This window comes from Streptomyces sp. B15, assembly GCF_018070605.1.
Taxonomy (GTDB): Bacteria; Actinomycetota; Actinomycetes; order Streptomycetales; family Streptomycetaceae; genus Streptomyces; species Streptomyces smyrnaeus.
In genome coordinates this window covers 55,832-113,502 of record NZ_JAGPXJ010000006.1, presented here as the reverse complement: position 1 = coordinate 113,502, position 57,671 = coordinate 55,832, and the positions used below count along the sequence as shown (strand labels likewise).

The following is a 57,671-nucleotide window of genomic DNA, read 5'->3' as shown; positions in this document are numbered from 1 at the left end:
CTTCGCCGCGGTGTGGACGGGCCGGGCGGAGAACGACGGGCTGAACGCGCTGGTGCTCTCCGCGGGGCTGACCTGGCGGCAGGCGGTGGTGCTGCGTGCGTACGCGAAGTACCTGCGGCAGGCGGGCGCGACCTTCAGCCAGTCCTACATCGAGGACACGCTGCGCGGGAACGTGCACACCACCCGGCTGCTGGTCAACCTGTTCGAGGCCCGGCTGGACCCGGCACGCAGGTGGGCGGGGCACGAGCTGACGGACGGCATCCTGGAGGAGCTGAACGGCGCGCTGGACCAGGTGGCGAGCCTGGACGAGGACCGCATCCTGCGCTCCTTCCTCACCGTCATCAACGCCACCTTGCGCACCAACTACTTCCAGCGGGGCAGCGACGGCGAGCCGCACACCTATGTGTCGATGAAGCTGGACCCGCAGGCGATCCCGGACCTGCCCGCGCCGCGCCCCAAGTACGAGATCTGGGTGTACTCGCCGCGCGTGGAGGGCGTCCACCTGCGGTTCGGCAAGGTGGCGCGCGGTGGTCTGCGCTGGTCCGACCGGCGCGAGGACTTCCGTACGGAGATCCTGGGCCTGGTCAAGGCGCAGGAGGTCAAGAACACCGTCATCGTGCCGGTGGGCGCCAAGGGCGGCTTCGTCGGCAAGCAGCTGCCGGACCCGGCCGCCGACCGCGACGCCTGGCAGGCCGAGGGCATCGCCTGCTACAAGACGTTCATCTCCGGGCTGCTGGATGTCACCGACAACCTGGTCGCCGGTGAGGTCGAGCACCCCAAGGACGTGGTGCGGCACGACGAGGACGACACCTACCTCGTCGTCGCGGCCGACAAGGGCACCGCCACCTTCTCCGACATCGCCAACGAGGTCGCCGTCTCCTACGGCTACTGGCTGGGCGACGCCTTCGCCTCCGGCGGCTCGGCCGGCTACGACCACAAGGGCATGGGCATCACCGCCCGGGGCGCCTGGGAGTCGGTCAAGCGGCACTTCCGCGAGCTGGGCCACGACACCCAGACGCAGGAATTCACCGTCGTCGGTGTCGGTGACATGTCGGGCGACGTGTTCGGCAACGGCATGCTGCTCTCCGAGCACATCCGGCTGGTGGCCGCCTTCGACCACCGGCACATCTTCCTCGACCCCGACCCGGACGCGGCCACCTCCTACGCCGAGCGCCGCCGGCTGTTCGAGATGCCCCGCTCCTCGTGGGCGGAGTACGACACCAAGCTGATCTCGGCGGGCGGCGGCATCCACCCGCGCAGCGCCAAGTCGGTGCCGATCACCCCGCAGGTGCGCGAGGCGCTGGGCATCGAGGCGGGCGTCACCAAGATGACCCCCGCCGAGCTGATGCGCGCCATCCTGAGCGCCCCCGTCGATCTGCTGTGGAACGGCGGCATCGGTACCTACGTCAAGGCGTCGACGGAGAGCAACGCGGACGTCGGTGACAAGGGCAACGACGCGATCCGGGTGGACGGCCAGGACCTGCGGGTCAAGGTCGTCGGTGAGGGCGGCAACCTCGGCTGCACCCAGCTCGGCCGTATCGAGTTCGCCCTCAACGGCGGCCGGATCAACACCGACGCGATCGACAACAGCGCCGGTGTGGACACCTCCGACCACGAGGTGAACATCAAGATCCTGCTGAACTCGGTGGTGTCGGACGGCGACATGACCGTCAAGCAGCGCAACGCCCTGCTGGCCGAGATGACCGACGAGGTCGGCGAGCTGGTGCTGCGCAACAACTACGCGCAGAACGCGGCGCTGGCCAACTCGCTCGCCCAGGCCCCCAGTCTGCTGCTGGCCAGCCAGCGGCAGATGCGCCGACTGGCCAAGGAGGGCAAGCTGGACCGGGCGCTGGAGTTCCTGCCCTCGGACCGGCAGATCCGGGAGCGGCGCGGCAACGGCCAGGGGCTGACCCAGCCGGAGATCGCCGTGATGCTCGCCTACACCAAGATCAATATCACCGGCGAGCTGATCAGCACCTCGCTGCCGGACGACCCCTACCTCGAACGGCTGCTCTACGCCTACTTCCCCGAGGCGCTGCGCGAGCGGTTCGGCCAGCAGATCGCCAACCACGCGCTGCGCCGCGAGATCATCACCACGCTGCTGGTCAACGACACGGTCAATGTCTCCGGCTCGACCTTCGTGCACCGCATGATGGAGGAGTCCGGCGCCTCCACGGAGGAGATCGTGCGCGCCCACACCGCCGCGCGGGCCATCTTCCGGCTCGGTGACATCTGGGACGAGGTCGAGTCGCTGGACAACAAGGTGGCGGCCGGAGTGCTGACCGACATCCGGCTGCGCTCCCGGCAGCTCGTCGAGCGCGGCACCCGCTGGCTGCTCAACAACCGTCCGCAGCCGCTGGCGCTGGCGGAGACCATCGAGCTGTTCGCCGACCGGGTCGAGACGGTCTGGGCCGAGCTGCCCAAGCTGCTCAAGGGCGACGACCTCAAGTGGCACCAGCGGGTCTACGACAAGCTGTCGGGCGCCGGTGTCCCCGCGGACCTGGCGCTGCGGATCGCCGGCTCGGCGGCGGCGTTCTCCGCGCTCGACGTGGTGGCCGTCGAAGGCCGTACCGACACGGACCTGATGGACGTCGCCGAGGTCTACTTCGACCTGGCCGACCGGCTGGGCATCACCCAGCTGCAGGGGCGCGTCAGCGAGCTGCCGCGTGCCGACCGCTGGCAGTCGATGGCCCGCTCCTCCATCCGTGAGGATCTCTACGCGGCGCACCAGCTGCTGACGGCCGATGTGCTGGCGGCCGGCGACGGTGCCGCGACGGCGGAGCAGCGGTACGAGGCGTGGGAGGAGAAGAACCACGCGATCCTCGTCCGTGCCCGGGCCACGCTGGACGAGATCCAGGCCTCGGAGACGTTCGACCTGGCGAACCTGTCGGTGGCGATGCGGACCATGCGTACGCTGCTGCGCAGCAACCGCTGAGCCGCACCCGCTCGCACAGCGCTGCCGTGACCGCCGCGCCGTAGGGACCGCCCTGCGGCGCGGCGGTCACGCGTTCGGCCGTCCACGGCGTGACGGCCCGCTCCCGCGCTGCCTACCGTGAGGCGATGGGTGCGCTGGTGAACGGAGTGGACGGCGCGAACGACGACGGCGGCGCGAACGACGACGACGCGGTCGGGGGCGGCGCGGTCAAGGACGGCGGTGCGGTCGGTGACCGTGCTGCCGTCCGGAACGGCGGTGGCGCCGCCGGGACCGGTGGCACCGGGGACGGCGGGGACCGCGGTTCCGGGGACGGCGGCGGTGACCGCTCCGGCGGGGGCGGGCACCGCGCCGGGCACCGGGAAGGTGTGGGCGAGGACGAGGGCGGCGAGGTGAGCGCGGCAGCCGCGCTCCAGCGGCAGCGGCGCACCGCACTGCTGCTGCGCCGGGCGAGGTCCGGCTGCGCGCTCGGACTGCTGGCCGTCGGCTACCTGCTGCAGGTGCTGGGCATCGTGGGCTCGTACACCCTGTTCGTCGTCTCCGGCGCCGTGCTCGGTCTGCTGACCGAGGTCCTGCTGCCCTCGCGCGCGCGACAGGTGACACGTGAGCTGCGCCGGGCACAGCTCACCCCGCCCGCACGGCAGCTGGTGCGGGACGCCCTGCTGCTCGGCGGTCTGGGCAGGCTGGATGTGCTGCGGCCCGGCGGTGCCGGCGCGCTGCTGCTGGGTGCTCTGCTGCTGTGCTGGACGGTGCACTTCGGCTGCCAGTCGGTCGCGGAGGCGGTGCGCAGCGGGCGCAGGCTGCCGGTGGTCACTCGGAACATCGACGCCTCGGCGCTGCGGCTGACCCCCTCACCGCCCGCGCTGCTCGCCGAACGGGAGACGCTGCGGCTGACGGGCGTCTCCGCGCTGACGACCGGTGCGATGTGCGCCGCTGCCGTGACGGGCGATCTGGTGTGGGCGCTGGTCGTCGCCTGGTGCTGCTGGGCCGGGGTGCTGGCCGGGACCGGGTGGCTGGCCACCTGGCTGCTGCCGGGCAAGCGGGTGGTCGGCGAGGAGGAGGCGGTGGCGTGGCTGGACAACTGGCTCGCGGAGTACAGGCCGACCGTCGGCATGTACTTCTCGGGCGGCGCCACCTCCGCGTACCAGGCGAACATGTGGCTGAGCACCCTGGCCCAGCTGGACGGCAGGCCGCTGATCGTGCTGCGGGAGCGGTTCATGGTGCAGAAGATCGAGACCACCGACATCCCGATCGTCTGCATTCCCAAGGTGTCGCATCTGATGCGGCTGGAGCACTCCACGCTCAAGGTGCTGCTGCACCCGGCCAACTCCGGCAGGACGGCACAGGTGCTGCGCATCCCCACCCTCAAGCACGCCTTCATCAACCACGGCGAGTCCGACAAGCTCGCCTCCTGCAACCCCTACGCCAAGGCGTACGACCAGGTGTGGGTCGCCGGCGAGGCGGCGCGTGAGCGGTACGCGCGGGCGTGCATCGGCGTGGAGGACAAGGATGTGGTGGAGGTCGGCCGCCCGCAGCTCGCCCCCATCCAGCCCGCCGGTGCCCGCCCGGTGGGCAACGGCACCGGATATCTGACCGTGCTCTACGCCCCCACCTGGGAGGGTTTCACCGACGACCCGGGCAACACCTCCGTGCTCATGGCGGGCGAGAACATCGTCAGGGCGCTGCTGGCGGACCCGCAGGTACGGCTGCTCTACAAACCGCACCCGATGACCGGCACCGTCGACCCGCGGGCCGGCGCGGCCGATCTGCGCATCCGCGCACTGCTCCAGGAGGCCAACGCCGAGCGGGACGGCGAGGAGCCGGACCGGGAGGCGGTGGCCGCGCTGGCGCAGGCGGACCGCGAACTGGCGGCGCTGACCCGGGTGGACTTCGGCCGGCACACCGACGAGGTGGAGCGGATGCTGCGCCAGTCGGCGCCTGAGCCGGGCCGCGCCCAGGCGGCGGCCGAGGCCCTCCGGGCATGGGAGGAGGCGTACTGGGCGGCACAGCCCGCCTGGCAGCACCGCGTCATCACCGGTACGCGGCCCGGACTGTTCAGCTGCTTCAACGAGGCCGACGTGCTGGTCTCGGACGTCTCGTCCGTCGTCTCCGACCACCTCACCAGCGAGAAGCCGTACGCGGTGGCGAACACCAGCGGCATGGACGACGCGGGCTTCCGCTCCGCCTGCCCCACCGTCCGCGCGGCGACCATTCTCGGCCCGGACGGCTCGGGCATCCCTCAGCTGCTGCGCTCCGTACGCCATCCGGAAGAGGACACGCTGGCCCCGGCGCGCGCCGCGCTGAAGGTGCGGCTGCTCGGTCCGGCCGAGCCGCCCTCGCTCGTCCGCTTCAACCGCGCGGTGCGGGACCTGGAGCGGGAGGCCGAGGCCCGCGAACGCCGTATGCGCACCGCCCGCGCGCAGCAGGAGGGCGAGTGCGCGGGCCCCGCCCCCGCGGAGCACGGGCAGGGCCCGGGGGCGGAGCCCGGACGGGATCAGGCGTCGGCGGAGGCGCTGGGTGAGGACGACGGGCGGTTCTGACGGCTCCGCGCCTCGGCGGCAGCGGCGCTGTCCGGCGCGGCGGCACTGTCGGGTGTGGCGGCGCTGTCCGGCGTGGCCGCCTGCACCGGCTGTGCGGCGGGTTCCGTCGGGCGTGCGGCGAGCGTCCGCAGGCTGAGGACGAGGTTGTTGTTGAGGGAGAAGTACAGCTGGACGGCCCGGTCGGTGCCGCCCAGCCGCATCTGCGGGGTGACATCCGTCTTCTTGCGGTCGGCCAGATCCCCCAGCAGCCGTCCCAGCCGCACCCGCTCGGGACCCGGGCCGGGGCGCAGCCACAGATCCCACACCCCCTCCGGGGAACCGTCGGCGAACGCGGCGGGCAGCTCGAAGGGCAACTCCAGGTGGACGGTGGGGCTCTCCCCCTCGGCACCCCGGCGGCCGGGGAACTCGAAGGCCTGGCGCGGGTTGTCGCGCGGCACCGCCATCAGCACAGGCCCGCCGGACAGCTCCATGGTGCGCCGCGACAGGGCGAGGTCAGGTCCCTTCCCGTACAGCCTCGCCGTGAGTGCGTAGCCGTGCTCGCCCAGTTCGATCGAGGTGACCTCCGCATGCCGGGCACGGGACCAGGTGCGAAGGGCGAGGAAGCCGTCGCTGGTGGCGTACGGGATCCACGGCTGGAGCGGGCCGTTCGAGGTGAGCGGCGCGGGCATGGACAGCAACCGTGCCGTTTCCACCATGAGGGCCTTTACCCGCTTGCTCCCGCCGTTCGAGGGGCGCTCCACGTAGGCGTCCCACCGCGCCTCGAACAGTTCCACCTCGGTGCGGGCCAGTCGGAGTTCGACCCAGCCGTCCGCGTCCGCCTGGTCGCGGGAGGGCAGCGGGACGCGGACCGGTTCCGCACCGTCCCGGTGCCGGGGGCGCAGCGACAGCACCGCGGCGCCCCTGGGGAGGGAGTCGGCGCGCAGTCGCACCAGCACCGTGCCGTCCTGCTCGACCCGGACGTGGGCGACCGGGCGCGGCATCCCGGCCGCGGCACCCGGCCGCCGCCCGGACCGGTTCCCCCGCAGGACGCGTACGAGGGGGCGCAGGACGGGTAGGAGCGCGCGCGGCACGAGGCGGCGCGCCGTCCGTACGAGGCGCGCGCGCCGGCCACGGCGCGCGACGGGAGCGCCGCCGACCCGCGACAGCGGCCGAGACTGCGGCTGCGTCCTCGTGCCCGTCTTCGTCTGTGTCTGTGTCTGCGTCTTCGTCTTCGTCGGCTTTTTCGGCTTCGCCTTACTCCGCGACTGCGTACTCGGCGTACTCGGCGTACTCGGCCCGCGCTGCCGAGCGGGCTCACGGTCCGGAGTGCCGGTCCGTCCGGACCCGGGCAGGGCGGCGGCTGCGGTGGCTCCCGTACCCGGTCGGCCCGCCAGCAGGCGGGAGATCAGGTCCTCGTACTCACCCGCGATGCGAGTGGGGCTGTAGCGGGCCGCCTTCCGCAGGGCTGCCGCGCCCATGTCGGCGCGGAGGGCCGGGTCCTCGATGAGGTGCAGAAGGGCGTCGGCGTAGCCGCGTACGGTCGTCTCCTCGCGCTCGCCGAGCGGGGCGAGCAGCCCGTCCTTGCCGTTGGAGATGATCTCGCCCGGTCCGTAGGGGCAGTCGGTGCTGACGACCGGGACGCCGCAGTGCATCGCCTCCACCAGCGTCATACCGAAGGACTCCGCGTCGGAGGAGACGGCCGCGATGGAGCCCTTCGCCCACTCCGTCTCGATGGGGGAGTGGGCGCCCATCAGGAACGCGCGGTCGTAGAGGCCGAGTCCGTCCAGGGTGGCCCGCAGCGCGTCCTGCTGCGGGCCCCGCCCGTACAGCCGCAGGGACCAGTCCGGGTGTTTGTCCGCGACGAGTGCGAACGCGCGCAGCAGCCGGTCGTACCGCTTGACCTTGATGAGCCGGCCCGCGGCCACGATGAGCTTCGTCCGTCCGTCGGAGGGCTCGACCTGCGGCTCGGGTACCGCGTTGGGTACGCAGACGATCTCGGTCCGCACGTCGGGGAGTGCGGCGCGGTAGTCGACGGCGTCCGCGTAGGAGACGGTGACGAACGCGTCCAGGTGTGCGAGGGCGGCGTCCTGGTGGCTGCGGATGTGGTCGCTGTGCATCGTGTGGGTGAGGTGTTCCTGCCCGATGCGCACATAGCGGTCGGTGCCGTACGCGGCGAGATAGTCGTTGATCTTCGGCCGGGTGCCGATGACGACGTCCGCTTCCAGAGTCTCCAGCAACTCTTTCATCCGCAGGTCGCCCAGCCGGGTGGAGATCCCGCGTTCGAAGTGGTCGCGGCCCTCGGTGAAGCGTTCGCTGCGTCGGTGGTGGTCGGGGTGGTCCCCGTCGTGGTGGGGGGAGGAGCGGCGCAGGTCGATGAGGGAGGTCAGGGTGACGCGCGGATCGAAAGCGAGTGCGGGCTCCTGGCGTGACCGGCGGAGGCTGACCACTTCCACCTGGTGCCGTTCGGCAAGCGCTCCGGAGAGGTTCACCGTCGACCTGATCGTCCCGCCGATCCCATAGGCATTGTCCAGCAGGAATACGATCTTCATCTGCGGCCTCCCCTTCTCTCTGATGCTCGCTTCTGCACTGTGCTGCCCGAAATAAGCCGTTTTCCACCGACTATTTGAGGTGTGAAAGGGGAGAGGATGCGTTCTTAACACTCGTATGTCCCTCATTCGGCCCCCGCAGCGGCATGCCGCGAACAGATGGGGACAAACCGCGCTTACTGTCCGATCAATGGCCTCGAAGATCATCGACCCAGCTGGACCGGGCGGCACCGGCAGCAGCCGACCCGCGGGCACGGGCGTGCCCGCGGAGGGGTCCGACCTGCCGCCGGGCAGCCCCGACGCGCCCACGGACGGCACGGCCGCGCCCCCCGCCGCCGGGCACCCCGCGGAGGCCGAACAGCACACCGACCGCGATCTGCCTGCGGATGCCGCCGGCCCCCGCGCCGACGGCGGATCGGGGACCGGGACCCGGGCCGGGGCCGGCACCTTGACGGAGGCCGGGACCTGGGCCGGGACCGAGGGCGACGTCGAGACGGCCGTGGCGGCGCCCGGTGTGCCGGGCGCCGTGGGCTCCGACGTGGCCGGGCGGGAGGCCGAAGGAGCCGACCGCACGGCGCGGGACCCGTTTCTCGACAACGCGAAGTTCCTGCTGATCGTGCTGGTGGTCGTCGGCCACACCTGGCCGATGGGGCTCGTCGAGGGGTCCCGGACCGTCAAGGCCGCCTACCTGTGGATCTCCTCCTTCCATATGCCCGCCTTCATCCTGCTGAGCGGCTACTTCTCGCGCGGATTCACCGGGCGTCCCGCGCAGCTGCGCAAGCTGCTGGCCGGGGTGCTGGCGCCCTACCTCGTCTTCGAGCTCCTCTACACGGCGGTGGAGGCCGCCGCCTGGGGGAAGCCGTTCCGGCTCACCCTGACCGAACCCACGTTCGTGTGCTGGTTCCTGGCCGCGCTCTTCGTCTGGCGGCTGACCGTGCCGCTCTGGCGGGTGATCCCCTGGCCGCTGCCGGTGGCCGCACTCGTCTCGCTCGCGGCGGGCACCTCCACCGTGGGACACGACCTGGCCCTGCCCCGCGTACTGATGTTCCTGCCGTGGTTCGTGCTCGGACTGGCCCTGCGGCCGGCCCACTTCGCGCGGCTGCGCACGAGCGGGCTGCTGCGGTGGTGCGCGCCGCCGGTGCTCGTCGCGGGCGGCGTCGCGGCGTACGCGCTGGCGCCGGGCACCGACGTGCACTGGCTGTGGATGAGCCACGGGCAGGCCGAGCTGGGCGTGGGGACCTCGACCTATCTACTGGTACGGATCGGCCTGTTCGCGGTGACGGCGCTGATGACCGGCGCCTTCCTCGCCCTGGTGCCCCGGCGCGCCCGGTGGCTGACGGCGCTCGGGGCCGTGACGCTCTACCCGTATCTGCTGCACGGACTGCTGACCACTGCCGCACACGCCTACGGCTGGGATGCGCCGCTGCGCCCGCTGGGCCCGCTCGGCGCCGCCTTGCTGACGGCCTGTGGAGCCGCCGTCGCGGTACTGCTGTCGACCGCGCCCGTACGGCGGCTCGCGCGGCCCCTCATCGAGCCACCGGTGCCGGGCCTCACCTGGTCGCGGCGCCGGCGGGGCTCGCCCGGAACGAGTGAGCCAAGGACGGCGTGATGGCCTGGGACCCTTTCACCGACCCTTTCGCGACGCCCGGTCGCGCGGCGCACGCCGCCGCGACCTGGCCCTCCTCGCCCACCGCGGCGGCGCCGCGCGGGGCGCCGCCGGAGCACTTCGCCGCGGCCCGGTCAGCCCCGACGGTGTCGACCGTGGGGCCCTTCGCGCAGCCTGCGCCCTGCTTCACCGAAGCGGGGTCCAAAGCCGGGGCGGGCACGGCGGACGACGCCCCCGGCGCGGCACCCGCGGGAACGCCCCCGCCCGGCTCCGAGCTCCCCGCACCCGCGTCCGCGCCGCCCTCCTCGGGCACCCGGCGCCGCCCGCGGGCCCGCCGGGGCGCGGCGGGGGACGCGCGGGCCGCGGAAGGCTCGCGTGACACGCGCGGGGACGCCCGTACCGGTGCGCAGCTCCCGGCGGGGGCGCTCCCGGGCGGGCGGACGCGGTTGCGCCGACCGCACGGGGCCTCGGCGGTGGGCCGGGCGGGCATGCGCGACCCGTTCCTGGACAACGCGCGGTTCCTGCTCGTCGTGCTCGTCGTCCTCGGGCACAACTGGGCCCCCGTCGCCGACGCGATGCGCGGTGTCAAGGCCGCCTCCCTGCTGCTGTACTCCTTCCACCTGCCGGCGCTCGTCCTGCTGTGCGGCCACCTGTCGCGGAGCTTCACCGGACGGCCCGACCAGGTCCGCAGACTGCTGACCCACGTACTGGTGCCCTATCTCGTCTTCGAGGCGGCCTACGCGGGGATGCACACCCTCTTCTGGGACCGGCCCTTCACCGTCTCCCCCACCCGGCCCGCCTTCGTGTGCTGGTTCCTGGCGGCACTGTTCGTCTGGCGGCTGACCGCACCCCTGTGGCGTGCCGTCCGCTGGCCGGTGGCCTTCGCCGCGGCGCTGTCCGTCGCGGCCGGCTTCACCGACCTGGGGGAGGAGCTCGCGCTGCCCCAGCTGCTGATGTACTGGCCGTGGTTCGTCCTGGGGCTGCGGCTGCGCGCCGACCGACTGCGCCCGCTGCGGCACCGCGCCGCGCGCAGATGGGCGCTGCCCGTGATGGCCGCCGCCGCGGCCGGCGCCTGGTGGGCGGCGCCCCGGGTGGACCGCGAGTGGCTGCTGATGGAGGCGGGCGCCCACGAGCTGGGCCTGCGGCCGCTGCTGTACGTGGGCGTACGGCTCGCGCTGTTCGCCGTCGGGGCGGTGCTCGTCGCCGCCTTCCTCGCGCTCGTCCCCGCCCATCGCACCGGATACACCGTGCTGGGCGCCTGTGCGCTGTACCCGTTCCTGCTGCACGGGCTCGTCGTCCAGGCCGTCGAGAAGGCCGGCGGGTACGAGGCGGTGCTCACCGGGGGCCTGCTGGCCGTGGTGGGCACGACGGTGCTGGCGGGCGGGCTCGCCGTGCTGCTCGGGCTGCCGCAGGTGCGCAAGGTGCTGTGGCCGCTGGTCGAACCGCCCTTCCCCGGCTGGCTGCGCGGACGCACGGGCCGGGCGGACGAGGAAGCACCGGACGACACGGTGGCAGCGGGGGAGCGGGTGCCCAGGGCGGCGGCACCGCACGGGACGGGCGGACGGCCCGCGTCCGGTGGCCGGCCTCCGGCGGTCGGCCGGCCCGCGGCCGGCGGCTGGTCGGCGGCGGCCCGGACGGCTGGGGCCGGCGGGCCGGGTGGGGCCCGGAACGGCGGCTGAACTCCGTATGGCTGCCGGACGGCGGTGCGCCGAAGCTCTGCCGATCGGGGGCGCCGGGGCGTGCGCCGGATCGTCCCGGCGCCCTATACAGGGCCCTGGACCCCACGCACGCACCCGTCCCAAGGAGACCCCCTCCCCATGACGACCACAGCCACGTCCGGTCAGGCTTCCCCGGCCGAGACCCAGGGTCTGCCCCAGCCCCGGACCTTCGACGAGGTACCCGGCTGGTTCTACCGGACGGACCTCGTCCTCTTCGACTGGTTCCTGACCCGGCAGCGGGACCTCCGGCACCGCGGCGACCTGCTGGAGATGGGCGCCTACCTGGGCAAGAGCGCCGTGCTCATGGGCGCCTACCTGGACGCTCCGGAAGAACGGTTCACCGTCTGCGACCTGTTCGACTCCGACGCCGCACCCGACGAGGCCAACGGCCGCGAGATGCGGCACTCCTACTCGACACTCACCCGGCGCGCCTTCGAGGCCAACTATCTGTCGTTCCACGACGAACTGCCGCGGATCCTGCAGGCGCCGACCACAGTGGTGCCCGGCGAGGTGGCGGACGGCAGCTGCCGCTTCGTCCACGTCGACGCCTCACATCTGTACGAACATGTGCACGGGGACATCGCCGCAGCGCGGGACACCCTCGGCCCCGAGGGGATCGTCGTCCTCGACGACTACCGCTCCGACCACACACCAGGTGTCGCCTGCGCCACCTGGCAGGCCGTACTGGAGAGCGGACTGCGGCCGGTGTGCGTCTCCAGCCACAAGTTCTACGGCACCTGGGGCGACCCGCGCCCCTGGCAGGACGCGCTCCACACGGAGCTGCGGGCACGTGGCAAATGCTGGTTGCAGTGGCAGCAGGTCGCCGGGCAACGGCTGCTGCTGGTGGGGGCCCGCAAGGCCGACCCGCCCACCCTGCCCGTCTCACGCCACGCCTCTCCCGCGAGTGCCGCCGGCCGGAAGCCCCCGCCCCGCGCGGCTGCCGCCCGCCGCCTCGCGGTCGACCTGCTGCCCCCCGTGATGACCCGCGCGCTCCGCCGCGCCCGCCGCTGACCGTTTCCCTCCGCCGTCACCGCCCGCCCTTCGCACCGACGGTCGGCGCGGGCGGGCGCGGGCCGCGGTCGCGGCGGGAAGGAGGCCGTTGGCGGTTGAAGGACGCAGTGCCGGGCAGGTCGGCTGGTCAGCGCAGAGCCTGCCTGACCCGGGTACGCAGCGTCTCGTCCGCAATGGTCTCGGCGTCGCGCCACGCTGCTGCGGTGACCTCCTCGGTCTGGAGCTCGCCGACACCGGCCGAGGTGCGACCGCCGACATCGAACAGCACGACGGGGCGGCCTGCGGCGCGCGTCTCGATATACCGCACGGCGCGGTCGGTGTCCGAGAACAGCTCACGCGAGAGCGTGTCGCATGCGTGCCCCTCCGCCTCGACCTCGTGCCGCGCCTCGGCCCGTACGGACTTCGGCTTGGGCAACACAGCCCGCAGATCCGTCACGCTCGCCACGCTGCGTACGAACGCAGGGCGCTCCGGGAGCAGTCCCCACGCAGGAGCAGTACCGGGCCCTCGAGCTTCCCAGCAGTCTGCCGGTGTTGCGCACCCTGCGCGTCGTGTACAGCGATCATGAGCGTGCCATCGAGGCGACCGTCATGGCCAAAGCCGGCCATCTCTACGAACTGCAGTACGAGTTCACACCGGAGTGACAGGCCGCCGGGGGGCGGAGTCGGGTTTCAGCACAGGTGGCGTTCGGCGGCCAGGGGGTCGGCGGGGATGCGCAGGTGGGTGCGGGACCAGGAGCCGGTGAGGTTGGACCAGAAGCGGTCGGCGGTCAGCGGGGCGCGGGTGGAGGCGAGGAGGTCGGGGAGGGGGCCGCAGGTGAGGGCGTGGCGGGCGGCCGCCACCCGGCGCGGGTCGACGCCTGATGGAACCGGTGTGCCCGGTGCCGTCAGATCGGCGACGACCCACGCGCGGTCGAGCGGCTTCTCGTGTCCGGCCTTGGCGTGGGCGGTCGGTTCGGTGTGGGCGCCGAGCGGGTTGCCGAGGCCGAGCAGGTCGACGACGATCCCGTCCAGCGGGAGGACGGCCCCGGCCAGGCCCAGCCGTGCCTCCGCGCCGCCCACCGGTGCCCGTACGTGCGGCGCCATCCGCACCAGGGGGTATCCGGCGTCGTGGGGCAGCCGCAGCACCAAGGTGTGCTCGCCCTCGCGGACGGCGCGCTGGGCCACCTGCGTGAAGGCGCGGGGCGCCGCGACGTGGTCGTGCTGGCTGACGGGGTGCCGCGCGCCGAGGGCCTGCTGGTAGATGCTGTGCGAGTCGAAGATGATCCGACCGTCGTCGGGGCTCTCCAGCGGTGGGCGGAACGCGAGGAGGCAGGCGAGGCCCCAGACGCCCACTGCTGAGGCCAGCGCCGCCGCCGCGCGTCCGTACGGCAGCAGAAAGGCCGGCAGCAGCATCAGGAAGAGTCCGGGCAGGATCATCCGGCCGTGCATGAAGTCACCGCCGACCTTCACGACGAAGAGCACCGACAGCGCTCCGGTCACCACGGGGGCCGCGACCAGGGCGGCGTCCGCGGTGCGTACCGGTTGCGTCGACCATCCGCGGGCGCGGCGGGCCAGCTCCCGCAGGCCGAAGGCGGCGAGGAGGCCGAGCGGTACCCACAGGGCGTACGGGTGGAGGGTGTTGACCAGATAACCCCAGCCGTACTCCCACTGGGTGCCGGAGGCCTCCTTGGCGATGGCCGGGAGCGGGACGAGTACGCCGTAGTAACCGGCGCGGAAGAGCTCGTACGCGAGGGGCAGCGCCATGGCCGCGCCGGCCCAGCCGAGGGTGATGCGCGGCGTGGGGCGCCACATCAGCCACAGCGCGGCCAGGAAGACCGCGCTGACCAGGGTGAGGTCCGGCCGCACGAGCGGGCCCAGGCCGAGTGCGAACGCGATGGCGGGCAGCGCCCGGCCACCGGGTGCGGCTCGGTGGGGTGCGGCCTGGTCGGTTGCGGTTCGGTCGGGTGTGGTCCGGTCGAGTCCGGCCCGCGCCCGGACCAGCAGCCACCAGCAGCCGCCGAGATAGGTGAAGGTGAGCCCGGTCTCCAGTCCGGAGGTCGCGTAGTCCCAGGTCGCGCACAGCGGAAGCAGTACCAGCACGCCCGCGGGCAGCAGGGCGCCGGCGGGGTGGCGGAGGCGGATCATACGGCGGGTGCCGTCCAGGGCGAGCAGGAATCCCGCCACGGTGAGCAGCAGTCCGAGGGCCACGGCGAGCCGGAGCGGGTCGTCCACTCCGGGTACGGTGCTGCCGGCCGCGAGCAGCCATTGCCACAGGGTCCCGGTGGAGGTCTCGACCCGCTCGCCGACGTTGTAGACGGGGCCGTTGCCGGCGAGGATCTGGCGCACGGTGCGGGTGTAGATCAGCGCGTCGTCGTTGGTCCAGCGGTGCCGGTACCCCAGAACGAGGACTGCCGCGCCGCACGCGGCGACGGCGAGCGCGTTCCAGCGCTGGACCAGCGTGCCGGGCAGGCCGAATGCCCGCGGCCCCTCGGCCGGTTGGGGGACGGGGATCTCATCGGAGCTGGACATACCGCCACCTTCCCTCCGGCTCCGTCGGGCCCCTCGGGTGCGGCGCGCCGCCCGGGTGCCGCTCACCCGGCTGGCGGACGTGGGCTGCGGGGCAGCGGGCGGAGTCCACGCCGCGCGCGGCGCGCCGGTCGCCTCACACGCCGGGGGCGTCGCCATCCTCGGCCTCGGACCCCGAACGATTCTCCCGTCCAGGACCCGAACGTCCGCTCGCCCCGGGCGCCGAACGATCACCCGGCCCGGATCCCGTACGTCCGCCCGTCCCGGACCCCGCGACCGCCTGCCCGTCCCGCACCGGGACAGAAAGCGAGCCCTCATGTCCACCGCCGACGCGACCCCCACTCCGGCCACTCCGGCCCCGGCTTCCGCCTCTTCCTTCCGTCCCCCGCACCACACCCGCCTCGGCGGGTTTCGGGCCATGCCCGGTGCGCAGGTCTCCGAGCAGGCCGTCGTCGGAGACGGCAGCACCGTGTGGGAGCTCGCACAGGTGCGCGAGAACGCTGAGCTCGGCGCGGAGTGCGTGGTCGGCCGCGGTGCCTACATCGGTGCGGGCGTCCGCATCGGGGCGCGCTGCAAACTGCAGAACCACGCCCTCGTCTACGAGCCCGCCGTGCTGGGGGACGGCGTCTTCGTGGGGCCCGCCGTCGTGCTCACCAACGACCGGGCCCCGCGGGCGGTGGACCCGGACGGTGCGCTCAAGCAGGCGGGCGACTGGGAGGCGGTGGGCGTCACGGTCGCCGAGGGGGCCTCGCTGGGCGCCCGGTCGGTGTGTGTGGCCCCGGTACGGATCGGCCGCTGGGCGATGGTGGCCGCGGGCGCCGTGGTGACGGCCGACGTGCCCGACTTCGCCCTCGTGGTGGGGGTGCCGGCCCGCCGTATCGGCTGGGTGGGCCGGGCGGGGCTGCGGCTGCGTGCGCTGCCGGGGCGGCCCGGGGAGTGGGAGTGCCCGCGGACGGGTGCGCGGTACGCCGAAGAGGGCACGCGGGAGGGCGCGCAGGGGGCCGAGGCGTCCGCGGCCACCGTCACGCTCCGCGAGGAAACGCCCATGAGGTGACGCGGTGTGGAGATCGCAGCCCTCGGCCGGGGCGCTTGCGTAGGCGATTCGGGTGATTCGTACGCAAATCATGCAAGAGAGCGGTCGAATCAGGGTCCACATAGGGATGAATCTGCCGGGGGTACCGGAGGGCACATCCGCCATGCAAGGGCTGCGAAAAGACATCATTCCGGCTGCCGAGCCCACGCTCGCCAGGTCGACCGTACCGGCCGCCAAACCCGTGATCGGGGACGACGAGGTGGCCGCCGCCGTGCGGGTGCTGCGCGACGGCCGCGTGGTGCAGGGCCCAGAAGTGGCGGCGTTCGAGGAGGAGTTCGCGGCGCTGGTCGAGGGCCGCCCGTGCGTCGCCGTGAACTCGGGCACCTCCGCGCTGCACCTGGCGCTGCTCGCGCTCGGCATCGGGCCGGGCGACGAGGTGGTGGTCCCCTCCTTCTCGTTCGCCGCGACGGCCAACGCGGTGCGGCTGGCCGGGGCCGATCCCGTCTTCGCGGAGATCGACCCGGACACCTTCTGCCTCGACCCGGACGCCGCCGCCGAGGCCGTCGGTCCGCGGACGGCCGCGCTGATGCCGGTGCATCTGTACGGCCATCCGGCGCCGATGGGCCGGCTGACCCAGCTCGCGCAGCGGCACGGGCTGGCCGTCGTCGAGGACGCCTGCCAGGCGCACGCGGCCGCGCTGCACGGCCGCCCGGTGGGTGCCTTCGGCGACGCGGCGTGCTTCAGCTTCTACCCCACCAAGAACATGCACACCCTGGAGGGCGGGCTGGTCGTCGTCCCCGACGCGGAGCGGGCCCGCACCCTGCGGCTGCTGCGCAACCAGGGCATGGAGCAGCGGTACGAGAACGAGATCGTCGGCGCCAACATGCGGATGACCGACGTGGCGGCGGCCATCGGCCGGGTGCAGCTGGAGCGGCTGCCGGAGTGGACCGAACAGCGCCGCACCAACGCCAAGGCGCTCGACGCGGGGCTGACCGGGGGACTGGTCACCCCGCTGGTGGCCGACGGCGCCCGGCACGTCTACCACCAGTACACGGTCCGGGTGCCCGGCGGAGCCGCCGTTCGGGACGCGGTGCAGCGCGAGTTGCAGGCCGCCGGTGTGGGGTGCGCCGTCTACTACCCGACACCCATCCACCGGTTGAAACCGTACGCGCACCTGGGCGCCGATCTCCCGGTCACCGACCAGGCCGCCGCCGAGGTGCTCTCCCTTCCCGTACACCCCTCGCTCACCCCGGGCGACCTGGACCAGATCGTTGCGGCCGCCAACAGCGCGGCGAGCACGGCGGGAGTGATCCGATGACGGCGATAAGAGCGACGGCGGCGACGAAGGCCCCCGTGGCGCCCACGGCCAACGCCCCCAAGACCGCCGTGCCCCCGGTGGCGTACGGTCCCGGGACCGGCACCGTGGCGCCCGTACCGGCCGAGCAGTCCGTCGGGCACCGGCCCGAGGGGACGCGGCTGCGTGCCGGGCTGGTCGGGCTGGGCGCGATGGGCCGCAACCACGCGCGGATCCTCTCCTCGTTGGAGGGCGTGGAGTTCGTCGGCGCCGTCGACCCGGCGGGTGATCCGCACGGCAGCGTCCCGGCCGTGTGCGGCGTGCCGGTGCTGTCCGAGGTGGCCGACCTGCTGGCGCTGGGCGTGGACTACGCGGTGGTCGCCTGCCCGACGGCGCTGCACGAGGCGGTCGGTCTCCAGCTCGCCGCGCACGATGTGTGCGCGCTCATCGAGAAGCCGCTGGCGCACACGCCGCAGGCTGCGCGGCGGCTGGTGGACGCCTTCGAGGAGCGCGGGCTGGTGGCGGGGGTCGGTCATGTGGAGCGGTTCAATCCGGCACTCCAGCAGCTGCGGGCGCGGCTGGAGGCCGGGGAGCTGGGGGAGGTCTTCCAGGTCGTCACCCGCCGGCAGGGCCCCTTCCCGCACCGCATCGCCGACGTGGGAGTGGTCAAGGATCTGGCCACCCACGACATCGACCTGACGAGCTGGATCACCGGGCAGGCCTACGCCTCGCTGGCGGCACGTACCGTCTCCAAGAGCGGCCGGGAGCACGAGGACATGGTCGCGGTCGTCGGCTCACTGACCGACGGGACGATGGTCAGCCACCTGGTGAACTGGCTCAGCCCGCTCAAGGAGCGCTTCACCGCCGTCACCGGGGAGCGGGGCTGCTTCGTCGCCGACACCCTCACCGCCGATCTGACCTTCCACGCCAACGGCGCCGTGGCCACCGAGTGGGAGGCGCTGCGGGCCTTCCGCGGTGTGGCCGAGGGGGACACCGTGCGGTACGCCTTCGCCAAGCGCGAGCCGTTGCTCGTCGAGCACGAGCGGTTCCGCGACGCGGTACGCAACGGTACGGGGCAGGGGAGCGGCATCGTCACGGCCCGCGAGGGGCTGCGGACGGTGCAGGTGTCGGCCGCCGTGCTGGAGTCGGCGGACGAGGCGGCCCCGCTGATGGACGGCGCACGGGACGCGGCCCCGCTGGTCGAGCCCCTGGAACCGGTCGAGCGCATGGCGCCCGTCGAGCCACTGGCGCCCGCTGAGCGCATGGAGCCTGTCGACCGTGTGGCAGCCGCCGAGGCCGTCGAGGTCCCCCGCGAGCCCGTCGAGGTGACCCCCACCCGCACCGAGCGCACCGCCCCCACCGCCGCGGAGCACACAGCATGAAGCAGACGCACCGCATCATCCGGCGCCGGACGGCGCGCGGCAGCAAGGCCCCGGAAGCGCCCGACGCGGCCGAGGGGCGGATGGGCGAGAGCGCGGCGCGTACCGGGGACGAGCGCCCCCGGGGGCGGCCGCGGCTGGCGGTCGTCGTCGGCAACACCATCACGGGCGACTCCCGGGTGCAGAAGACCGCGATCGCCGCGGCCAGGGCGGGCTGGGACGTGACGCTGATCGGCCGCAGTCCCTCCAAGCGGCGCGAGGAGTCGGTGCTCGGTCCCGTCCGCGTCATCAAGGTGCCGGTCTCGGCGCACATGCGGGCCGTGGTGGCGGCCGAGTGCCGCCGCCCCCAGCTGCGCAGCCGCCTCACCCAGTTCGGACTGCCCGACGACTCCGCCTGGGTACGGGCGCGCGCCGCGCACGCCGCGTGGGTGCGCGAGCAGACGGCGCGCGTGGGCTGGCTCGGCGCGCCCTCGGGCGGACGGCCCGCGCCGCAGGGACTGCGCACACCGGAGGCGCTGCCGTCCGCGCTCGCCCGGCAACTGGCCCGGGAGGCCCTCAAGGGGTGGGTGCGGGCTCGCCGGTACGCGCACAAGGGCCGCGGGCGCGCCTACCAGTGGGAGCGCCGCCGGGCCGCCGGGCCGCCGAAACCGACCGGTGACTGGCGCGTCGACTGGCCCGAACTCCTCGACATCGACCTGGCGTTCGGCCCGGTCATCGAGGAGATCGAGCCGGACGTCATCCACGCCAACGACCATCTGATGATCGCCGTGGGCGCGCGCAGCGCCGCCCGGCTGCGCGCCCGCGGGGTGCCCACCCGCTGGCTGTACGACGCGCACGAGTACGTCCGCGGTGTGGAGTGGCCGGACGCGGTGCGGGCCGGCGCCTTCCCCGGAGTGGAGGAGGAGTTCATCCGCAGGGCGGACGCCGTGGTCACCGTCTCCGGGGAGCTGGCGGGCATTCTGCGGGAGGCCTACGCGCTGCCCGCCGAGCCGCTGGTCGTCGCCAACGCACCGGTACGCGAGACCGTCAGCGCCTGCGCCGGGGAGCGCGTCTCGGTGCGGGACGCCTGCGGGCTGGGCCCGGATGTGCCGCTGCTCGTCTACGCCGGGTGGATCGGCCCCGAGCGCGGCCTGGACACCGCTGTGGAGGGCCTGGCCCAGCTGCCGCACGCGCATCTGGCGCTGGTCGCGGGCAAACAGAACGCGACCCTCCAGGGGCTGCTGGCTCGCGCCGACGAGCTCGGCGTCCGGCAGCGGGTGCATGTGGTGCCGTATGTGCCGCAGGAGCAGGTGCCCGACTACCTCTCCTCGGCCGACCTCGGTGTGATCTGCTTCCGGCACGTGCCCAACTGCGAGATCTCGCTGCCCACCAAGGCGGCCGAGTATCTGCACGCCGGACTGCCGGTGATCACCAGCGGGGTGCGGACGCTGCGCAGCTTCGTCGAACGCACCGGCGTCGGCGAGGTGTACGTCACCGAGGACGTGCCCTCCTTCGTCGCGGCCGTGCAGCGCGGACTCGCCCAGCGGAGCACCCTGGCCGCGCGGATCACCGAGCCGCTGCTGCGGGAACTGTCCTGGGAGCAGCAGTCCGCCGGGCTGCTGGACCTCTACGAGCGGCTCGCGGGCCAGGCGGCCGCCGCCCGGCTCGCGCCCCGCAGCGTGCCGTGGTCGGCCTCCGAGCAGCCCGGTCTGGGCGCCCCGGGGCGGGCGGCGGCGCCGGAGCCGGCCACCCCCGGTGGTGTCCCCGCCGGTTGGCGGTCGCTGGACAGCACCCCGGTGCGGCTCGGCATGGGCTGCGCCAACTCGGCCGGCCAGCTGGCCGGGTTCGCGCGGGCGCTGTGCGAGCGGCGCCAGGACCTGTCGGCCGAGGTGGTGATGCACACCCACGACCAGAGCGTCATCTACCCCGCCGACATCTACGCGATCGGCGAGCGCACCGGTGACCTGGGCTTCCAGCTCGACCGGGCGCGCCGCGTCCTGGGCTCCTACACGCACTACCTGGCCGACTCCTTCACCCCGGCGCTGGGCAGACTCAACGGCGGCCACATCCAGGACGACCTGCCCTCCCTGTCAGCGGCCGGGATCAAGGTGGCGCTGCTGGCGCACGGCAGCGACGTCCGCGACCCGCAACGGCATATGAGCCGCTACGAGAACTCGCTCTTCCACGCGGCGGACGAGGCGATCCTGCGGGCGCTGGCGAAGAAGAGTGCCCGCAACCGGCGGATGGCGGCGCAGAGCGGGCTGCCGCAGTTCGTGACCACCCCCGATCTGCTGGAGGAGCTGCCCGGCGCGCGCTGGGCCCCGCTGGTGGTCGACGTCGACGGCTGGACGAGCGAGCGCCCCGCCATGGAGCGGGCACGCCCCGTGGTGGTGCACGCGCCCTCCAAACGCTGGACCAAGGGCACCGAGCAGGTGGTGCCGGTGCTGGAGGAGATGGACCGGCGGGGCCTGATCGAGTTCCGGATGGTGACCGGGGTGCCCTGGGTGGAGGTGCAGGAGCTGGTCAAGGAGGCGGACATCGTCGTCGACCAGTTCGCGGTGGGCACCTATGGCACGTTCGCCTGCGAGGGGATGGCCGCGGGCAGGCCGGTCATCGCCTTCCTGGACGAGCGGCTGCACCGGTCGGTCGGTATCCGGCCGCCCATCGTCAACGCCACCCCGGCCACGCTGCGCGGCGCGGTCGAATCCCTGCTCGACGACCGGGATCTGGCGATGCGGACGGCGCAGGAGTCCGCCGAGTACGTGCGTACCTACCACGACGGCACCTATACGGCCGATGTACTGGACGGCTTCCTGCGCTGAGGCCGCAGCGGCCGGCAGCCGACAACAGAGAGGGGAAGCCGTGGAGTTCGACAGCGGCCCCGGGACGAGCGACACCCCGGCACCGGAGCGGTCCACCGGGCGGCGGGGCCGGATCGTGATGCTGGTGTGCAACGGGGTGGTCGGTGACTCCCGGGTGCAGAAGACCGCCCGCTCGGCCGCCGAGGCCGGGTGGGAGGTGACGCTGCTGGGCCGGTCCCCCGACGGGCGGCCCGCCTCCTGGCGCCTCGGTCCGGCCCACGTACGGCTGCTGCCGGTACCCACCCCGCTGGCGCACCCGCCCCGCACGGCGCGCCGCCCGTTGCTGACCCGGCCGCTGGCCTACCGGCCGGGCACCGCGCCCTACCGGGTGCAGCGGGTCAAGGCGTGGCGCGACGAACTGCGCACCCGGCGCGCCGCGCTCACCGCCGGAGCCGCCGCCACCGGAGCCCTCGCCCGCAGCCGCCGCCCGTCCCCCGTGGCGCTCCCCCGTGCCGCCGCCCGGCTCGTCCGGCCGTACGCCGCCGCCCGGCTCGCGCTGCCGCGCGCCGCGGCCCGGCTCGTCCAGCGCTGGGTCGGCTTCCGTACCCGCCAGCTCGACCGCAGGACCGCGCTGCGCGGCACCGGCACACTGCTGGACCGCGCGGCGGTGGCCTGGTGGCAGCGCACCCTCAAGGAGCGCTGCTGGCGCCGGCTGTGGCCGAGCCTCTACGACTTCGAGCTGGCCTACGGCCGGGTGGTGGACGAGCTGCGGCCGGACATCATCCACGCCCACGACTTCCGGATGCTGGGCGTGGGCGCCCGCGCCAAGGTCCGTGCGGCGGCCGAGGGGCGGCCGGTGAAGCTGGTGTGGGACGCGCACGAGTACCTGCCCGGCGTCCGGCCCTGGCAGAACGATGCGCGGTGGCTGCCGGCCCATCTGGCGCACGAGCGCGAGTACGTGCCCTGCGCGGACGCCGCCGTCACGGTGTCGGGCACCCTCGCGGCGCTGCTGCGCAGCTCCCACCGGCTGGCCGAGGAGCCCACCGTCGTCCTCAACGCCCCGGAGCAGCACACCACCCGCCGCAGCTCGTGCGAGGCGCGTCGCGAAGCGGGAGAGAGCGCCGCCGACAGCGCCGTGCCGAGTCTGCGCGCCCTGTGCGGCATCGACACCGACACACCGCTGGTCGTCTACAGCGGTGCCGCCGCGCCGCAACGCGGTCTGGACACGATGGTGGAGGCGCTGCCCGCGCTGCCCGGGGTGCACACGGCGCTGGTCGTCCCCAAGCCCGCCGCCGGGTATCCGCGTGAGCTGCGGGCGCGGGCGGCGGCGCTGGGGGTGGCCGAGCGGCTGCATGTGCTGCCGTACGTGCCCTACTGGCAGGTGGTTCCCTTCCTCGCCGAGGCGGACGTAGGCGCGATTCCGCTGCACCACTGGACGAACCACGAGATCGCGCTGATCACCAAGTTCTTCGAGTACGCGCACGCCCGGCTGCCGCTGGTGGTCAGTGACGTCAAGACGATGGCGGCCACCACCTTGGAGACCGGGCAGGGCGAGGTCTTCCGCGCCGAGGACACCGCCGACTACGTACGCGCCGTGCGGGCGGTGCTCGACGACCCGGAGCGCTACCGCGCGGCCTACGAGCGCCCCGGGCTGCTGGAGCGGTGGACCTGGGAGGCACAGGCCCGCACCCTCGACCGGATCTACACCCAGCTGCTCCAGTCGGCGGCCCAGGAGCGGCGGGACCATCAGGAACAGCCAGAAGGAGACCGGAATGCGGATCTGTGTGGTGGCGCTCGGGAAGATCGGACTGCCGCTGGCCGTCCAGTTCGCGGCCAAGGGACATCGCGTGACGGGCGCGGACACCGACGCGCGGGTGGTGGCGAGCGTCAACGACAAGGTGGTGCCGTTCCCCGGTGAGGCGGGACTGGACGAACGGCTGGCCGAAGCGGTCGAGGCGGGGCGGCTGTCGGCGACGACGGACACCACGGAGGCCGTCGCCGACGCGGAGGCCGTGGTCGTGGTCGTACCGCTGTTCGTCGACGAGCGGGGCACGCCCGACTTCCGTGCGATGGACGCCGCGACCCGTGCCGTCGCCGCCGGGCTGCGCCCCGGCGCCCTGGTCAGCTATGAGACGACGCTGCCGGTCGGCACCACCCGCGACCGTTTCGCGCCGATGCTCGGCGAGGGCTCGGGGCTGCTGCCGGAGCGGGACTTCTCGCTGGTCTTCTCACCCGAACGGGTCTTGACCGGGCGGGTCTTCGCCGATCTGCGCCGCTACCCCAAGCTGGTCGGCGGCATCGGCCCGCACTCGGCCAAGGACGGTGTGCGTTTCTACGAGTCCGTCCTGGACTTCGACGTCCGCGAGGAGCTGCCCCGGCCCAACGGGGTGTGGGACCTGGGTTCGGCGGAGGCCGCCGAGCTGGCGAAGCTGGCCGAGACGACCTACCGGGACGTCAACATCGCGCTGGCCAACCAGTTCGCCCGGTTCGCCGACCGGTCCGGTGTGGACATCGAGGCCGTCATCGACGCCTGCAACACCCAGCCCTACAGCCACATCCACCGCCCCGGCATCGCCGTGGGCGGCCACTGCATCCCCGTCTACCCGCGTATGTATCTGTGGAACGACCCGGCGGCGGCCGTCGTACGCGCCGGGCGCGAGACCAACGAGGCCATGCCCGAGCACGCCGTCGACCTGCTCGCCGACGCCTACGGCGATCTGAGCGGGGCCGAGGTGCTGGTGCTGGGCGCCGCCTACCGGGGCGGGGTGAAGGAGACCGCGTTCTCCGGCGTCTTCCCCACGGTGACGGCGCTGCTGGCGCGGGGAGCGCGCCCCTACGTCTCCGACCCGCTGTACGAGCCGCACGAGCTGGCCGACATGGGGCTGCGCCCGCACACCGGCCAGCGGGTGACCGCCGCCGTCGTCCAGACCGACCACCCGGCCTACCGGGAGCTGTCCGCCGACCAGCTGCCGGGCGTCCGGGTGCTGGTCGACGGCCGCCGCGTCACCGACCCGGCGCTGTGGGCGGGCGTGCGCCGGGTGGTCATCGGGGACGGTGCCGGGCGAGGGGTGGTGCGCGCATGACCACCGGGCCCGGGCCCGGCCCGGACCGCCCGGACGTCAGTGTCGTCGTCCCCGTCCACAACACGATGCCGTACCTCACCCGCTGCCTGTCCTCCCTCGTCGAGCAGACGCTCGGACGGCGGCGGACCCAGGTGATCGTCGTCGACGACGGCTCGACCGACGGCAGTACCGAGGAGATCGAACGCTTCACCGCCCTGCACCCCGGTCTGTTCACCACCGTGCGGCAGCCCAACTCGGGCGGCCCGGCCGCCCCCTGCAACCGGGGCCTGGAGCTGGCCGCCGGGCGCTACGTCTTCTTCCTCGGTGCCGACGACCATCTGGCGCCCGTGGCCCTGGAGCGCATGGTCACCATGGCCGACAACTGCCGCTCGGACGTGCTGCTGTGCAAGATGGTGCCGATCGGCGAACGCACCGTCCCCACCGGTGTGTTCAGCCGCACGGCACCGGTCATCCGGCTGGTCGGCGACGGGCTGCCGTGGGCGCTGTCCAACACCAAGCTGTTCCGCCGCTCCCTGATCGAGGAGCACGGCATCCGCTACGACGAGTCCATGCCCGCCTTCAGCGACCAGCCGTTCGTGCTGGAGGCGTGCGTACGCGCCGCCCGGATCTCCGTACTGGCCGACGAGCCGTACTACTTCGCCGTCCGCCGCACCGACTCCAGCAACATCACCTTTCGCGCCGGCCCCGCGACCCGGCTCGGCTGCGCGGGGCGGCTCTTCGAGGCCACCTGCCGTTTCCTGGCCCCCGGGCCGCTGCGGGACGCCTTCCACAAACGCCACTTCCACGTCGAACTCTTCCAGCTGTTCGGCGCGGACTTCGGCGCGCTCCCGCCCCAGGAGCGGGAGGCGGTCTGCACGGGCGCGGCCCGGCTGATCGGCGCCTACGGCGACGGGGTGCTGGAGCGGATCGATCCCCGCCGTCGCCGGACCCTGGAGCAGGCCTGGCGCGGCGATGTGGCCGCGCTGTGCGCGGAGATCGCCGCCGACCCGGCGCGCACTCCCCGCCCGCCGACGGTCGGCCGCTTCCCCGCCGTGCGGCGCCTGATGGCGGCGATGCTGGACTGACGGCCCGCGGCTGGGCGAGCAGCTGACCGCGCGCCGTGCGGGCGCGGTCAGCTGAAGGGCTCCGGGGCGACGCCCAGGTCGCGGGCCTGCTCGGACGCCGCCACGGCGGCCTCCGCCTCCTGCGGGGTGGGCGCCCGGCGCCGCTCCTCCGGCGGAAGCAACGGCGGCAGGCTCGAAGAGGGCTCCCCCAGCAGCACGCGGCGGACGACGCGCTCGGCGGCGTGGCCGTCGTCCCAGGGGCAGAAGCGGGCGCGGAAGGCGCGCCGCAGGGCGCGGGCCTCCGGGCCGCACCAGGTGCCGCTGCGGAAGACCGCCGTCAGCTCGTCCTCGGTGCGGGTGACGGGGCCGGGCGTCTCGCCGGGGCGGCCGGAGAGCAGATCGAAGTAGACGCCGCGGGTGTCGCGGTAGCTCTCCCAGTCGGGGGCGTGGATCACCAGCGGCCGGTCGAGGTCGGCGTAGTCGAACATCAGCGACGAGTAGTCCGTGACCAGCGCGTCCGCCGCCAGGCACAGGTCCTCGACCGACGGATGGCGGGAGACGTCCCGCACCAGTCCGCGGGTGTGCAGGTCGCGCAGCACGCTGTCCCGCCCGTAGTAGTAGTGCGTACGCACCAGCAACACGTACTCCTCGCCCAGCCCCGCGCTCAGCCGCTCCAGGTCAAGGTGGGGGACGAACCCCTTGCGGTAGTCGCGGGCCGTGGGCGCGTACAGCAGGGCGATCCGGCCGCGCGGGATGCCCAGCCGGGCGCGGACGGCGGCGACCTCCTCGGCGGTGGCGGAGGCGTAGCGGTCGTTGCGCGGATAGCCCGCCGGCAGATCCTCGTAGCCGCAGGGGAAGACGCGGTCCCACACCTCGGCCGAGTGCGGGTTGGAGGTGACGCTCACATCCCAGCGGCCCGCCCGGCGCAGCAGCCTGCCGAAGTCCATCTGGGCCGCGGCCGGGTACGGCTGCTGGTCCAGGCCCATCGTCTTGAGCGGGGTGCCGTGGTGGGTCATCACATGCACCTGGCCCGGCCGCTTCACCAGATGGTCGGGGAAGTTGACGTTGTTGACGAAGTACCGGGCGCGCGCCAGCATCCGCCAGTAGCGCCGCGAGCCGGGCACCACATGGTCGGTGCCGGGCGGCAGGGAGGGGACGGCGTCCTGGCGGACGACCCACACGCTGCGCAGGTGCGGCGCCAACTCGCGCGCCTTGGCCTCGATCGCCTGCGGATTGCAGGCCGGCCCGCGGTTCCAGTACGCGGAGTAGACGGCCACGTCCGGATAGAGGGGCAGCAGCCGCTGGAGGGCGTAGTAGAGGCCGTGGTGGGCGCGGGCGAGCGGGGGGCGGGCCGCGCGGGCGCAGCGTCGGGCGAGCCCGGCCGTGCGGCGCAGCGACTCTCGCGCGGCGAACAGGGCGTAGGCGTTGTGGGCGAGCAGCCGGCAGTCGCGGGCCCGGTGGCGCGGCGGTGTGAAACCGCGCGGCACGTGTGTGCGGTAGAGGCGGGCGGCCTCCCGGAAGAAGGCGCGCCGGTCGGCGGGCCGTACCCGTTCGCGGTGCCGTATGCAGAAGATCAGGTGCGAGACGGCCCGTTCGAACAGCAGCGGGCGGTGTGCCGCCAACTCCGGCCGGCGCTCCAGGAAGGCGAACAGGGAGGCGTACTGCGGGAAGATGTCGAAGTGCCGGCGCCCAGGGGAGCGGGTGATGGCGCCCTGGTGCCGCTGCCGGTAGTCGACGCAGACGTGCGGCAGGCAGCCGATGGACCCGGCGCACACCAGTGCCTCGTTCGACAGCGGAGCGTCCTCGTACAGTCCGGGCTCGAAGCGGAAACCCTCGCGCAGATAGAACGTGCGCCGGTAGGCCTTGTTCCAGGCGACGTGGAAGAGCGTGAGCAGTTCGGGGTTCTCCGCCACGGTGAAGGTCTGGGTGCCGACCGCCGCCAGTTGTTCGCCGTACGAGCTGGCCTCGGTGTGTCCGTCCCAGTAGGAGCGCTGGTGGTCGAAGATCAGCACGTCCGGGCCGCCACAGGAGGCCAGCTGGCGGTCGATCGCGGCGAGCGCGCCCGGCAGATAGCTGTCGTCGCTGTCGAGGAAGAGCAGATAGTCGCCGCACGCGTGCTCGACGCCGATGTTGCGGGCCGGCCCCAGTCCGCCGTTCTCGGGCAGGTGCAGCACCCGCATCCGCGGATCGCGCGCCGCGTACTCGTCGAGTATCGCGCCGCTGTGGTCGGGCGAGTGGTCGTCGACGGCTATGAGTTCGAGGTCGGTGAAGGACTGGCCGAGTACCGAGTCGAGACACTCGCGCAGGTAGCCCTGGACCTTGAACACCGGTACGACGACGCTGAAGCGGGGCATGACCACCAGTCCTTCGCTGCGAGAGGGGCAAGAGGCGTCAGTTGTGCGGGGGAGGCGGGACCGGGAGCGTCCGGCGCCCCCGGCGTGGGGGCGGGCCGCCGCTCGTCGAGCGGTACGACCGGGGGCATCTCCCCGCCGAAGTCCCCCGCTCTCCGGCCGGTAGCGCCCCCGGGGGAAGGGGCCGACGCCGAGAGGACTCGGCCGCGCACGGCGGGCGGGCCCGCGCCGAGGAAGACGTGCCGCACCACGCGTTCGGCCGCGTGCCCGTCGTCCCAGGGGCAGAACCGGCGGCGGAAGGCGGCGCGCCGGGCGCGGGCGTGCTCGGTGGCGTGGGCGCCGGTCGCCAGGAGGTCGATCAGTTCGTCCTCGTGGCGCGCCACGGGACCCGGCGCCATGGCCGTGATGTCGAAGTAGGTGCCGCGCGCCGCCCGGTAGGCCTCCTGGTCGGGGGCGTGGATCACCAGCGGCCGGTCGAGGTTGGCGTAGTCGAACATCAGGGACGAGTAGTCGGTGACCAGTACGTCCGAGGCCAGGCACAGCTCCTCGACCGAGGGGTGGGCCGTCACATCGATCAGCCCTCCGGGCGGCTCGCACGGCAGGTCCTCGCCGGCGTGGAGGGGGTGCGAGCGGAACAGGAGGACGTAGGAGGGGCCCAGCGCGGCCACCAGCCGGGCCAGATCGGGCCAGGGCTGCCGACCGCGCTGGTAGTCGCGGTGGGTGGGCGCGTACAGCACGGCCGTCACCCGGTCGGGGATGCCCAGTTCGGCGCGGATACGGGCCACGTCGGCGGCGGTCGCGGTCCGGAAGATGTCGTTGCGTGGTTGGCCGAACTCCAGCGTGGTGTACGGCGAGGGGTAGGCGCGCTCCCACACCAGTGTGGAGTGCGGGTTGGCGGACAGGCTGTAGTCCCAGCGGTCGGTGTGCTCCAGCAGCCGCGCGAAATCCGTGCCGCCTGCGCTGCCCATGCCGCTTGCGCCGCCCGTGTCGTCGCCGGCCTTGCCGTCCGCAGCCCCCATGCCGTCCGCTGCGGCCGGGTAGGCCATCAGGTCCAGGCCCATGTGCTTGAGCGGAGTGCCGCGGTGGGTCTGCACAAGGATCTGGCCGGGCCGTTTGCGGTAGCCGTGCGGGAGGTCGACATTGCTGACGAGGAACCGGGCGCGGGCGAGCGCCGACCAGTACGCCGCCGATCCCGGCCGGATGTGCCCTACGCCGGGCGGGAGGGTGTGCGCGTGGGCGGGGGTGCATATCCAGGCCGTGCGGATGTCCGGGACCAACTCGCGGGCCTTCGCCTCGATCGCCGCCGGGTTGCAGGAGTAGCCCCGGCCCCCGTACGCGTCGAAGACGGCCAGCCTCGGATCGAGCGGGCGGCGGCGCTGGAGGAGGTAGTGGCAGCGGAATATCGCCGTGCGCAGCCGGGAGCGCGCCGTGCGCAGCCGGGCGCCCAGCAGGCGGCGTGCCCGGCCGGTGTGCGAGAGCAGCCGGAAGGTGCGGTGCGCGCCGTATCGCACCAGCAGCCGCCGCAGCCGCCTGGCCGTGGTGTCGGGCGGGCCGACCGTGCCGGGAGCGGGCCGGTGGCGGCGGCAGTGCGAGCGGGCGCGGCGCAGGAACTCGGCGCGGGCCGTGCGGGGCAGTCTGCCGGGACTGCTGTGGATGGTGGCGAAGTGGTCGGTCATCCGCTGGTGCAGATGGGGCCGCCAGCGCTCCAGTTCGGGCCGCGTTCCGAGGAAGGCGAACAGCCGGTCGTACTGGTCGAAGACGTCGAAGTGGCGGCGTCCGGTGGTGGTCAGGATGCTGCCGCCGCGCCGCTGCCGGTAGTGCACGCAGACCCTGCCCAGCGTCGCGATGGTGCGCGCGGTGAGCAGGACGGGGAAGTTCCAGGGAGTGTCCTCGTAGGTACCGGGCGGGAAGGTCAGGTTCTCGCGGAGCAGGAAGTCGCGGCGGTAGGCCTTTGACCAGGGGAAGGCGGGCAGTCGCAGCAGTTCGGGCCGCTCGGCCAGGGTGCACACGGCCGGCCCCGCGTCGGGCCCCAGGAGAGGGGGGTGGGCGGCCGGCCCGAGGGAGCCGTCCCAGTAGGCGGGGGCGTAGTCGAACACCAGCACGTCCGGGTCGCTGGTCGCCGACAGCCGCTCGGCCAGCGCCCGCAGGGTGCCGGGCGCCATGGTGTCGTCGCTGTCGAGGTAGAGCACATAGTCGCCGCGGGCGCGTGCGGTGCCGGTGTTGCGGGCCGGACCCAGTCCGCCGTTCTGCGCCAGATGGATGACGGTCACCCGGGAGTCGGCGGCGGCGTAGGCGTCCAGGATCTCGCCGCTGGAGTCCGGGGAGTGGTCGTCGACGGCGATCAGCTCGAAGTCGCCGAAGCACTGCCCGAGCACGGAGTCGAGGCACTCGTGCAGATATGCCTGCACCTGGTGGACGGGCACGATCACGCTGAAACGAGGCATGGCCAATCCGCGGGGTCGACGGCCGGCTCCGCCTTACGGGCCGATTAATCTGATTTATCCCATATGTTGCGGGGGCCCACATCCCGGCGCGGCTCCCCGAAGGGGCGCGGGGAACTGCTCCCCCGGACTCCGTCCGGGCGGGGGTGCCCCCGGCCGGAGGCTGGGGGAGTGCCCCCACCAGCCACGAACAACCCGCATCCCGGATACCTCGGAAGGGGCAGCCCCTCAACCGGGCAGCCGCCGGAAGAGGGGGCGCGGCAGATGCCGCAGCACACTCATCACGGGTCCAAGTGCGGAGGGCACCCACACCGTCCGCGCCCGCCGCCGGACCCCGTGCTCGATCGCCTCCGCCACCGCGCTCGGCGTGGTGGCCAGCGGAGCCGGCGCCCGGCCCGCCGTCATCCGGGTGTGCACGAATCCGGGCCGTACGACCAGCACGTGCACCCCGCTGCCGTGCAGCGCGTCCCCGAGCCCCTGGGCGAAGGCGTCCAGACCCGCCTTGCTGGACCCGTAGATGAAGTTGGCGCGGCGGGCCCGCTCGCCCGCGACCGAGGAGAGCACCACCAGCGAGCCGTGGCCCTGGGCGCGCAGCGCCTTGGCGCACACCAGCCCGGAAGAGACGGCGCCGATGTAGTTCGTACGGGTGACGCGCACCGCTGCCATCGGGTCCTGCTCGTCGCCCTGCTGGTCGCCCAGTACACCGAAGGCGAGCAGGACGAGATCGATGTCGCCCTCCGCGAAGACCTTCTCCAGCACCTCCTCGTGGGTCTCGGGAGCGAGCGCGTCGAACGGGACCGTACGGACGGCGACCTCTGCGCCGTGCGCGGCGGCCTCCTCCCGCAGCCCGGCCGCCGCCGAGTCCAGCCCCGGTCCCGGCCGCCCGGCGAGCCGGACCGTGCGGACCCGGCGGGCCATGAGGCGGCGCACGGTCGCCAGCGCGATCTCGGACGTGCCGCCCAGCACGAGCAGCGACTGCGGGGAACCGAAGGCGTCCTTCATGGGTGCTCCTTGCACATTGGGGTCCCGCTCACAGCGACAGCCGCCGTGCCAGGTCCGAGGTGAAGTGGCCGCGCGGGTCCAGCCGGGCACGCAGCGCGCGGAAGTCGTCCAGCCGCGGGTACATGGCGGGCAGCAGTTCGGGCCGCATCCGTGCGTCCTTGGCCAGATACAGCCGTCCCCCGGCGACGGCGACCTCCTCGTCCAGCAGGTCGAGGAAGTCCGCCAGGCCGGGCAGCCCGGCCGGGACGTCCAGCGCCAGCGTCCAGCCCTCGGTGGGGAAGGAGAGCCAGCCCGGGTCCCCGGTACCGAACCGTTTGAGCACGGCGAGGAAGGAGGGGCACGAGCGGCGCGAGATGAGCCGCACGATGCGGCGCAGCGCGTCGTCGTGCTCGTGCCCGACCACGCACTGCCACTGCACGAAGCCCGCGCTGCCGTAGACCCGGTTCCAGTGCGGCAGCCCGTCCAGCGGGTGGAAGAACGAGGCGAGGCGCTGCAGCTCACCCCTCCGGCGGCGCGGCGCCTTGTGGTACCAGAGCTTGTTGAAGGCCGAGACGGTACTGCCGCGCAGCAGCCCGTTGGGTACGGCGCGGGGTGCGGGCGGCAGCCGCCCGGGCCGGAAGGCCAGCGGGTCCCGGCGCGCCGCGCGCGCCAGTCGCCCCGGGCCCTCCAGCGCCTCCAGCGGTGCGTGATCGCCGCGGGTGAGCACGGCGCGCCCGGCCGCGGTGCCGCGCGCCAGCAGATCGATCCAGGCCACCGAGTAGCGGTAGCGGTGGTCGGTGGCGGTCAGCGTGGCCAGCAGCGAGTCCAGGTCGGGCAGCCGCTCGGTGTCCACCGTCATCAGCGACGTCTCCACCGGCAGCAGCGCCACCGTCGCGCTCAGCACCAGCCCCGTCAGGCCCATACCGCCCGCTGTGGCGTCGAACAGCTCGCTGCCCGGCGTGACCTCGCGCACCTGCCCGTCGGCGGTCAGCAGCTCCAAGGAGCGCACATGGCGGGTGAAGGAGCCGCAGACGTGATGGTTCTTGCCGTGGATGTCCGCACCGATCGCCCCGCCGACGGTCACATAGCGGGTCCCCGGGGTGACGGGGACGAACCAGCCCAGCGGCAGCAGCACCGTCATCAGCCGGTGCAGACTGACCCCCGCCTCGCAGGTCACCGCGCCGCCCGCCGCGTCGATGGCCAGCACCCGGTCCAGGCCGGTGGTGTCCAGCACGGTGCCGCCCGCGTTCTGCGCCGCGTCCCCGTAGGCGCGGCCCAGCCCGCGCGCGATGCTGCCGCGGGCCCCGCACGCCAGGACGGCCTCCACCGCCTCCTGCCGGGTGCGCGGGCGCAGCACCCGGGCGCCGGTGGGAGCCGTCCTGCCCCAGCCGGTCAGCAGCCGGGCGGTGCGGTCGGGCGGCGCGGGCGCGTCGCGCCGGATGTGCTGAACGGGCATGAACGTGACGGTAAGCGCCGGGAAATGCGAGGGAGGGGAGGCCGTGCCGCTGGTGTCGCTGAAAGGGTGAAAGGCCGAGTGTCGGACCGCGGCTGGGCCGGTGGCGGCGCGGGGCGCGGCAGAGTCTTCAGCGTGGCAGCGAGAACGGCCCGACGATGGGGGCAGTGGGAACGGCGGCTGTTGTGCGCCCTGGGCGACTGCGCGGACGACGCCCGGGTGGCCGGCACGGCCCGCGCCCTGTCCTGGAGCGGGGAGCACGCCGCCGTCTGGCTCCTGGTCGGACTCGCCGGCGCCGCCACCGACCGTACCCAGCGGGAGCGCTGGCTCAAGGGCACCGCGCTCGTGGGCGCCGCGCACCTGGCCAGCATGGGGATCAAGCGGGTCGTGCGCCGCCCGCGCCCCGGACCGGCCGGCCGCGCCCCGCTGGTACGGACGGCGGGAGCGCACTCCTTCCCCAGCTCGCACGCCGCCTCCGCCAGCGCCGCCGCACTGGCCCTGGGCGGGCTGCGGCACGGGTCGCTCGGCGGACGGCGGCACGGCACCCCACTGACGGCGCTGGCCGCGCTGATGTGCGTCTCCCGGATGGTCGCGGGCGTCCACTACCCCTCCGACGTGCTGGCGGGCGCGGCGCTGGGCGCGCTGACCGTACGGCTGGGCACCCGCGGCCCGCGGGGGAGGGGGCGCCCGCATGGCTGAACGCTCCACACTGACCGGCTCGCCCGGGCAGGAACTGGCCGGTCCGGCAGAGGGCGGCGGCGCCGAACCGCACCCCCTCGCCGCGCCCACCCGCCCCGCCGGGTTCGCCGGCACCCTCCCCGGCGGGCTGCTGCTGACCGTACGGCCCCGGCAGTGGGTGAAGAACCTGCTGGTCGTCGCGGCACCCGCCGCCGCGGGTGAGCTGGCCTCCGTGCACACGGTGCTGGAACTGGCCCTCGTCTTCGTCCTGTTCACCGCGGCGGCGGCAGCTGTCTATCTGCTCAACGACGCGCGCGACGCGGAGGCCGACCGGGCGCACCCCGACAAGTGCCGCCGCCCGGTCGCCGCCGGGACCGTCCCGGTGCCGCTCGCCTACGCCCTGGGCTCCGTGCTCGCCGTGGCCGCGACGGGCGCCGCCGCGCTGCTGTGCAACACGGCGACCGCGGCCCTGCTGGCGGGCTATGTGGTCATGCAGATCGCCTACTGCCTGCGGCTCAAGCGCGTTCTGGTGGTCGATCTGGCCGTGGTGACGACCGGGTTCGTGATGCGGGCGATGTCCGGCGGGCTGGCGCTGGGGATCCCGCTCTCCCGCTGGTTCCTGATCACCGCCGGATTCGGCGCGCTGTTCATGGTGGCGGGCAAGCGCTACTCGGAAGCGCTGCTGATGGGGGAGGGCGAGGGCGGCACCAGGGCGCTGCTGCGCGAGTACACCGTCGGCTATCTGCGCTTCGTGTGGCAGCTCGCGGCCGGGGTGGCGGTACTCGCATACTGCCTGTGGGCCCTGGGGACCGATGCGGGCGCGGGGGTCTCCCTGTGCCGGCAGCTGTCGATGGTGCCGCTGATCTGCGCGGTCCTGCGGTACGGGGTCTTTGTGGACCGCGGCAGTGCGGGGTCCCCGGAGGACGTTCTGCTGCGGGACCGCCCGCTGGCCGTCACAGCGGTGTGCTGGGGCGTTTTGTACGGCCTGTCGGTTGCGGGGCTGTAGGGCATGCTCCGGAAAGGGGGTGCCCCTGTCCGTTGTCCGCGGACTGCGGGCGCGTCGTGGCCGGTGGCGCAGTTCCCCGCGCCCCTGAATGGTCACCCTCTTGCGCTTGGGAGGTCTGCGCCAGAGGCGCAGGGCTGGCAAGCGCAGCCCCCCATGCGGGGTACGCAATGAGTAAGCCGCGCGCGTTGGGCGCCGAATTCGCGGGGTTCGCCGCCGTCGGCGTGTTCGCCTTCGCCGCCGACCTCGGCACGTTCCTCTACCTCCGCGGCCCCGCCGCAATGGAACCGATGTACGCGAAGGCACTCTCGTTCCTCGCCGGCGCGGCCGTCGCCTACGCGGGCAACGCGCTGGGTCCCTACCGGCTGCGTGAGCGCAAGGTGTCCGGCGGCTGGCGCAGATTCGCCGTCTTCGTGCTGGTCAACGCGGCGGGTGGCGCGGTGCAGCTGGGCTGCCTCGGCGTCTCCCGTCATCTGCTGGGTCTCACCTCCGTCTTCGCCGACACCGTCTCCGGTGTCGGCGTCGGCATGGTGCTGGGCACCGCCGTGCGCTTCTGGGGGACGCGCACGCTGGTGTTCTCACATGTGACCGCCCCCGTCCCGGAAGGGGTACGGGGGCGGGGGCGGCCGCGGGTGGACGGCGAGGCTACTTGACGGAGCCCGCCATCACACCGGAGACGAACTGCTTCTGGAAGGCGAAGAAGACCGCCAGCGGTACCAGCATCGAGATGAAGGCGCCCGGCGCCAGCACATCGATGTTGTTGCCGAACTGCCGCATCTGCTGCTGGAGCGCCACCGTGATCGGCGGGTTCGTCGAGTCGGCGAAGATCAGCGCGACCAGCATGTCGTTCCACACCCACAGGAACTGGAAGATGCCCAGCGAGGCGATGGCCGGGCCGCCCAGCGGCAGCACGACCCGGGTGAACAGCCGGATCTCACCGGCGCCGTCCAGCCGTGCCGCCTCCAGCAGTTCGCGGGGGATCTCCGCGAAGAAGTTGCGCAGCAGGAAGATGGCGAACGGCAGGCCGAAGGCCGTGTGGAAGAGGACGACACCGGCCGTCGTCTCGAAGATGCCCAGGGTGTTGAAGAGCTTGGCGACCGGTACCAGCGCCACCTGCACCGGCACCACCAGCAGCCCCACGACGACCAGGAACCACCAGTCGCGGCCGGGGAAGTCCATCCAGGCGAAGGCGTACCCGGCCAGCGCGCCGATCACCACCACCAGCACGGTGGCCGGAACGGTGATCAGCACGGTGGTCCACAGCGAGCTCATCACCTGGTCGTTGGCGAACAGCGCGTCGTAGTTCGAGGTGGTCAGCTGATCCTTGTTCAGGATCCAGGGGAAGCTGCCGTTCAGGTCGAAGATGTTCCACCAGCCGGATATGGAGACATCCGCCGGGTCGCGCAGTGACGAACTGAGCAGCCCGGCCGTCGGCATCAGCCAGAACAGACCGATGACGACCAGTGCGAAGCGCACTGCCCAGTGGCCGGTGAAGGCGGCCACCCGCGCGGCGGCCGAGGTCTTGGGAGCGGCGGCTTCCGGTGCCGGAGCCGTCGGCTGAGAGGACGCGCCAGGGGCGGTCAGCGTGGTCATCGGCGGGACTCCCTGCGCAGACGGCGGATGTTGAGGATCATGACCGGCACGACGAGCAGCAGCAGGACCACTGCGATCGCGCTGCCCGCGCCCTGGTCCGGGCTGCCACCGAAGGACTTCAGATACAGCTGGAGCGCCAGGACGTTGGCCTCCCGTTGGGTGGCGCCGGGCGCGATGACGTAGACGAGGTCGAAGATCTTGAGGACGTTGATCATCAGGGTGACGGTGACGACGCCGAGCACCGGCGCCAGCAGCGGCACCGTGACCTTGCGGAAGACCTTCCACTCGTTGCAGCCGTCGACCCGTGCCTGCTCCAGCAGCTCACGCGGCACACCGGCCAGGCCCGCCGCGATCAGCACCATCGCGAAGCCCGCCCACATCCACACGTAGGACCCGATGATGGCCGGCGTCACCAGGGTGGGGCCGAGCCAGTCGATACCGTTGTAGGGCGCCGCGAAGTTGGAGGCGGGCAGCCGCAGCTTGGCGCCGTCGGCGGCGGCCGGGAGGGTGAAGGTGCCGTCCTCGCCCGTGGTGGCCTCGGCGACCTTGCGGCCGTCCTTGACCGCCTCCACCTTGATGCCGGCCAGCGCTTTTTCCTGCTGGTCGATGACGCCGTGCTCGCTGCGCCCGCCCTTGACGAAGTCCAGCCACACCGCGCCGGTGATCTGGCCGCCCTCGGCCTTGGCGGGCTTCTTGGCGACTGCCGCGTCGCCCGCCTCCTTGGGCGGAATGCCCACCAGCGGAAGGTGGGCCGGGCTGCCGGCGTCGACGGTGTCCTTGGTGGTGTAGGCGCCCTTGGAGATGGTCAGCGGCGCGTCGGTGCGCGGACGCGCGTCCGGCCAGGGCGAGGTCTCGGCGAACGTGTCGTGGACGGTGGTCCACATCGCGTTGGCCACGCCCCGGTCCGGGTCCTGCTCGTAGACGAGCCGGAAGATGATGCCCGAGGCCAGCATGGAGATGGCCATCGGCATGAAGACCAGCAGCTTGAAGGCTGTTCCCCAGCGCACCTTCTCGGTCAGTACGGCGAAGATCAGGCCGAGTGCCGTACACACCGCGGGTGCGACGATCACCCAGACGAGATTGTTGCGGAAGGCGATCAGCGTGCTGTCGTCGGTGAACAGCTCCGTGAAGTTGTCCAGCCCCACGAAGCTGGAGCCGTCGGCGTTCATGAAGCTGCGGAAGACCGAGAACGCGATCGGGTAGACGACCAGCGCTCCCAGGACGACCAGGGCCGGCAGCAGGAACAGCGCGGCGATCCAGGGGCGGCGGCGCAGCGCCGAGGCCCCCTTACCGACCGCGGTCCCGGCGCCGCTGCGCTCGGCGGACGTCTGCTCGGCGGGTGTACGGGCGGGCGCCGCGTCGGCGGCGGCCTGCGCCGTGCTGCTCGCTGTCTTCGGCGCGGTCGCGGTCGCGCCGTCTGTCGTGCTTGAACTGGTGCCGGTGGCGGCTCCGGTGACCGGCGCGTCGGGCGCGCCGGCGTCGTCCGGTATGTCTCCGGTCGCGCCGCTTCCTGGCTGGCTCGGGGTCGGCATGACGGTGGTCTCCCCTGTCTGGTCCGTCAGTGAGGCGTGGAGATCGCGAGAGCCGTACGGGACGTGCGGGTCACGGGGGACTTCCGCGTCGTACGGGTCGCGGTTGATGTGGCTGTGGCGCGGTTCACTTCTCGTACGCCTTGGCGGCGGCCTTCTCCAGCGCCTGCTGAGTGCCCTTGATGTCCTCGGGGTTCTTCAGGAAGTCCTGGAGGGCCTTCCACTCGCCCTCACCCTTGGTGCCGCCGAACGCGGCGGGCGCCTGGTCGGACATGTCGAAGCGGAAGTCGTTCCCGGCTTCGACCAGCGCCTTGGCGATCTCGCGCTGCGGCTGGTTCGGGTAGGCGGACAGGTCCAGTTCCTTGTTGGGGGAGACATAGCCGCCCTCGGCCGCCCAGATCCCCGCCGCGTCCTTGGAGGCGAGGAAGGTGGCGAGCGCCTGCGCGCCCTTGCTGTTCTTCAGCACGGCCGCCGCGTCGCCCGCGGTGACCACCGGGGGCTTGGCACCGACCTTGGGGAACGGGTAGACCTGCGCGTCCTTGCCGATACGGGCCTTGGTGTCGCCCTCGATGTTGACGCCGACGAAGTCGGCCTCGAAGACGAGCGCGGCCTGCGGCGAGGCGAGGTTGCCGAAGGCCTGGGTCACCGACTTGGGGAAGTCCGTCTGCAGCGCGCCCTGGTTGCCGCCGGCCAGCAGATGGCTCTTGCCCCACAGTTGCTGCAGGGTCTTCAGCGCCTCGGTGACCGACGGGTCCGTCCACTTGATCTTGTGTTCGGCGAGCTGGTCGTACTTCTCGGGACCGGCCTGGGACAGATAGACGTTCTCGAACCAGTCGGTGAGCGTCCAGCCGTCGGCGCCGCCGACCGACACCGGGTCGACGCCCGAGTCGGAGAGCGTTTCCGCGTCCTTGACGAAGGACTTCCAGTCCTTGGCCTCCTTGACGCCCGCGTCCTCGAAAGCCTGGGAGTTGTACCAGATGAGGGACTTGTTGGCGGCCTTGTAGTAGATGCCGTACTGCTTGCCCTCGTAGCTGCCCAGGTCCCGCCAGCCCTTGGCGAAGTTCTTCTTGGACTGGGCGAGCGCCTCCTTGCCCAGCGGCTTGAGCCAGCCCTTTCTGGCGAACTCCCGCAACACACCGACCTGCGGCAGCATCGCCACATCCGGCGGCGAGCCGCCCTCGACCTTGGAGCCTATGTAGGTGGCCACGTTGTCGCCGGTGGGCACGAACTCGACCTTGGCGCCGGTTCGTTTCTCGAACTCGTCGAGCACCTTGCGGAAGTTCTTCTGCTCGTCACCCGTCCACACCGCCGCGACCTGGAGCTTCTGGCCTTTGAGCTGGGGGAGGTCCACGGTCGGCTTGTGCGAAGCCGCCCACTCGCTCCCTTCGTCCTCGGCGGCACACCCCGCGGCGGTGAGCGTCAGGGCGGCTGCGGAGGCAAGCGCGAGAGCCGTGCGTGGAGCACGCGAGATACGCATGGTTGAGTGCCGTCCCTTTCCCCGTGTACTCCCGTGTCCATCACATGAACGGGAGATGAGCAGACGCGGCCTGCCCAGGGGCGGCACCGCGTCGTACCTTCTTGTGCGGAAGTTTGTACGCCCGGACGATGCCCTCTGGCAACACTGTTCGGCCCGCCGTCGGCATCTTGATCAGTCCGTGACCTGACACGGTGAACCTGCCTGCCCTCATCTGCGAACTCATGGGCAAAGAGGGGAAGTTGGGGCGTTCGTTGTGGGGCTCTCGAAGGGCGGCGGGCGAGCCGTGTGGGACGGCGCTGACCACTTCCGCGCGCCCCCTCGGGAAGCGCGCGAGGCGCACACGAAGTTGCACGCACATTTCACAAAACCGTCACCCGTGCCGCGCGCCGACCGGGGGGTTCGCGCGCCTTGTGGAGCGTGTCCTTCCGCGCAGGACTCCTACAACTCCTGAACGAGAGGCTGCGGAAGAGCCCGCCGGGAGCCGACCGGATGCCCGCGGGCGGGCGCGCCCGTCGGACAACCCATGAAGCCGTCGGACAATCGATGAAGAGGACGGACGCAGCCCTGCTCGGCCCCGCGGAGGGCTCCGCGGGGCTACGGGCAGGCGGTGTCAGGCGCCGTCAGGTGGCGGGGGCCGCCGGGGTGACCTGCTGCGCCGCGCGCTCCATCGCACTGGCGAGCAGCGCCAGGTCGGTCGGCCCGTTGCCCAACTCCCGCACCTGGCGCCGCGCGGGCGGGTCGCCCGCCCGCGCCCAGTCCAACGGCACCACGGTGGGACGCAGCGTCGCCGTACGCGGGATGCGGCCGGTGACCCGGCCCGCCTGGAAGGCGACCGGCGCCCCGCCGACGACGGCACCCTCCGGCCCCAGGCGCTGCCGCAGGGTGAGGGTGCCGCGGCCGCGTGGCGTACCGTCCGCGCCGCGCTCACCGCCGGTCAGCTCCACGTGCAGCGCCGCCGTCCGGGCCGGCACCGTGTGCACCGTACGGTCCGCACGGCCCGTCGCCGCGATCACATGCACGCCCAGCCGGGCCCCGGCCCGCGCGACCGCCTCCAGCGCCCGGACGACCGAACCGGCGGCAGGCCGACCGGGGTTGCCCAACGCCGGGTCCACCAGCGTGTCGAAGTCGTCCACCAGCACCACCAGCCGGGGCGGCACACCGCCAGGGCCGAGCGGGGAGGCCGACAGCCCGGAGGGCGCATCCTGCGCCGGTACGTCCTGCGCGCCGGTACGCCGCGACGCGTCCGGCCGCCGGTCGTCGGCCTGCCGGTCGCCGGACCGCTGGTCGTCCGCCCGCCGGGACTCGTCGGTCCGGTCCGGCTCGTCGGTCCTGCGCAGCCGGAGAGTGCGTCGGGTGCGGTCGGGATCGGCGGCCGGCGCCTCACCACCGGCGGCGCCACCACCACCGCTGCCGCCACCGCCGCCGTGCCGGCCGGGTGCTTGGGGGGCGGCCTGCGACGGCAGCATGTCCAGCCCGCCGCCCTCGCCGCCCCGTCCGCCCCCGGCACCGCCTCCGGTCGCCGAGCGGTCCTCGCCGGGGCCGCCACCACCGCGCCGCCCGGACGGGTGGAGGGCCACGGTCGCCCGCTCGTCGGGCGCCGGGGCGGGTGCCGGGACCTGCACACCCTGCTCGGGCCGCGCGTCCACCGACTGCTCCCGCACCGCGGCGCGTTCGGGGGCCTGCCGGGGCGCCACCACCCGCCCACCGGGGCGCGCGGCCAGCCGTACGTACTCCTCATAGCTGCTGTCGTCGCCGATCAGCTCGGCCCGGCGCTTGAGTTCGGCACTGAGCGCCTGGGCGAACTGCCGCATCCGCACCGGATCGCCCGCCGTCAGCCGCCCGGTGACATGCGGCAGCTCCGCGCACACCCGCAGCCCGTCCCCGGCGTCGGCACCCGCGCTGTCCACCAGCACCAGGGCCAGCCGGTCCGGGCGCTCCCCCGCGGCGAGGGAGGCCGCCAGCGAGCGGAGCAGCTCGGTCTTACCGGAGCCGGGACCGCCGCTGACGAAGGCGTGCCCGGGCAGGGCACGGCCCGGCACCTGAGGATCGCCCTCCCCGGCGGCCGGCGCCATCCGCGCCGCCGGCCCCGACAGATCGGTCAGATCGACCTCCAGCGGCCCGTGCGGGCCCGCGCCGAAGACGAGCGGTACCCGGCCGAAGGTGGCAGCGGCCCGCTCCGACCAGCGGGCGAGCAGCGCGGCAGGCGTCGCTCGCGCCAGCCCCAACTCGTCCAGCAGCCGGCACTGGTCGGGCAGTGTCACCGTCGGGGCGGCCGATGCGTCGGCCCCGGTGCCTTCCGGTTCACGCAGCGGCGCCAGCGCCCGCGCGAACCGCTCCGCCCATGCCGCCGACACCGCGTCCACGGTCGCCACGGGCCCGCTCGACACCCCGGGGGCGCCACTGGCGGCAGCCGCCGAGCCGGATCCGCCGCGGGGCCCCGCGGACGCGGCCCGGGCGGCGTACGGGTCCGGCCCTTCGGACGGGCCGGGCGCGCCATGGGTGGGCCGTGTGGCGGGCCCGCCGCGCCGGCCCGGTACGGCGTGCTGCCCCGCGCCGCCGCTCGGGCTCCGATCGGCTCCCCGCGGAGTGGGCGCGTCGTGCGCGGGGCGGGAGGCGGGATGCAGGACTCTGACCGCGGTGGCCACATCCCCGCTCAGCAGAGCGACCGTCCCGCACTCGGGGAAGGCGGCACAGGCGGCGTCGGCCGCCTCCAGGGTCGCGGCGATGGGTGAGGACGGGCTGGCGGGCGGGGTCTCGGCGAGGCAGAGCAGATGGATACCGGCTGCCGCCCCCTCCCGCGCCAGCCTGGCCACGCTCGTGCGCAGCTGGGCGGAGCCGGGGTCGCCGTCCACCACCACGACCACGGCGGGGCCGGGCGGCCCTCCGCGCCGGGGAGCGGTGCCCTGCGCCTCCAGCCGGCGTACGAGTTCCGCCGTCCGTGCGGTGGCCTGGTCGTGGTCGTAGGCCGTCAGCAGTGCGCAGTCCTGGCCGTGCGCCGGACGCAGATGGGGCAGCCAGCCGAGCCACGCCCACTCCTGCTGCCGCGCCTGGACGCTGCGGCTGCGGTCCGCCGACAGCAGGACGACCTCCAGCGTGCTCGGCCCGTGCAGAGCCGTCAGCTGTGCGAGCACGGCCCGCGCCAGTCCGGTCAGCCGCCCGCGCGGGCCCGTCAGACCGAGTGAGCCGGCCCGGCGCAGATCGACGGTGACCGGATCGCTGTGCCCGCCGCTGCGGTGGGCCACTCCCAGCCGTACGGTCAGCGCGTCCGGATGGCCGGGGCCGCGCTCCCACAGCCGGGGCCCGGGTCCGAGGGCACTGAGCAGTACCGCGGCGGGGTCGGGCCAGCGCTGCGGCCCGCCGGGCGCGCCGTCGAGTTCCCCGCCGCGCGGTGCGGGCAGGTGGCCGACCCGGTTTCCGAAGCTCTCGGCCGGATGTGCGGCATAGCTCTCCGCCGTGCCGGAGCCGTAGCGCGTCGGTCCGCGCGGGCCGGGGGCGGGGCTGTCGGCCTGTTCCGCACGGCCGGTCGTCAATCGGCGCGCCCAGGCGCCGAGCCCGCGCCCCTTGCGCTGTGCCGCTTCGCCGCTGTCCGCCGGGGGCACGAGACCGGCGCTGTGGGTGGTGTCGGTCCCCGGGAAGGGCCCGCCGGGTGCCGGTGCGTAGGAGTGGGCGTCGTCGGCCGGGGCGTCCGCGGTGCCCCAGTGCTCGGGCCGCGCCATCTGCTCCGCGCCCGGGGGGAGACGGTCCGGGGCGGGGCCGCCGGCCGGGGCGTCCGCCCCGGTCGCGGGGGTGGTCGCCCCCGGGCCCTGGTGCGGGTCGCCCGCCGCAGGGCTGTCGGCGGACGGGCCGATCCCGTGCGGCCCCTCGCGGACGAGGCGGAGGCGCCCTTCGCCGTCCGGGGCCGTGGGCAGGGCCAGTGCGGGTGCCGGGGCGAGGGCGGGCGCGTGACCCGCTCCGGTTTCGGCTTCCGGGCCCGTGCCGGAGGTGGCCTCCAGCCGTATGGTCGTCTCGCCGATGCGCAGCGTCGAGCCGGGGCGGAAGAGGACGGGCCGGGGGCCGACCGGGGTGCCGTCGAGTGTGGTGCCGTTGGTGGAGCCGAGGTCGGTGACGGTGACCGCGCCGCCGTCGGTCACCGTCACGGCGCAGTGCAGCCGGGAGACGTCCGGGTCGTCCAGCGGTACGTCGGCGTCGGCGGAGCGCCCGAGGTGGACCTTGCCGCCCTGGAGGAGGTGGATGCCGCCCGCGTCGGGACCGCCGGTGACGTGCAGCCTGGCCCTGGCCGAGCCGTACGCCGTCAGGGCCGTGACGGCGGCGCCGTGCGCGGGCAGCGCGGCGGGGGCGACCGGTGCGTGCAGTGAGATCAGCGCGCCGTCCAGCAGCGGGGGTTCGCCGATGATCTGGCGGTGCGGGTCGAGCCGGCGCGTCCCGGCGTAGACGACCACGGGCTCCTGCGGGGCTTCCTCCTGGCCGGTCGCCGCGTTTCCGGAGCCGTCAGGCCCGGCAGGCCCGCCGGGGCCGCCGGAAGCGGACGAGGCGGGTGCTGTCGCCAGCGCGGCTGCGGCGGAGGTCGCCAGGGCGTTCGTCACTGCCGAGAGCACGGTGCCGGCGGGGGCTGTGACCAGTACGTTCGCCTGTCCGACCGGCTGGCCCGGGGGTGCGGGGCGGGGCTGCGCCGGCTGCGACCGGGCGGCGGAGCGCGCTGCCGGTCCCGCGCCTCCGGCCTCGCCCGCGCCCGCGTCCGCCGCGCTGCGGGCGCCGCGCGGCGCCAGGGCGACAGTCAGCCGGATCTGCATCTGCGCCTCCAGGTCCCGTCCGCGCCGTGTGCCAGGCGGGCTGCCCACCCACCGCGCTCGCGCGCCGGCACATCGTCCGTACCACTGCATGCATACTCGCACCCGCGACTGACAACGGGGCCCGTCCTGGCCATCCGCACGATCTTGCCGCGCGGAATGATCTTGTCCGGGCAACGGCGCCACCGCAACCATCGCCACCCGGTGTGCGTCTTCCGGGGGAGCCGCCCGGCCCCGACGTGCTCATGAGTACGAGGAGTGCCCATGAGTACGCACGGGTGCGGATGAGCCCGAGCGTGTGCCCCTGTGCACACGCGGTGCCCGAAAGCACGTGCGTGCCCAAGAGCACGCACGCGGACCCGGCACCGCCTTGCGCGGCGGCACTATTGTGGGCGGGATTGCAGTACGAGACCAGGGAGCGCATGACGTGCGGCCGGTAGGCAGCAAGTACCTGCTCGAAGAGCCGCTGGGGCGCGGCGCCACGGGCACCGTCTGGCGGGCCCGCCAGCGAGAGACGGCGGGCTCGGAGGCGGCGGTGGCCGGGGAGCCCGGCGAGACCGTCGCGATCAAGGTCCTCAAGGAGGAACTGGCGAACGACCCCGACGTGGTGATGCGCTTCTTGCGGGAGCGCTCGGTGCTGCTGCGGCTGACGCACCACAACATTGTCAGAACGCGCGACCTTGTGGTCGAAGGCGATCTGCTGGCGCTCGTGATGGATCTCATCGAGGGCCCGGACCTGCATCGCTACTTGCGCGAGAACGGCCCGTTCTCGCCCATCGCCGCCAGTTTGGTCACCGCACAGGTGGCCGACGCGCTGGCGGCCAGCCACGCCGACGGCGTCGTGCACCGCGACCTGAAGCCCGCGAACGTCCTGCTCACCGAGGACGAGAACGGCATGCGGCCGATGCTCACCGACTTCGGTATCGCGCGCCTGGCCGACTCCCCGGGCCTGACCCGCACCCAGGAGTTCGTCGGCACCCCGGCCTATGTCGCCCCCGAGTCGGCGGAGGGCCGCCCGCAGACCTCGGCCGTGGACATCTACGGCGCGGGCATCCTGCTGTACGAGCTGGTCAGCGGGTATCCGCCGTTCAGCGGCGACAGTGCGCTGGCCGTGCTGCACCAGCATCTGGCGCAGGAGCCCGAGCGCCCCAGGAACGTCCCCGACCCGCTGTGGACGGTCATCGAGCACTGTCTGCGCAAGAACCCCGACGAGCGGCCCAGCGCCGTCAACCTGGCGCGCGGTCTGCGTACCGTCGCCGACGGCATCGGGGCCCAGGCCACACCGCAGGCCGCCGGTGCGGCGCTCGGGGTGGCCGCGCTGCTGGCGCCGGACCCGGCACCCGCGCCGGTCCCCGACTCCGGCGCCCGGGGAGCCACCGCGCCGGGTCCGGGCGCCGGCGACTCCGACCCGACGCAGGTCCTGCCGCACAGCGGTGCTGCACCGGGCGGACAGTACGACCCGTCCGCCGAGACCAACGTCCTTCCGCAGACCGGGGGCCCGCAGGGCGGCCAGGGGCAGTACGACCCGTCGGCCGAGACCAATGTCATGCCGCAGACCGGGGGCCCGCAGGGCGGTTACGGGCAGGGCGGCCCCCCGCAGCAGGACGGTCCCCATCCGTGGGAGAGCCAGCTGCGCGCGGCGCGGGACCGCAACGAGCAGACCCAGGTCCAGCCGCTCGACCCGAGCATGGACCCGCTGCGTCGGCGCCCCCAGCGGCGGGCGGCCCCACCGCCACCTCCGCAGCAGGCCCCCCAGGGGCAGCAGCCGTACGGCCAGCAGCCCTACGGTCAGCAGCAGTACGGCCCGCAGTACGGTCAGCAGCAGCCGCCGCAGCGCTACGAGCCGCAGCCGCCCCGGGGCCGGGAGCCCAGGCCGCAGCCGGAGCCCAGGCAACGCGAGCCCAGGCAGCGCGAGCCGAGGCCGCCGCGCGAGCCCAGGCAGCGCCGGGAGCCGCGGCAGCGCAGTGCCAACCCCATGCGCATCCCGGGGCTGGGCTGTCTCAAGGGCTGCCTGTTCCTCGTCGTCATCGTCGTGGTGGCGGGGGTGCTGGTCTGGAATCTGACGGACGCGCCGCAGTGGTGGGCCGAGGGCAAGAGTTTCTGGCAGTCGACGAAGGATGTCTTCGATCAGATAGGGGACTTCTTCCGGCAGTTCAACAGCTGACGGGCCGTCGGGCCGACCGGCGGAGCGCTGCTGACGACCCGCCCGGATACCGGCGACTACAGTGATTTGTCGACTTGTGAGCGGGGATTTCCCCCACAGAAGTGACAGTTACCGGCATCCGGGGCTCCCAAGCGGAGTCCCGCCGCGTAGTTTTGTCGCCATGGCACGGAAGATCGGCAGTCGCTACACGGCACACCGGATCCTCGGGCGCGGCAGTGCCGGAACGGTGTGGCTCGGCGACGGACCCGAGGGTCCCGTCGCCATCAAGCTGCTGCGTGAGGACCTCGCCTCCGACCAGGACCTGGTCGAGCGGTTCGTGCAGGAGCGCAGCGCCCTGCTCTGTCTCGACCACCCGCGCGTCGTCGGCGTCCGCGACCTGGTGGTGGACGGCAACGAGCTGGCCCTGGTCATGGACCTGGTGCGCGGTACCGATCTGCGCACCCGCCTGGAGCGGGACCGCCGGCTGGCGCCCGCGGCGGCCGTCGCCATCGCCGCCGACGTCGCCGACGCGCTGGCCGCCGCGCACGCCGCCGGACTGGTGCACCGCGATGTGAAGCCGGAGAACGTGCTGCTGGACGCCCTCGCGATGGAGGGCCCCGGCGGGGCGCCGCCCGCACTGCTGACCGACTTCGGAGTCGCCAAGCTCATCGACTCGCCCAGCCGCACCCGCGCCACCTCGATCATCGGCACTCCGGACTACCTCGCGCCCGAGATCGTCGAAGGGCTGCCGCCCCGCGCCGCCGTCGACATCTACGCCCTGGCCACCGTCGTCTACGAGCTGTTGGCCGGATTCACGCCGTTCGGCGGCGGCCATCCCGGCGCGGTGCTGCGCCGGCATGTGACCGAGGCCGTCGCACCGCTGCCCGGCATCCCGGACGAGCTGTGGCAGCTCATCCACCAGTGCCTCGCCAAGGCGCCCGCCTCCCGGCTGCGCGCCGCCGAGCTCGCGGCGCGGCTGCGCGAGCTGCTGCCCGCACTGGAGGGGCTGCCGCCGCTCGACATCGACGAGCAGGGCGAGGAGGGCTACGCCGACTACGAGGACCCCGCGCAGGACGGTGCCGGACCGGGAAGCGCCGAGGGCGCGGCGCACGAGCACTCCCACCCCGGCACCGGCGCGGTGCCCGCCGCGGGCGGTGGCGCGGTGCCGCTGGTCCACTCCCGGGTCGGCCCGGACGCGAACCGGGACACCCATACGAGCATGCGCGTGCCGGGCGAGGACGAGCTCGCCGGAGGAGCGCACGGCACGGCACGGGCGCCGCGCGCCGTGGGAGAGGCGCGGGCCGGGTCCGCGCGGCACCGGATCGCCGTCCGCCGTCGACGGCTGAAAATAGGCGTCGCGGCAGCGCTGGTGGCCGCGGCACTCGCGGTGGGCGGCTGGCTGGCCACATCCGAGGAGGACACCGGTTCGTTGCCCGCGCCCGCGTCTGGGTACTCGGTCGACTGACCGCCGCCGACGGCGGTGGCGGACATCCGCACCGGTGTCCGCCCGAGAGCCGACCGGACCGGAGCGCACCCATGACGGCGACGACGGATCTCGCCCGCACCCTCGGCCCCGCCCTGCCCACCGTGCGCGGCCCCCTCTCGGCGGCCGTGCTCACCGCGTTGACCGGCGGGCGTCCTCAGGCCGCGGCGCTCGCCCGCGAGGCCGGGATCCAGGCGGCTGTCGCCGATCCGTACGGCGAGGACCTGCAGCTGGCCCTCTATGTGCTCTACGAACTGCACTACCGGGGCTTCGCGGGCGTGCCGGAGGGCTGCGAATGGGATCCGGACCTGCTGCGGGTGCGCGGCGTGCTCGAGGACCGCTTCCTGGCGGCCCTGCGCCGGGACGTCCCCGCCTCACGCACGGTCGCCGACGCCTTCGGTGAGCTGCTGGTCGAGCCCGTACCCGCCGGCCGGGACGCTCGCGGGCAGGAGGCCGAGGGCGACACGGGCGGCGTCGCGCACCATCTGCAGCACCGCGGTGAGCTGTGGCAGTTCCGCGAGTACGCGGCGCTGCGCTCCCTCTACCACCTGAAGGAGGCCGATCCGCACGCCTGGGTGATCCCGCGCCTCGCGGGCCGCGCCAAGGCCGCGATGGTCGCCGTCGAGTACGACGAGTTCGGCGCCGGGCGGGCCGAACACGTCCACGCCCGGCTCTTCGCCGAACTGATGCGCGACCTGGACCTGAACGCCGCCTACGGGCACTACCTGGACGCGGCACCGGGCCCGGCGCTGCCGCCCGTCAACCTGATGTCCCTCTTCGGGCTGCACCGGTCGCTGCGCGGTGCCCTGGTGGGCCACTTCGGCTGTGTGGAGGTCACCTCCTCGCCCGGCTCCCGCCGGCTGGCCGCCGCGCTGCGCCGGCTGGGCGCGGGAGCGGCGGCCCAGCGCTTCTACGACGAGCATGTGGAGGCCGACGCCGTGCACGAGCAGGTGGTGCGCCGCGAGGTGATCGGCGGCCTGCTGGAGGACGAGCCCGCACTCGAGTCCGACGTGGCCTTCGGCGCGGACGCCACGGTCTTCCTGGAGGACCGGCTGGGCGCCGCGCTGCTGGAGTGCTGGCGGGTCGGCGCTTCCGCGCTGCGCGTCCCCCTCCAGCCCGTCCCGTCCCCCGAACCTCCGCAGGGCCTCCGGCCGGCAGCCGCCCCCAGGGCCTGGGGGCAGTCACCGGATGCGGACCCGGACGGGGCGTAGGAGCCTGGGGAGGGCCCAGGAGACCGGATGGGAGTCGGACGACGCGGTAGGGAGGATCACCGCATGGAGGACATCGCGGGCGCCCCGACGTTGCGGAGCGCGGGCGAGATCGCCGAGGCCCGGCAGGCGCTGCTCTCCCGGCACGCCCATGTGATGGAGCCCCGCGCCGTCTCCCGGTGCCTCGGCGTCCAGGCGGCGGACTGGCGCCGCTTCGCCGTCCACTGGGAGGACCTGGCACCGGACGGCTACGCGGCGCGGGAGGGCACGCACCGCATGCGCCGGTACGGGCACTTCTCGCTGGACCGCACCGGGTCGCTTCGCCCGATGCCGCACCTGGCCTTCGCGCAGCCCGAGGACACCAACCCGCTCTACGTCGGCGAGGACCGCCACTTCGAACCGCTGACCGACGTCTTCGTCGCCGATCCGCTGTTCAAGTCGCTGGTGCGGATGATGGGCCGGATCGCGAGCTGTCTGCAGGACGCCGACACCTGGAGCGTGAAGGTCCATCCCTTCCGGGTCGTGGCCTCGGCCGACGGCGCCGGGCTGCCCACCCCCGAGGGGCGGCACCGCGACGGGGTCACCCTGGTGACCTCCCTGATGATCGGCCGGGAGAACGCCGTCGGCGGCCAGAGCACGGTCTACGAGCCCGACGGCACGCCCGTGCTGACCACCACGTTGCACGAGCCGGGCACCCTGCTGCTCGGCGACGACCGCGCCACCCTGCACGAGGTCGCCCCGATCCGGCCGTCCGACACCACCAGGCCGGCCCGCCGCGACGTCCTGGTGACCACGCTGACCGCACACCACAGCGCGGAGCGTGACGCCCAAGTGGGCTAGGGCTGGGGTGGCGGCTTGCGGTTAGGGTGGGGAGCGTGGCAGTCGTCGATGTATCCGAAGAGCTGAAGTCCCTCTCCTCCACCATGGAGTCGATCGAGGCCGTCCTTGACCTGGGCAAGATGCGGTCAGACATCGCCGCGCTCGAGGAGCAGGCGGCGGCCCCGGATCTGTGGGACGACGTCGAGCATGCGCAGAAGGTGACCAGTCGGCTCTCCTACCTCCAGGGGCAGTTGCGGAAGGTCGAGGAGCTGCGCGGGCGGATCGACGATGTCGGGGTACTCTTCGAGCTGGCCGAGAGCGAGGACGACGCGGACGCGCGCACCGAGGCCGAGAACGAGCTGGCGGCGGTCCGCAAGACGGTGGACGAGCTGGAGGTCCGCACGCTGCTGTCGGGCGAGTACGACCCGCGCGAGGCGGTCGTCAGCGTCCGGGCCGAGGCGGGCGGCGTGGACGCCGCCGACTTCGCCGAGCAGCTGATGCGGATGTATCTGCGCTGGGCCGAGCGCCGTGGCTACCCCACCGAGGTGTTCGACATCTCCTACGCGGAGGAGGCGGGCATCAAGTCCGCGACCTTCACCGTGAAGGCTCCGTACGCCTACGGCACGCTCTCCGTGGAGCAGGGCACGCACCGGATGGTGCGCATCTCGCCGTTCGACAACCAGGGCCGCCGGCAGACCTCGTTCGCCGGGGTCGAGGTGCTGCCCGTCGTCGAGCAGGTCGACCACATCGACATCCCGGAGAACGAACTGCGGATCGATGTCTTCCGCTCCTCGGGCCCCGGCGGCCAGTCGGTGAACACCACCGACTCCGCGGTCCGGATGACGCACCTGCCGACCGGCATCGTCGTCTCCTGTCAGAACGAGAAGTCGCAGATCCAGAACCGCGCCGCCGCCATGCGCGTCATGCAGGCGCGACTGCTGGCCCACCGCCGCCAGGAGGAGCAGGCCAAGATGGACGCCCTCAAGGGCGACGGCGGCAACTCCTGGGGCAGCCAGATGCGTTCGTATGTGCTGCACCCTTACCAGATGGTCAAGGACCTGCGCACCGAGTACGAGGTCGGCAACCCGCAGGGCGTGCTCGACGGCGACATCGACAGCTTCCTGGAAGCCGGCATTCGCTGGCGTAAGCAGCAGGAGCAGACGCAGAACTGACGTGCGGTCAGCCGCCGTATCCGGTGGTGCGGCGGCCTGTTCAACGGGTCTTCGCTTGACGGGCATGTGAGAGCTGGGGAAAGCTGTTCGCTCGGCATGCCTGTGTCAGGGGCGCACGGACGGGGTGGAGAGAGCCCCGGTGAGCAAACGGCGGCAGTCCGGGGTGGGGGTAGACATTCGCCTCGACGGGAAGCCCGGTGCGGATCGCGCTCCACGCGCAGCTGCCCCATCCACGAGTACAGCTACTGGGGGTAGTTGGAACATGAGCAAATCGAAGACGCGGCTGCGGGTCGCGCGGATAGCCGCTGCGGCCGTGTTCGCCGCCGGTGCCTCGCTGACCGCCGCGGGCGCCGCGCAGGCCGCGGGGCTGGGCGACACCGACGGCAACTCCACCAAGGCAGCCGCCGAGGACGACGGCGGATTCATCGGCGGCATCATCGGCGGTGGCTCCGGCGGCGACGACGGCGGCGGTGACGACGGCGGTGTCGGCGGCGGTGACGACGGTGGCATCAGCGGCACCGTCACCATCGGCGGCGGCGACGGCGACGGTGGCAACGACGGCGGTGCGGCCGACAACGGCGGTAACGGCAACGGTGGCAACGATGGCGGTGCGGCCGACAACGGTGGCAACGGCAACGGCGGCAACGGTGGCAACGATGGCGGTGCGGCCAACAACGGCGGCAACGGCAACGGTGGCAACGGCAACGGTGGGAACGGCGGCAACGGCGGTAACGGTGGCGGCGGCGAGGAGCCGGCGACCACTGGTGGTACCGGCGGCGGCGACGACACCTGCGACCTCGACGGCGACGAGGTGAACTGCGAGGGCGGCGGCACCAACCCGGACAGCGCGGGCAGCCAGCCGGTCCAGGACAGCAAGCCGGCCACGCCGGGCAAGCAGCAGGACGAACTGGCCGAGACCGGTTCCTCCGAGACGACGTTCCTGCTGGTGGGCGCGGCGACGATGATCGCCGGCGGTATCGGCTTCCGCCTGATGCCGCGCCTCGCCACGCGGCGTACGGCGGCGTAAGCGCCAGGTCACAACAGCGCGCCGGGTCGCGGTGGTCTCACGACCGCCGCACCCGGCGCGTTGTGGTTTCCGAGCGCCCCCTCAGGGCGCGCTCTTCGCGGAACGAGTCCGGGGACAGGCCGGGGACAGGCCGGGAACAGGACGGAAACAGCCCGGACCGAGGCCCCCTGGAGAAGACCTAGGCCGTCGCTACGCGCTGTGCCACCAGCGCTACTGCTATCAGCGTCACCAACAGGGCGATCAGCGCCGTGGGGGACAGGTGCGCCAACGGGGCTTCCCGGTGCAGCCGCTCCCTGTGGGCACGGCACACGGCGCAGCGGCCCTCGTTCACGGGACCCGCGCAGTTGGCACACACCAGTCGATCGCATGTCATGCGAACTCCTCCTCCTTGTGCCAACGCCACCCGTGAGTGATTCGTTCCCCAGGGGTGCTCTCTACCACTCTGCCAGGTGAGGTGGCCTTCCGCAGAAACCAGCAGGTCGCGGAAACGGGCGAGCGGGCCGCACCGACAAGCGACCAGGCCGGGACACAGGCGGGCAGGTCGCGGGACCGGGCGATGTGCGCCGGTGCCGCGTGCGCGGCACAGCACGCTTCGCGTATGGTCGCCCACACCGCTCCCCAGTTGACGCTGGGAGGCGCCCCAGGGGGCCGCACCGTGGCTTCCGTTGTCCCTACCCAGGTCGACGTGGTGTATCCGTGATCCGATTCGACAGCGTCTCCAAGTCCTATCCCAAGCAGAACCGCCCGGCGCTCCGCGATGTCTCGCTGGAGATAGAGCGCGGCGAGTTCGTGTTCCTGGTGGGCTCCTCCGGTTCCGGCAAATCCACCTTCCTGCGACTGATCCTGCGCGAGGAGCGCGCCAGCTCCGGGCAGGTGCATGTGCTCGGCAAGGATCTGGCCAGGTTGTCGAACTGGAAGGTGCCGCAGATGCGGCGGCAGCTCGGAACCGTCTTCCAGGACTTCCGGCTGCTGGGCAACAAGACCGTCGGCGAGAACGTCGCCTTCGCGCTGGAGGTCATCGGCAAGTCCCGCGGCCAGATTCGCAAGACGGTGCCGGAAGTCCTCGACCTCGTCGGTCTCGGCGGCAAGGAGGACCGGATGCCCGGCGAGCTGTCCGGTGGTGAGCAGCAGCGGGTGGCCATCGCGCGGGCGTTCGCCAACCGGCCCATGCTGCTGATCGCCGACGAGCCGACCGGCAACCTCGACCCGCAGACCTCCGTCGGCATCATGAAGTTGCTCGATCGCATCAACCGCACGGGCACCACCGTGGTGATGGCCACCCACGACCAGCAGATCGTCGACCAGATGCGCAAGCGCGTCATCGAACTCGAGATGGGCCGCCTCGTGCGCGACCAGTCGCGCGGCGTCTACGGATACCAGCACTGAGGCAACTGAGGCACCGGCACCAGCACTGAGGCAGCATCAGCACTGAAGAAGGGACGCCATGCGCGCCCAGTTCGTCCTGTCGGAGATCGGCGTCGGTCTCCGTCGCAATCTCACGATGACCTTCGCGGTGATCGTCTCCGTCGCCCTGTCGCTCGCGCTCGCGGGCGGATCGCTGCTCGCTCAGGAGCAGGTGAGCACGATGAAGGGGTACTGGTACGACAAGGTCCAGGTCTCCCTCTATCTGTGCAACAAGAACGACGCCGGCGCCAGCTGCGCCAAGGGCGCGGTGACCGAGCAGCAGAAGAGCGCGATCAAGGCCGACCTCAACAAGCTCGACGTCGTCGAGAAGGTCTACTACGAGTCCGCCGACGAGGCCTACAAGCACTACAAGGAGCAGTTCAAGGACTCGCCGCTGGCCGACTCGCTGACGCCGGACCAGATGCAGGAGTCCTACCGGGTCAAGCTCAAGGACCCGACCAAGTACCAGGTCCTGCAGACCGCCTTCTCCGGCAGGCAGGGCGTGCAAGAGGTACAGGACCAGCGCAAGACGCTGGAGCCCCTCTTCAACCTCCTCAACGGTATGAACATCGCGGCCCTGTGTGTGATGGCGCTGATGCTGGTCGTTGCGCTGCTGCTGATCGTCAACACCGTGCGGGTGTCGGCGTTCAGCAGGCGCCGGGAGACCGGGATCATGCGGCTGGTCGGTGCCTCCAGCTTCTACATCCAGATGCCGTTCATCCTGGAGGCCGCCATCGCGGGGCTGATCGGCGCCGGGTTCGCCTGTGTGCTGCTGGTGCTGGGCAAGTACTTCCTGATCAACAACTGGCTCCAGGAGCGGATCGTCCTGATCAACTTCGTCGGCTGGGACGCTGTGATCAAGGTGCTGCCGTTGATCGTGGCGGTGGGAGTGCTGATGCCGGCCGTGGCAGCCTTCTTCACGTTGCGCAAGTACCTGAAGGTGTGACACAGGACGCGGGGTGCCGTGGGCCCAACGCCCCGTACGGCGCCCCGCACTGGCCTACACTCCGGACCATGCCAGGCTCGTGGTTCCTCGACTCACGCCCGCGCCGGTCGCGGCGCGGGACCCTGACATTGGTCTTCGTCGGCGTGCTGGCGACCGGCGCGGCGACCGGGGCCTTCGGTGGGGAGCTGGCCGCGTTCGGCTCGGCCGCACCCGGCGGCGCCGCACACGGTGTCGGCCGTGGCGGGCCGGAAGGCCCGCCGCAGTACCCCGCCGACGGCAAGGGCGCGGCAGCCGGCTCCGGTGAGGCCCGCGAGCGCGGCGACCGGGCGGACGCCGATGTCGTCGTCAGCCGCAGCGGCGACCGCTGGTCCGCCGCGTACTCGGCCCGCGAGTACGAGGGGCTGCGGCAGGCCCTGGACGGCTCGTACGTGGGCGTCGGCATCTCCGTGCGCCAGGCCCGCGCCGAGGGGGCGTCCCCGGGCGGCGGCACGGCCACCGGAGCGGACCGGGAGAGCGCCACCGACCGCAAGGCCGGCACCGGGGGCCGGACCGCGCGCCGCACCGTCGTCGAGGTGGACCGGGTGCAGCCCGCCAGCCCCGCCGACCGCGCCGGCATCCGCGCCGGGGACCGGCTGCGCTCCGTGGCCGGTCACCAGGTCACCGGCGAGCCGGTCACGGCCGTCGTGGCGCTGCTGCGCGGCTCCGACCCCGACTCCCCGGACGCCCCCGCCGACCCCGGCTCCCGGGTACGGCTCCACCTCACCCGCGAGGGCACCGACCTCCGCCGCACGCTGCGCCGGGAGCGGCTGACGACCGAGTCGGTGCGGGTCGACCGGATCGGTGACGGCGTCACCCGCGTCAAGATCGCTTCCTTCACCCGGGGCTCCGGCGACCAGGTGCGCCGGGCGGTCCGTGAGCGGGTACCCGAGGAGGGGCCCGTCCTGCTGGATCTGCGGGGCAACTCCGGCGGCCTGGTCGAGGAGGCGGTCACGGCGGCCGGTGCCTTCCTCGACGGCGGTCTGGTCGCCACCTACGACGACAACGGCACCGAGCACGCGCTGTACGCCGACTCCGACACCGACGATGCCGGCGAGGCCGGCGAGGCCGGCCCCGGGGACGTGGAGCGGCGTCCGCTCGTCGTTCTCGTGGACGGCGGGACGATGAGCGCCGCGGAGATGCTGACGGGGGCGCTGCAGGACCGGGGGCGCGCCGTCGTGGTCGGCTCCCGCACCTTCGGCAAGGGCTCGGTGCAGATGCCCCGGCCCCAGTCGGACGGCTCCGTCGCCGAGCTGACAGTGGGTCATTACACGACTCCGTCGGGTCGCGACGTGGAGGGGCGCGGCATCGTTCCCGATCTCTCGGTGAAGAGCAGGGGAGAGTCGATGGAGCGGGCCAGGAAAGTATTGAGTGGCCTGGAAGCCAGGTCGTAGTGGGAGAATGGCCGGGCTATGGCGAAGATGAAGACGACACGCAAGGCCAAGTCCAAGGCCAAGGACGACAAGGACGCCCGTAAGCTCATCGCGCAGAACAAGAAGGCGCGGCACGACTACCTCGTGCTGGACACCTACGAGTGCGGCATCGCGCTGACGGGAACCGAGGTCAAGTCGCTGCGCCAGGGCCGCGCCTCGCTGGTCGACGGCTTCGCCCAGATCGACGGCGGCGAGGTGTGGCTGCACAACGTGCACATCCCCGAGTACGCGCAGGGCACCTGGACCAACCATGCGGCCCGGCGTAAGCGGAAGCTGCTGCTCCATCGTGCCGAGATCGACAAGCTGACCGGCAAGCTCCAGGAGACCGGTTACACCCTGGTCCCGCTGCAGCTCTACTTCTACCGGGGCCGGGCGAAGGTCGAGATCGCCCTGGCCAGGGGTAAGAAGGAGTACGACAAGCGGCAGACGCTCCGCGAGAAGCAGGACCGCCGGGAGGCGGAGCGCGCCATTTCGGCGGTCCGGCGCCGCCAGCGCGCCCGCGTCTGAGCACTCCGGGAGGGCCGGAATAGCTCGGGGCCGCAAATGGTTGGCATGGGTGCGACCCGGTCACGTATCATGGTCGCAGCATGACAGCACCGCTCCTGGGGTGCGGGTGCAGATTGTCAACTCAACACGGGGATGATCGGTTTCGACAGCGAACGTCGAAGCAGGGGAAGCGAGTCGAGGAACGCGGCAATGATCTCGTTAACCATGTGCCGCAAAAAAATAATCGCCAACACCAAGCGCGATTCCTTCGCCCTCGCTGCCTGAGCAGCGAGCGTGAAGTGTCAGCCCGGGGTAGTTCCCGCCCCGGTTCCTGGCATCAGCTAAGGGAACTCACCGCGTAGGTCCGGTCACGGGACCTACCGGGACATCACACAGTGACTGGGCCCGTCGGAGACTTGTCCGCGTGATCTCCGGGGCCGAGAAAATCGCAGCGGACTGCGCTCGGAGAAGCCCTGTTTCCACTTCGTTGGACGCGGGTTCGATTCCCGCCATCTCCACGAAGGCGAAAGGCGAGGTGTGCCCACGGAATGCGTGGGCCGCCTCGCCTTCGTCGTTTTTGCGGGGCTTCGCCCCGCGTGGCGGGGGCTTCGCCACCCGCACCCCCCAGTCCGGGGGTCCCGCACCCCCAGTCCAGGGCCCGCACCCCCAGCCCAGGGACCTGTCACCCGCACCGCCCCCCCCCGGCCGGGGTTTCGGTCTTTCCTTATGGGGCTGACCTGCCCTTTCCGCTGCTTCCAGCAGCGTGCTGTCATGGGAGGATGGAACGGGGTACAGGCACCAGCAGCTTGCCGGCGCGGCTCTATCTCCTCGCCTGCGACGTGGAAAAGGACCAGCTCAAATGGGGTGACGAGCTGGGCTACGCGATCCGGGCTGCCACCCTGGCGGAGCTGGAGGCGCGGGGCTGCCTCAAGGACGACAAGGGCAGGGCCCGGCCGGCCGGAGGCCACCGCACCGGGGACCCCGTGCTCGACGGCGCGCTCCGCTCCATCGCCGAGCACTCCCGTGCGCGGCGCTGGCGCAGCCTGGTGCAGCGGGAGCGCCGTGAGACCTGTCTCGCGGTGGAGGAGCAGCTCTCCGGGGCGGGGGTCGTCTCCGTGGAGCGCAGGACGCTGCGCCGTAAGAGAGTGACCGTGCGTGATCGGGGGTTGCCGGGGGCGCTGCGGGCGGAGGCCGTCGCCACGCTGACCGGTACGGAGCCGGTGGGGCGGGTCGAGCCCGCGCGGGCGGCGCTGGCCTCCTTCGCGGCGCTGGCCCGGCTGTGTCCGGAGCTGAACTGGCGGGTACGCCACCAGCATCGTCGTCGTCTCAAGGAGCTGACGGCGCGGGCGGGGGTGGCCGGCCCCGCGTTGAAGAAGGCGCTGGACATGCGGGCCGCCGCCAACAGCAGCGGGTCGGCCGGGGGCTGATTTCGTCGCTCGGGGCATCTACCCTGCGAAGGGAGGACCCCGGAGCGGAGGAGTGCCGCATGGTCCGCAACACACGGCCCGATCCGGCGCCGGAGCCCCTCGGGCCCGGGTCGCTGACCTGGCAGTATTTCGGGGACTGGCGCAGCGTGCTGCTGGCGCCGTGGGCGGGCGCGATGCAGAACATGCATCCGCAGCTCGGCGCGGGTGTCGCCGAGCACTCACGGTTCTTCGAGGAGCGCTGGCAGCGGCTGTTCCGTTCGCTGTATCCCATCGGCGGTGTCGTCTACGACGGGCCCCGCGCGGCCGAGACGGCGCGGCAGGTGCGCGGGTACCACCGGACCGTCA

Annotated in this window: 39 protein-coding genes, 1 other RNA gene and 1 pseudogene (2 of these 41 running past the window's edge); 29 read left to right on the top strand and 12 right to left on the bottom strand. The window is 73.1% G+C overall.

Annotation, left to right across the window (positions count from 1 at the left end; all coding sequences use genetic code 11):
- Together KBY19_RS05145 and KBY19_RS05140 are read left to right on the top strand one after the other, a co-directional pair.
- A protein-coding gene (locus KBY19_RS05145) for an NAD-glutamate dehydrogenase (protein ID WP_210965245.1) crosses the window boundary here: on the top strand, positions 1-2,935 show its 3' portion. 2,150 nt of this gene lie to the left of the window's left edge; only the last 2,935 of its 5,085 coding nucleotides appear in the window; its start codon lies beyond the left edge, outside the window; its stop codon occupies positions 2,933-2,935.
- Between the two features lie 125 nt (positions 2,936-3,060).
- Complete coding sequence (locus tag KBY19_RS05140; protein ID WP_210965244.1) at positions 3,061-5,472, top strand: hypothetical protein; 2,412 nt, start codon at positions 3,061-3,063, stop codon at positions 5,470-5,472.
- On the opposite strand, the gene KBY19_RS05135 is transcribed toward KBY19_RS05140, so the two are convergent.
- A complete protein-coding gene (locus KBY19_RS05135) occupies positions 5,427-8,000 on the bottom strand; it encodes a glycosyltransferase family 4 protein (protein ID WP_210965243.1) in 2,574 nt (857 codons plus the stop codon). The genes KBY19_RS05140 and KBY19_RS05135 overlap by 46 nt on opposite strands.
- A gap of 187 nt (positions 8,001-8,187) precedes the next feature.
- Here KBY19_RS05135 and KBY19_RS05130 point away from each other — a divergent pair, with 187 nt between their 5' ends.
- The 3 genes from KBY19_RS05130 (at position 8,188) to KBY19_RS05120 (ending at position 12,332) form a co-directional block, all read left to right on the top strand.
- Positions 8,188-9,606, top strand: coding sequence for an acyltransferase family protein (locus tag KBY19_RS05130; RefSeq protein ID WP_210965242.1), 1,419 nt, complete (start codon positions 8,188-8,190; stop codon positions 9,604-9,606).
- The gene (locus KBY19_RS05125) at positions 9,606-11,282 is read left to right on the top strand and encodes an acyltransferase family protein (RefSeq protein WP_247690604.1); all 1,677 of its coding nucleotides are present in this window, start codon (positions 9,606-9,608) and stop codon (positions 11,280-11,282) included. Before KBY19_RS05130 ends, KBY19_RS05125 begins: the two co-directional genes overlap by 1 nt.
- A 138-nt stretch (positions 11,283-11,420) precedes the next feature.
- Complete coding sequence (locus KBY19_RS05120) at positions 11,421-12,332, top strand: class I SAM-dependent methyltransferase (RefSeq protein WP_099881523.1); 912 nt, start codon at positions 11,421-11,423, stop codon at positions 12,330-12,332.
- A 127-nt stretch (positions 12,333-12,459) separates the two neighbouring features.
- On the opposite strand, the gene KBY19_RS37450 is transcribed toward KBY19_RS05120, so the two are convergent.
- The gene (locus tag KBY19_RS37450; protein WP_210965258.1) at positions 12,460-12,768 is read right to left on the bottom strand and encodes a hypothetical protein; all 309 of its coding nucleotides are present in this window, start codon (positions 12,766-12,768) and stop codon (positions 12,460-12,462) included.
- A gap of 41 nt (positions 12,769-12,809) precedes the next feature.
- Between KBY19_RS37450 and KBY19_RS05110 the strand changes: the two are divergent.
- Positions 12,810-12,974 (top strand): annotated as a pseudogene (locus KBY19_RS05110) (GntR family transcriptional regulator); the annotation flags it as partial.
- A 27-nt stretch (positions 12,975-13,001) separates the two neighbouring features.
- On the opposite strand, the gene KBY19_RS05105 reads toward KBY19_RS05110, so the two are convergent.
- Positions 13,002-14,840, bottom strand: a complete 1,839-nt coding sequence (locus KBY19_RS05105; RefSeq protein WP_210965241.1) for a hypothetical protein — start codon at positions 14,838-14,840, stop codon at positions 13,002-13,004.
- 415 nt (positions 14,841-15,255) lie between these two features.
- Here KBY19_RS05105 and KBY19_RS05100 point away from each other — a divergent pair, with 415 nt between their 5' ends.
- From KBY19_RS05100 to KBY19_RS05070, 7 genes are all read left to right on the top strand, one after another.
- Complete coding sequence (locus KBY19_RS05100; protein WP_099881517.1) at positions 15,256-15,891, top strand: acyltransferase; 636 nt, start codon at positions 15,256-15,258, stop codon at positions 15,889-15,891.
- A 142-nt stretch (positions 15,892-16,033) separates the two neighbouring features.
- Entirely contained in the window at positions 16,034-17,188 is a 1,155-nt protein-coding gene (locus KBY19_RS05095; protein WP_099881515.1) for a DegT/DnrJ/EryC1/StrS aminotransferase family protein, read from the top strand.
- The gene (locus KBY19_RS05090) at positions 17,185-18,546 is read left to right on the top strand and encodes a Gfo/Idh/MocA family protein (protein ID WP_185017007.1); all 1,362 of its coding nucleotides are present in this window, start codon (positions 17,185-17,187) and stop codon (positions 18,544-18,546) included. Before KBY19_RS05095 ends, KBY19_RS05090 begins: the two co-directional genes overlap by 4 nt.
- Entirely contained in the window at positions 18,543-21,344 is a 2,802-nt protein-coding gene (locus KBY19_RS05085; protein ID WP_185017005.1) for a glycosyltransferase, read from the top strand. Before KBY19_RS05090 ends, KBY19_RS05085 begins: the two co-directional genes overlap by 4 nt.
- 118 nt (positions 21,345-21,462) lie before the next feature.
- A complete protein-coding gene (locus KBY19_RS05080; RefSeq protein WP_247690617.1) occupies positions 21,463-23,241 on the top strand; it encodes a glycosyltransferase family 4 protein in 1,779 nt (592 codons plus the stop codon).
- Positions 23,126-24,406 carry a nucleotide sugar dehydrogenase gene (locus tag KBY19_RS05075; protein ID WP_307843439.1) on the top strand — a complete coding sequence of 427 codons (1,281 nt, stop codon included), beginning with the start codon at positions 23,126-23,128 and terminating at the stop codon, positions 24,404-24,406. The genes KBY19_RS05080 and KBY19_RS05075 overlap by 116 nt, the downstream gene beginning before the upstream one ends.
- On the top strand, positions 24,403-25,470 hold the full coding sequence (locus tag KBY19_RS05070; RefSeq protein WP_210965238.1) for a glycosyltransferase: 1,068 nt from the start codon (positions 24,403-24,405) through the stop codon (positions 25,468-25,470). The genes KBY19_RS05075 and KBY19_RS05070 overlap by 4 nt, the downstream gene beginning before the upstream one ends.
- Positions 25,471-25,517: 47 nt before the next feature.
- Here the strand turns inward: KBY19_RS05070 and KBY19_RS05065 are convergent, their stop codons facing one another.
- The 4 genes from KBY19_RS05065 to KBY19_RS05050 form a co-directional block, all read right to left on the bottom strand.
- Positions 25,518-27,803 (bottom strand): bifunctional glycosyltransferase/CDP-glycerol:glycerophosphate glycerophosphotransferase, encoded by a 2,286-nt coding sequence (locus KBY19_RS05065; RefSeq protein ID WP_210965237.1) that lies wholly within the window; start codon positions 27,801-27,803, stop codon positions 25,518-25,520.
- On the bottom strand, positions 27,698-30,244 hold the full coding sequence (locus tag KBY19_RS05060; RefSeq protein ID WP_210965236.1) for a CDP-glycerol:glycerophosphate glycerophosphotransferase: 2,547 nt from the start codon (positions 30,242-30,244) through the stop codon (positions 27,698-27,700). Before KBY19_RS05060 ends, KBY19_RS05065 begins: the two co-directional genes overlap by 106 nt.
- 225 nt (positions 30,245-30,469) lie before the next feature.
- The gene (locus KBY19_RS05055) at positions 30,470-31,243 is read right to left on the bottom strand and encodes a decaprenylphospho-beta-D-erythro-pentofuranosid-2-ulose 2-reductase (protein ID WP_099881490.1); all 774 of its coding nucleotides are present in this window, start codon (positions 31,241-31,243) and stop codon (positions 30,470-30,472) included.
- Between the two features lie 28 nt (positions 31,244-31,271).
- The gene (locus KBY19_RS05050; RefSeq protein ID WP_210957194.1) at positions 31,272-32,678 is read right to left on the bottom strand and encodes an FAD-binding oxidoreductase; all 1,407 of its coding nucleotides are present in this window, start codon (positions 32,676-32,678) and stop codon (positions 31,272-31,274) included.
- 132 nt (positions 32,679-32,810) lie between these two features.
- Between KBY19_RS05050 and KBY19_RS05045 the strand changes: the two genes are divergently transcribed.
- From KBY19_RS05045 to KBY19_RS05035, 3 genes are all read left to right on the top strand, one after another.
- The gene (locus KBY19_RS05045) at positions 32,811-33,374 is read left to right on the top strand and encodes a phosphatase PAP2 family protein (protein WP_307842677.1); all 564 of its coding nucleotides are present in this window, start codon (positions 32,811-32,813) and stop codon (positions 33,372-33,374) included.
- Positions 33,367-34,359 carry a decaprenyl-phosphate phosphoribosyltransferase gene (locus KBY19_RS05040; RefSeq protein ID WP_210965235.1) on the top strand — a complete coding sequence of 331 codons (993 nt, stop codon included), beginning with the start codon at positions 33,367-33,369 and terminating at the stop codon, positions 34,357-34,359. Before KBY19_RS05045 ends, KBY19_RS05040 begins: the two co-directional genes overlap by 8 nt.
- 167 nt (positions 34,360-34,526) lie before the next feature.
- Positions 34,527-35,009, top strand: coding sequence for a GtrA family protein (locus tag KBY19_RS05035; RefSeq protein WP_185016988.1), 483 nt, complete (start codon positions 34,527-34,529; stop codon positions 35,007-35,009).
- Here the strand turns inward: KBY19_RS05035 and KBY19_RS05030 are convergent.
- From KBY19_RS05030 to KBY19_RS36230, 4 genes are all read right to left on the bottom strand, one after another.
- Positions 35,002-35,949: a carbohydrate ABC transporter permease gene (locus KBY19_RS05030; protein ID WP_099881479.1), complete on the bottom strand. Its 948-nt coding sequence runs from the start codon at positions 35,947-35,949 to the stop codon at positions 35,002-35,004. The genes KBY19_RS05035 and KBY19_RS05030 overlap by 8 nt on opposite strands.
- The gene (locus tag KBY19_RS05025) at positions 35,946-37,481 is read right to left on the bottom strand and encodes a carbohydrate ABC transporter permease (protein WP_245226405.1); all 1,536 of its coding nucleotides are present in this window, start codon (positions 37,479-37,481) and stop codon (positions 35,946-35,948) included. The genes KBY19_RS05030 and KBY19_RS05025 overlap by 4 nt, the downstream gene beginning before the upstream one ends.
- 124 nt (positions 37,482-37,605) lie before the next feature.
- Entirely contained in the window at positions 37,606-38,955 is a 1,350-nt protein-coding gene (locus KBY19_RS05020; RefSeq protein ID WP_210965234.1) for an ABC transporter substrate-binding protein, read from the bottom strand.
- A 620-nt stretch (positions 38,956-39,575) separates the two neighbouring features.
- A complete protein-coding gene (locus KBY19_RS36230; protein ID WP_247690603.1) occupies positions 39,576-43,745 on the bottom strand; it encodes an FHA domain-containing protein in 4,170 nt (1,389 codons plus the stop codon).
- A gap of 424 nt (positions 43,746-44,169) precedes the next feature.
- Between KBY19_RS36230 and KBY19_RS05000 the strand changes: the two genes are divergently transcribed.
- The 6 genes from KBY19_RS05000 to KBY19_RS04975 all read left to right on the top strand — a co-directional run bounded on the left by KBY19_RS05000 (position 44,170) and on the right by KBY19_RS04975 (position 51,594).
- Complete coding sequence (locus KBY19_RS05000) at positions 44,170-45,906, top strand: serine/threonine-protein kinase (RefSeq protein ID WP_185016986.1); 1,737 nt, start codon at positions 44,170-44,172, stop codon at positions 45,904-45,906.
- 160 nt (positions 45,907-46,066) lie between these two features.
- A complete protein-coding gene (locus KBY19_RS04995; RefSeq protein WP_185016985.1) occupies positions 46,067-47,350 on the top strand; it encodes a serine/threonine-protein kinase in 1,284 nt (427 codons plus the stop codon).
- Positions 47,351-47,421: 71 nt separating this feature from the next.
- Complete coding sequence (locus tag KBY19_RS04990; protein WP_210965233.1) at positions 47,422-48,579, top strand: iron-containing redox enzyme family protein; 1,158 nt, start codon at positions 47,422-47,424, stop codon at positions 48,577-48,579.
- A gap of 63 nt (positions 48,580-48,642) precedes the next feature.
- Positions 48,643-49,416, top strand: a complete 774-nt coding sequence (locus KBY19_RS04985; protein ID WP_185016984.1) for a 2OG-Fe dioxygenase family protein — start codon at positions 48,643-48,645, stop codon at positions 49,414-49,416.
- A gap of 35 nt (positions 49,417-49,451) precedes the next feature.
- Positions 49,452-50,567 carry a peptide chain release factor 2 gene (gene prfB, locus KBY19_RS04980; protein WP_099881461.1) on the top strand — a complete coding sequence of 372 codons (1,116 nt, stop codon included), beginning with the start codon at positions 49,452-49,454 and terminating at the stop codon, positions 50,565-50,567.
- 262 nt (positions 50,568-50,829) lie between these two features.
- Positions 50,830-51,594: a collagen-like protein gene (locus KBY19_RS04975; RefSeq protein ID WP_210965232.1), complete on the top strand. Its 765-nt coding sequence runs from the start codon at positions 50,830-50,832 to the stop codon at positions 51,592-51,594.
- Positions 51,595-51,772: 178 nt separating this feature from the next.
- On the opposite strand, the gene KBY19_RS04970 is transcribed toward KBY19_RS04975, so the two are convergent.
- On the bottom strand, positions 51,773-51,967 hold the full coding sequence (locus KBY19_RS04970; RefSeq protein WP_099881457.1) for a hypothetical protein: 195 nt from the start codon (positions 51,965-51,967) through the stop codon (positions 51,773-51,775).
- A 323-nt stretch (positions 51,968-52,290) separates the two neighbouring features.
- Between KBY19_RS04970 and ftsE the strand changes: the two genes are divergently transcribed.
- The 7 genes from ftsE to KBY19_RS04935 form a co-directional block, all read left to right on the top strand.
- Positions 52,291-52,980, top strand: a complete 690-nt coding sequence (gene ftsE, locus KBY19_RS04965) for a cell division ATP-binding protein FtsE (RefSeq protein WP_099881455.1) — start codon at positions 52,291-52,293, stop codon at positions 52,978-52,980.
- 58 nt (positions 52,981-53,038) lie between these two features.
- The gene (ftsX, locus tag KBY19_RS04960) at positions 53,039-53,944 is read left to right on the top strand and encodes a permease-like cell division protein FtsX (RefSeq protein WP_099881453.1); all 906 of its coding nucleotides are present in this window, start codon (positions 53,039-53,041) and stop codon (positions 53,942-53,944) included.
- Positions 53,945-54,012: 68 nt separating this feature from the next.
- Positions 54,013-55,374 carry a S41 family peptidase gene (locus KBY19_RS04955; RefSeq protein ID WP_210965231.1) on the top strand — a complete coding sequence of 454 codons (1,362 nt, stop codon included), beginning with the start codon at positions 54,013-54,015 and terminating at the stop codon, positions 55,372-55,374.
- Positions 55,375-55,392: 18 nt separating this feature from the next.
- Positions 55,393-55,920, top strand: a complete 528-nt coding sequence (gene smpB, locus KBY19_RS04950) for an SsrA-binding protein SmpB (protein WP_099881449.1) — start codon at positions 55,393-55,395, stop codon at positions 55,918-55,920.
- Positions 55,921-56,048: 128 nt separating this feature from the next.
- Positions 56,049-56,420: a transfer-messenger RNA gene (ssrA, locus tag KBY19_RS04945) on the top strand.
- Positions 56,421-56,678: 258 nt separating this feature from the next.
- Complete coding sequence (locus KBY19_RS04940) at positions 56,679-57,326, top strand: GPP34 family phosphoprotein (RefSeq protein ID WP_099881447.1); 648 nt, start codon at positions 56,679-56,681, stop codon at positions 57,324-57,326.
- A 59-nt stretch (positions 57,327-57,385) separates the two neighbouring features.
- A protein-coding gene (locus tag KBY19_RS04935; RefSeq protein ID WP_210965230.1) for an oxygenase MpaB family protein crosses the window boundary here: on the top strand, positions 57,386-57,671 show its beginning. 656 nt of this gene lie beyond the right edge of the window; 286 of the gene's 942 nt are visible here — the first part of the coding sequence; the start codon lies at positions 57,386-57,388; its stop codon lies off the right edge, out of view.

What these genes read in the sequence shown, in the direction of transcription:
- KBY19_RS05140 (WP_210965244.1), top strand. Translation starts at nt 3,061, where the DNA reads ATGGGTGCGCTGGTGAACGGAGTGGACGGCGCGAACGACGACGGCGGC.
- KBY19_RS05135 (WP_210965243.1), bottom strand. Translation starts at nt 8,000, where the DNA reads ATGAAGATCGTATTCCTGCTGGACAATGCCTATGGGATCGGCGGGACG.
- KBY19_RS05130 (WP_210965242.1), top strand. Translation starts at nt 8,188, where the DNA reads ATGGCCTCGAAGATCATCGACCCAGCTGGACCGGGCGGCACCGGCAGC.
- KBY19_RS05125 (WP_247690604.1), top strand. Translation starts at nt 9,606, where the DNA reads ATGGCCTGGGACCCTTTCACCGACCCTTTCGCGACGCCCGGTCGCGCG.
- KBY19_RS05120 (WP_099881523.1), top strand. Translation starts at nt 11,421, where the DNA reads ATGACGACCACAGCCACGTCCGGTCAGGCTTCCCCGGCCGAGACCCAG.
- KBY19_RS05105 (WP_210965241.1), bottom strand. Translation starts at nt 14,840, where the DNA reads ATGTCCAGCTCCGATGAGATCCCCGTCCCCCAACCGGCCGAGGGGCCG.
- KBY19_RS05100 (WP_099881517.1), top strand. Translation starts at nt 15,256, where the DNA reads ATGCCCGGTGCGCAGGTCTCCGAGCAGGCCGTCGTCGGAGACGGCAGC.
- KBY19_RS05095 (WP_099881515.1), top strand. Translation starts at nt 16,034, where the DNA reads ATGCAAGGGCTGCGAAAAGACATCATTCCGGCTGCCGAGCCCACGCTC.
- KBY19_RS05090 (WP_185017007.1), top strand. Translation starts at nt 17,185, where the DNA reads ATGACGGCGATAAGAGCGACGGCGGCGACGAAGGCCCCCGTGGCGCCC.
- KBY19_RS05085 (WP_185017005.1), top strand. Translation starts at nt 18,543, where the DNA reads ATGAAGCAGACGCACCGCATCATCCGGCGCCGGACGGCGCGCGGCAGC.
- KBY19_RS05080 (WP_247690617.1), top strand. Translation starts at nt 21,463, where the DNA reads ATGCTGGTGTGCAACGGGGTGGTCGGTGACTCCCGGGTGCAGAAGACC.
- KBY19_RS05070 (WP_210965238.1), top strand. Translation starts at nt 24,403, where the DNA reads ATGACCACCGGGCCCGGGCCCGGCCCGGACCGCCCGGACGTCAGTGTC.
- KBY19_RS05065 (WP_210965237.1), bottom strand. Translation starts at nt 27,803, where the DNA reads ATGCCCCGCTTCAGCGTCGTCGTACCGGTGTTCAAGGTCCAGGGCTAC.
- KBY19_RS05060 (WP_210965236.1), bottom strand. Translation starts at nt 30,244, where the DNA reads ATGCCTCGTTTCAGCGTGATCGTGCCCGTCCACCAGGTGCAGGCATAT.
- KBY19_RS05055 (WP_099881490.1), bottom strand. Translation starts at nt 31,243, where the DNA reads ATGAAGGACGCCTTCGGTTCCCCGCAGTCGCTGCTCGTGCTGGGCGGC.
- KBY19_RS05050 (WP_210957194.1), bottom strand. Translation starts at nt 32,678, where the DNA reads ATGCCCGTTCAGCACATCCGGCGCGACGCGCCCGCGCCGCCCGACCGC.
- KBY19_RS05040 (WP_210965235.1), top strand. Translation starts at nt 33,367, where the DNA reads ATGGCTGAACGCTCCACACTGACCGGCTCGCCCGGGCAGGAACTGGCC.
- KBY19_RS05035 (WP_185016988.1), top strand. Translation starts at nt 34,527, where the DNA reads ATGAGTAAGCCGCGCGCGTTGGGCGCCGAATTCGCGGGGTTCGCCGCC.
- KBY19_RS05030 (WP_099881479.1), bottom strand. Translation starts at nt 35,949, where the DNA reads ATGACCACGCTGACCGCCCCTGGCGCGTCCTCTCAGCCGACGGCTCCG.
- KBY19_RS05025 (WP_245226405.1), bottom strand. Translation starts at nt 37,481, where the DNA reads ATGCCGACCCCGAGCCAGCCAGGAAGCGGCGCGACCGGAGACATACCG.
- KBY19_RS05020 (WP_210965234.1), bottom strand. Translation starts at nt 38,955, where the DNA reads ATGCGTATCTCGCGTGCTCCACGCACGGCTCTCGCGCTTGCCTCCGCA.
- KBY19_RS36230 (WP_247690603.1), bottom strand. Translation starts at nt 43,745, where the DNA reads ATGCAGATCCGGCTGACTGTCGCCCTGGCGCCGCGCGGCGCCCGCAGC.
- KBY19_RS04995 (WP_185016985.1), top strand. Translation starts at nt 46,067, where the DNA reads ATGGCACGGAAGATCGGCAGTCGCTACACGGCACACCGGATCCTCGGG.
- KBY19_RS04990 (WP_210965233.1), top strand. Translation starts at nt 47,422, where the DNA reads ATGACGGCGACGACGGATCTCGCCCGCACCCTCGGCCCCGCCCTGCCC.
- KBY19_RS04985 (WP_185016984.1), top strand. Translation starts at nt 48,643, where the DNA reads ATGGAGGACATCGCGGGCGCCCCGACGTTGCGGAGCGCGGGCGAGATC.
- KBY19_RS04975 (WP_210965232.1), top strand. Translation starts at nt 50,830, where the DNA reads ATGAGCAAATCGAAGACGCGGCTGCGGGTCGCGCGGATAGCCGCTGCG.
- KBY19_RS04970 (WP_099881457.1), bottom strand. Translation starts at nt 51,967, where the DNA reads ATGACATGCGATCGACTGGTGTGTGCCAACTGCGCGGGTCCCGTGAAC.
- ftsX (WP_099881453.1), top strand. Translation starts at nt 53,039, where the DNA reads ATGCGCGCCCAGTTCGTCCTGTCGGAGATCGGCGTCGGTCTCCGTCGC.
- KBY19_RS04955 (WP_210965231.1), top strand. Translation starts at nt 54,013, where the DNA reads ATGCCAGGCTCGTGGTTCCTCGACTCACGCCCGCGCCGGTCGCGGCGC.
- smpB (WP_099881449.1), top strand. Translation starts at nt 55,393, where the DNA reads ATGGCGAAGATGAAGACGACACGCAAGGCCAAGTCCAAGGCCAAGGAC.
- KBY19_RS04940 (WP_099881447.1), top strand. Translation starts at nt 56,679, where the DNA reads ATGGAACGGGGTACAGGCACCAGCAGCTTGCCGGCGCGGCTCTATCTC.